The organism is Colwellia sp. BRX10-4 (assembly GCF_014077465.1).
GTDB lineage: Bacteria > Pseudomonadota > Gammaproteobacteria > Enterobacterales > Alteromonadaceae > Colwellia_A.
Genome location: NZ_JACGVZ010000005.1, coordinates 1 through 57,671, shown reverse-complemented (window position 1 = coordinate 57,671; position 57,671 = coordinate 1). Strand labels below are relative to the sequence as shown.

Sequence of the window (57,671 nt, the reverse complement as noted above, 5' to 3'; positions counted from 1 at the left end):
TAATTACTCTACACAAGAACTTATTCCAGAAATGTATGGCAAATTGGCGCAAATACCCGGTTTGAATATGTTACCTATATTACCCGGTTCATTGCCAACCGCAGGGCAATTTGAAATTGAAATGGTAGTTAAATCTTCGGCATCCTATGCTGAAATGAAAAACTATGCTGATCAATTGGTGGGAGCAGCATTTGCCAGCGGTGATTTTCTTTTTGCAGACAGTGATTTAAAAATAGATTTACCCCAAGTTGAGTTACAACTAGATCGCGAAAAAATTGCTGATTTGGGGCTTAATGTTGCTGATATTAGTCAACAAATGGGCATTCTATTGTCGAGTAACTTCGTTAACCGTTTCGATGCTAACGGTAAGGCATATCGTGTTATTCCAATGGTTGATAATAATATTCGGGGTAAAACTGAAGAGATCTTAGCGTTAAATATTAAGATACCTTCGGGAGAATTAATCCCCGTTTCGGCTGTTGCTGATTTAACATGGAAAACCGTACCGCGTGAATTATCAACTTTTGCTCAGCAGGCTTCATTTAAAGTTTATGGTGGCGTTGCGCCAGGCGTTAATAAAGAACAAGCGCTATCAACACTAGAAAAAGCGGCGAGAAATATGCTACCTACAGGTTACAGTATTGACTATGCCGGAGAATCACGTCAGCTTCGCAAAGAAGGCAGTACCCTAGTGATGGTATTAGGTGTTTCATTATTGATTGTGTTTTTAGTTTTAGCGGTACAATTTAACAGCTTTAGAGACCCGCTTGTGGTGCTTTTAGGTTGTGTACCCTTAGCGTTGTCAGGAGCATTACTTTTACCTTACATTGAGTTAACCACCATTAATATTTATTCACAAATTGGTTTGATCACCTTAATTGGTTTAATCGCTAAAAATGGTATTCTCATTGTCGAATTTGCGAATCATGCTCAAATAGCTGGCGCCGATAAATTAGCGGCGGTTACAGAGGCAGCAACGACACGTTTGCGACCGATATTAATGACGACCGCGGCAACTATTTTAGGACATTTTCCTTTAGTATTGGTGACGGGAGCTGGAGCAGAAGCGCGAAACAGTATAGGTATTATTTTAGTGGCGGGTATGTTTATTGGCACACTATTCACGCTGTTTGTTTTACCTAGTTTCTATTTGTTATTTGCCGAGCGTCGACAAGCTTCAGTCGAAAATAGACCCGAGATGGCTATCGCTAAAAGCGAAGTTTAGTCAGGGGGAGTGTTGCTAGGTAAGAAAGGGCGTTACTTTATCAAGTAACGCCCTTTTTTTAGGCAACAAACGCAGTTAATACTTTAAAGTGGATCACTCGTCGCCACTGTTTCGTTGTTGAGGAATATCACTAAAGTACTGGACAAACTCTACTTCAAAGCCATTGGGGTCAAGAAAATATAAATTAGCTCGGTGTGGATGCTCAACGCCTTCTTTATGCACGTCAAAGCCCGCCTTTACTAGTCTATTTTTTATTGCTGTTAAATTATCAGTCACAAAAGCAAAATGCGCTAATCCTACTTGATGCCCCAATAAATCTCGATTTTCTTCAATACCGTTATCGTTGAAAGTAAGATATTGATAGTCGTCACCAAAGTGCACCCAATTGCGGTCTACACCAGACCATTGTGAAATGCCCTCAGCTCTTATTTTCCAATGAGGAAAGGCTGCTTGGTAAAATGTCAGTGTTTGTGGAATGTCGTTAACGACTAAATTTAAGTGTTCAATGTGCAGCATAGGTATCCTTGTTTACTAACAGTGAAGAAACGATGAAACTCAGCTCAAGCTGAAGTAAAAGGTTATTTCTAATAAGCTTAAAATTATATTATGTCAATTAAGTCCTAATGGACAGGGTGAACACTGAAGAAGTGAATTTAATCATAGACAACCTTGCTAAGTGCTGAGGTGTAAAAGTATCGAGGTTACCTTTTTATCAAAAAATAATCGTCCTATAGTCGTGGGGTGGCGTGATTAATTTGGGGACGTAATAAGATGTCGTGGCGAATGAATGTTCAGATAATGAGTTGGCTTGGTGTTAGTCATGTTATCAGTGGTTGTTATTATCAATGAATCGTTGTCATAACTACCATGACAACGATAAATCAACGACCTGCCACTTGTGGGGTTATCGGTGGTATTAGTTAAGTGTTTGCGTATAAAACTCAGAAAAATATTTACCGCCCTTAATTTCAAGGATTAAACGTAATTTGTAGCTTTGGCCTTTATCTGCAATCAAACGACCAAGTGGTGTTTCACGCTTCCAGTAATAAGGCGAGTCTTTCATGCCGAGTCGAAAGGACGTTGCTTGGTTTTCTTTATCGACGAGAAATAAAGTCGCAGTGTCGATAGGGAAAGTAGAATTTACGGTCGTTATACCTTTATCATCCATAACATTAACTTCAAATTCTCCTGATTTTAAAATACATTTTTGCTGACTAACGTCACAATGTCCAAAGGGAACTAATTCAAAAGCGCGTGCTTGACTCGCACTATTCTCTTCCCATAAATCAGCTAAGGCAAAGCCTAAAATGGTCAGGATAGGGGCAACGATAATAGCTGTTTTAGTGTGTTTGTTCATAAAGCTTCCTATGAGTATATGTTACTTCGTCATGCTGAATTTATTTCAGTTGTTTAACTTGATATCTTGAAATGAATTTAGGATGACGCCGACTTAGCTCGTTAGGTTTTAGTTCTGCAGCCCACTGAGTCAGTTTAGTTTTAATCATAATGGCCATTTAGCCCGTTCGGTGTTAAATATTATGTCTGCTTAAGCAGAAGAATTTACTCATCATATCGTAATAAGTAAATATAAAGCCCTATTTATACAAGTTAAATAGGGCTTTAGTATTATTAATCAAAAAATTGTCGTAAGACTAATTAGTGATCATGTGCTGCTGTAACACCACCGTGCGGCGTACGGAAGTTTTCAACCATTTGTTGGATATGAGCGGGTGCTGGACCTGTTACTCTTAATACAGCGAAAGCAACTGCAAAGTTAACAGCAGCGCCAACTGCACCAAAGGCATTAGGAGAAATACCAAAGAACCAGTTAGGACCCATATCACCTAGGAAAGAAGTGCCTGGGATAAACATAAAGCCTTTGTGTTGGAACACGTATAACATAGTTACACCGATACCCGAACACATGCCCCAAACTGCTGCTGGACCACTCATCTTCTTAGCAAATATACCCATCATTAGTGCAGGGAATATTGATGATGCGGCCAAACCAAAGGCTAGCGCCACCGTTCCTGCGGCAAAGCCAGGCGGATTTAAACCAAGCCAACCAGCAACCATCACTGATATTGTCATCACAATTCGACCTGCGAGTAACTCATCTTTCTCTGACATGTCAGGTGTTAAAATACCTTTCAATAAATCGTGGGAGATAGAGGAGGATATCGCTAATAACAGACCAGCGGCAGTAGACAACGCAGCCGCTAAACCACCGGCGGCAACTAAAGCAATCACCCAGTTTGGTAAGTTTGCGATTGCTGGGTTAGCAAGTACCATAATGTCACGGTCAACTTTAACCATTTCATTCGTCGCTTTATCAGCAGTGTATTGTATTTTACCATCGCCATTCTTGTCTTCGTATTGTAAAAGACCTGTTTTTTCCCAATCTTTAAACCATTGTGGACGTTCAGCATACTCAAGGTTCTGACCAGCTACGGGTTCAATAGTGTTCATTAGGTTCAAACGGGCCATTGCGCCAACTGCCGGAGCAACTGTGTATAACAAGGCGATAAAGACTAATGCGTAACCTGCAGATTGACGTGCTGCTTTAACTGAAGGTACGGTAAAGAAGCGCATAATAACGTGAGGTAAACCGGCAGTACCTATCATTAGAGATAGCGTATATGCGAACATATTTACTGAGCCGCCCATGTTGTCAGTGGTGTACTCTTTAAAGCCTAATTCAGTAACAACTAAGTCTAATTTATCAAGTAAATAAACACCACTACCGTCAGCCAACGTTGAGCCTAAGCCTAACTGTGGAATAGGGTTACCCGTTAATTGTAGTGAAATAAAGACAGCAGGAATAGTATAAGCAAAAATCAATACTATGTACTGAGCAATTTGCGTGTAAGTAATACCTTTCATACCACCCAATACGGCATAAACCCAAACAACGAACATACCGATGTAAAGACCTAAATCGTAATCAACTTCTAGGAAGCGAGAGAAAGCAACACCCACACCTTTCATTTGACCAATGATGTAAGTTAATGACGCGATGATTAAACAAACAACGGCAACGACACGTGCTGTTTTTGAGTAATAACGGTCAAAAATGAATTCAGGTACAGTGAACTTGCCGTGCTTACGTAAGTAAGGAGCAAGTAGCATGGCCAGTAGTACATAACCACCAGTCCAACCCATTAAGAAAACTGAGCCACCATAGCCAAGGAAAGAAATCATCCCTGCCATTGAAATAAATGACGCGGCACTCATCCAATCGGCACCAATTGCCATACCATTTTGTAGTGGGGTAACACCACCACCAGCAACGTAAAAGTCACTAGTTGAACCGGCACGAGCCCACCAAGCAATACCAAAGTAAACGGCGAAAGAACCGAACACAGCAATGTATGTATAGAGTTTTAACTCATCCATTATGATTCCTCGACGTTATATTTTTTATCAAGATCGTTCATTTTTTTGGTGTACCAAAAAACTAAACCGACAAAAGTGTAAATTGAACCTTGCTGTGCAAACCAGAAACCTAGTTTGTAGCCACCGATACGTATTTCATTTAAAGGTTCTACTAATAGCAAACCGAACCCAAATGAAACGACGAACCAGATAACAAGACTTATAAATATTAGGCGCAGATTTTCTGACCAATATGTCTGTTTCTCTTCCATTATCCTCTCCTAGCAACTTAACTTATCTGGGTTTTAGCCCAGTTATTATGTGAAGCGTTTATTATTTTTTTACGCTTGATTTATCACCTGTTTTACCAATTAAGGCAGTAGTTACGTTTACTATTAATTCGGATCGCGATAAAACCAAAATCAAAATTCATAGTGAAATTTAACTATTATTGACACTAACAAGGTTTTTCGAATTGAGGTATTACACTTTAGTCTAGATTTTATACTTTAGGGTTGACGTAAGTGGGCTAAATACACTAAAAATAGCTATCTACTAAGTATGTTTTGTTAAAGGCTGAAAGAATATGGATCATGAACTCGCCGAGATTAGTGCTTTCCTTCAAGTGATTCCACCATTCGACACCATACCCGAATCGGTGATGTTACAGTTAGTTAAAGAAATAAATATTTGCTATGTAAGGGCCAAGCAACCGTTACCACCTAATGGTATCGAAGAGGCGCGTCTTTACATCTTACGCAAAGGTGCTTTGGTTTATACCGACCATAATGGTCAGTTAGTGGGAAAATATACCGAAGGTGAAATTTGCAGTGTCTTTTGTCGACCCGCACAACGCAATGAAGTGGAGGTAAATACTGAAGAAGACACTTTACTGTACAGTCTTGATTATCAAACTCTGCTGTCTTTAGTTGCAGACTACCCACAAATAGACGCTTTTTTTATGCAAACTGCTGCAGAACGTTTAAAAGGAAAAATGAGTAAGGTTAATGAAGACGCAATTATTAATTCTTCACTGATTAATAACCCGATTAGTCAATTTTATCACCAACCGGTATTAACCATTAACAGTCATCAAAGCATACAAGAAGCGGCGCTAAAAATGACTGAAAAAGATATTTCTTGCTTAGTCGTCATCGATGATAAAAAAAGTGGTGTCAGTGCACCTGTTGGTATAGTAACTGATAAAGATATTTGTCGACGTTGTGTCGCTGAAGGGTTAAGTTTTACCCAGCCAGTTAGCGAGATTATGACCACAGATATGGCAACGTTACCCGAGCAAAGTAGCGCTTATGATGCGCTTATGTTAATGATTAGCAAGCGTATTCACCACCTTCCTATTACTGGCTTTAGTGATTCTGGAGAGTATGGCGAACTAGTGGCGATGGTAACTATCACTGACTTAATGAATAATGAAGGCCATAACGCCGTCAATATCACCAGTATCATTCGTAAAGCGGCAACCATTAACGATTTGATCCGTATCAGTAAATTATTACCAAAATTACAAATTCGTATGGCTAAACTTGGCACCAGCGCTGATCATATCGGTAAAAGTATTAGCGCGATAACGATGGCATTTACGATTCGAATTATTGAAATGTCAGAAAAGATTAATGGTAAAGCGCCAGTTCCTTATGCATGGGTAGCTTGTGGTTCTCAAGCAAGGCAAGAGCAGCTTGCTCATTCTGACCAAGACAATGCTTTAATTATTTCTGATCAGCTACAACCTGAGCATGAAGCTTGGTTTGAAAACCTTGCCTCGTTTGTGTGTGATGGTCTTGCTGCCTGCGGTTTTATTCTGTGTCCTGGCGATATTATGGCTTCAAACCCTAAATGGCGACAACCACAAAAAATGTGGCATCAATATTTTGAGCAATGGGTGAATACGCCAAGCCCACAGGCGTTACTTAATGGTAGTGTCTTCTTTGATTTTGCTACAGTACATGGCGACGATTCTTTACTTAACGAAGTACGTAGCAAGCTGCTGGCAAAAACCAAAGGTAATAGTTTATTTCTCGCACACCTGTCTAGAAATGCTTTTATGCTGAGGCCACCACTGGGGTTTTTTCGGGATTTTGTGTTAATTTCTGATGGTGAGCATAAATCGAGTCTAGATATTAAGCACAATGGTATAGCGCCGATTGTTGATCTGGCAAGAATTTATGCGTTAGCCGAAGGGATCGCATCAGTGAACACTATAGAGCGGCTTAGAAAAGTAGCCGGAAGCCCTTCTATCTCTAAAGAGTCGGCGGCTAATTTAATTGATGCTTATGAATTTTTAGGTATCTTGCGTTTAGAGCACCAAGCCAATTTACTACAAGCAGGTAAAGAGCCAAATAATTATTTGTCACCAAAAAAATTATCTAAGCTCGAACGTGAACATTTAAAGGATGCTTTTAAAGTCATCAAAGCATTACAAGACAGCAGACAGTCAACGTACTAAGGTTAAATATGCTCAGCAATCACCCTTTGTTTTATTGGTTACTCGGTTATGAAACTCAACGAAAACGTGCTTGGGCGCGAGCGCCAGAAGGGGCCTTAAAAGACTTTCTTGCTGTTCGTTTTCCTGCACCTGATACACCATTAAATGATATTGAAATTTTGTCTGTTGATTTTGAAACCACTGGCCTTCATGCCCTTAACGATAAGTTACTGAGTGTTGGCTTTATTGGCGTAAAACAGCAGCAAATATCGTTAAAAGATAGCTATCATCAAATCATTAAAACGAAGGATGACCTTTGCGCAGATAACGTTATTATTCATCAAATAACCGATCAACAAAAAGAACAAGGCGCGCCATTAAAAGAGGTGGTTGAAGCCTTACTCAAAGCTTTGGCTGGAAAAGTAATGTTGGTACATTTTGCTCGCATTGAAAGACAATTTTTGCAACAAGCTTGTTTGGCACTTTATGGCGTAGTACCACCCTTTCCGATGATAGACACCCTCATGATAGCGAAGCGTCAACTTGATAAAAAGGATGTCGCTTACGACCCCTCGGAATTAAGATTGTCAACTTTGCGCCACGATCATGGTTTACCAAATCATTTTGCCCATAACGCTTTAAATGACGCTATAGCTACGGCAGAACTGTTAATGGTACAAATGAGTGAAATGTCTGATAACAACTCACTTAAATTGCACGATTTATTATTGTAATTTCGGCCCAATGAACCCATAAAAATTAACGGCAAGTAAATCTGTTAAAGGTAACGGTGATATTTTCAAGTTGACTATTATCTTTGAAAAAACACCCCTGATAACTTACTGTAGCTTTTATTTGAAATAGTTTATGGTGACCGTTTAGGCTTTATCAACTGAAGTTGATGTAGACTTAGCATTGGCTTTTATGATTTCAATATCTACTTTATCAATAAGTAATAAGACATCCGCTAATTTTTTTCTTAAATCAGCAGAGAGCTTGTTAGGGAAGCTACATTTTTTGGCGACAGAAAGTGATTCTCTGCGAATAACGATGTTAAGTAAGTTCTGAATAGAGTCGGTATTTGATAGTGCTAATGCGGGGAGTGGTTTTTCAACGGCTTGATTAAAGGTATCGTATGCTTCTTGTAATGCTACTTTTGCTTGTTTTAGTCTAGCCATGTAACCACCTATTTTATTGTTATTAAGAGCCTATTTGTATTTATCATGATTAATTAAAATACCTACGGCCCCTTCTACAATAAATAGATTTGAAAATTTGTCTAGTGTTATTCGTTAGTAATTAAACGATTGCAGTAGTGTTAACATTATTATCTTGCCTTGAACCTACAGCTAACCTTAGTTTCATGCTCTTACTTGATGATAAAATTTTAGTTGGTTAATTTCGCTTTTTTGATGATGGTAAATAATTCATCTTTTAAATGTAAACGCTGCTTTTTTTTTTGATCGAGATATTCATCAGAAGTATTTTCTGCCCCCTGTTCAATATGATGTACTTCTTGATCGAGCTCGTGATATTTTTTGAATAAGCGAGCAAAATGAGCATCATTCATTTTTAGGCTGCGTATTTCATCAGCAAATTCTGGAAACTTGTGGTGTAAATCATGTTTTCTATTATTATTTTTTATCCCTTATGTTGCGCAATTAATACAAGTTGTTGTGTAAGGTAAAGCGTGTAATCTTTCGATGTTTATTAGGGTGTCACAGCTTGCACAAACGCCATATTTTTTATTTTCTAGACGATTTAATGCGGCAGTAATATGCTTTAGTTCAGCTTTTGCTTGGTGATGAATTTCATCTAGCACTTCATCATTCTCGGTTTCGGTCGCTTGTTCGGCAAAGTCCTGTGAGCGACCTTGGTGTAAATCAGCTTCAATAGCACTTATGCGATGTTCTAGCTGAGTTTTTTTCTCTGTTAGCGAGGTTAATATTTCTTGATGAGTCATGTCATTTTCCTTTGAACGATAACGGCGATGACTTTATTTTATGACAACGTTGGCTAATTGTTTTGATTTAGCGCAAGTGCAGGCGAATAATTGGCAAATTAGGGCTGATAAATATAATGTAATGCCAATAAAAAAGACGCTGTAAGTGTCTTTTTTATTGGGTTATAAAGCTGTTTATTTAGAAAACTGAAACTCTTTGGGCGGCGTTGCTCCCATTAAATGTTCAACAAAATAATCCCAACGTTTGCGCATCATATAAGGTTCACGCGCAAAACCGTGGCCGCGATTAGGTAACATTAACATATCAAAATCTTTGTTAGCCTTAATCAAAGCTTCAACAACAATTAAAGTATTGTAAGGTGGTACATTGGTATCGGTTGTACCGTGAGCGATCAATAATTTACCTTGCAAACTGTCAACCGATAACTGGTTTGCTTGGCTGTCGTAATTGCTAATGCCCTCTTCATTTATAACTTCAAGACCATGGTATTTTTCGCCCCATTCATCAGCATAGTTACGGTTATCATGATTACCTGCCTGGGATACGGCTACTTTGTAGAAGTCTGGAAAAGTTAATAACGCACGAGTTGATGCGAAACCACCACCAGAATGGCCCCAAATACCAACGCGTGTCGCATCAATCCAATTATGACGCTTAGCTAACTGTTCAATGGCAGAAACTTGATCAGGAATACCACTGTCGCCCATATTGCCATAATAAAATTCATGGAAAGTTTTTGAGCGACCCGGTGTACCCAAGGCGTCGATTTCTATAACAATAAAGCCTAACTCAGCAATAGCTTGATTATCGCCACGAGCGCTACGAAAATGACGGCCACGAATACTACCTACTTGTGGACCTGGGTATAAATAATTAACCACAGGGTAAGATTGGCTGGCGTCAAAATTTGTTGGCTTGTACATTAAACCATAAATATCATTTTTACCGTTTCTGTCTTTAACAATAAATTCAACCGGTGCTTGCCAGCCAGACGCTTTTAATTGGCTAATATCCATGGTTTCTATGGCCAATTCTTTGTTATTACTAACGGCACGTACTCGGCTTATTTCAGCGGTTGTTGGTGTTGCTGCGCGGTCTAAAAAGTGTGTGCCGGCTTTGTTTAACGTAATGCGATGATGCTTTTTCTCGGGTGTTAATAAGGTTAACTCAGAGCCATCTTTGTTAACGCTGTAAAGATAATGGTAATAAGGGTCACTGCCTTCTTTACCTGCGCCAGTGAAAATAAGCTTACCCGTTTTTTGATTAACATGGAGTAATTCGATAACTGTCCAGTCACCTTGGGTAATTTGTTGTTTAACTTTCCCCGTTGCTAAATCTATTAGGTATAAATGTCCCCAGTTACTGCGCTGAGAAAACCAAATAGCCTCATTACTTTTTTCTAAATACTGCCAACTAATGCCATCGACACCTGATTCAAAAAAGCTTTTTTGCGTTTCTGACATAACACGCTTAACTTTACCGGTTTTAGCATCAGCAATTTTTAACGTGGCAGTTTTGTGATCGCGCGTAGAAGAAACAAAGGCAAATGTTTTACTATCGTCAGCCCAATCTATGTCTAATAGTTCGCCGTTACGTCCAGCGACATGGTCGGTGATTGTTGAACGGTGAGCATCGGGTGCCATATCAAGTGGCGTGACCTTTTTACTTTCAACGTCGATAACGACACGATGGATAGCAAATATATGTTCATCACCCGGTAACGGATACTTCCAAACGTCAATTTTTGGATGGCCAACGGCGGTTGACACTATGCCCATGTCACCTACGTTGCGGCCATCATGTTTAAAGGTGGTTAATTTTTTTGAGTCAGGCGCCCAAGTCACTACGGGAGAATCACGACGAACCCAGCCAGCATTATTGGTTGCATAGCCAAAGTCTTTAATACCGTCAGTGGTGAGTTGGCTTTCTTTATTTGTTATTAAATCACGTAACCATAGATTATGATTGCGAATAAATACGGCACGTTTACCATCAGGTGATAATTTTTCCGTACTTTTTTGGCTGAGTTCATCAAGCTGACATAAATAATGAGTTAAATCACATTGGTAACTCTTTGCCTTTACTGAAAATTTGATGTTGTTTGCAGATATAAACTCTACTTGAGTGAAAGGGAAGTTATCGTGGTTTACTTCACTATCAGTAATGCGAGCAAGTGATTCGGCTAATTTTTTATGATCGAATGCAAGAGACTTTTTCTGGCTATTAATATCAACTTTAAAAAATTTATCGCCTTCTTCAGTATGGCTGCGGTATACCAAAGTGTCATTGCTTGACCATAACGGATAATCAACAGTACCTGTTACTAACTTACTGGTATAGCTTGATAATTGTTGTTCAGCTTTTTTATAGTCGTCAACGCTTAGTTGTTTTGCCGACAACAGGGTTGGTGTCAGTGCAGAGATAATTGCAACGCCACTGGCAAGAATAAGAGATTTTCTCATCTAAATTTACCTTTTTTCATTATTAGTTATTCACTCGAGGATAATACAAGCAAAGCTATGATCAGCCTAACATTTCCTAACCGTTTCAAGTGTAATTATCGTTAAATAAACACTTTTATAAGATGAAAGAATCGTTATTAACAGGCCAAAAACATCCTCCTTTAGACTTATGTCTAATTTCTAAATAGCGATTAACGTTTTAAGTTATATCCATAAAATAAAAATAAAACGATAAAAAGTAGCCAAAAGATCGTATCTGCAGTTTTTCTGAGGCTAATACACAACAAACGGGGATAGCAAAATGTTTAACAAGAAAAAGCTTCTATTAGCAACAGGATTATTCGCACTGGCTGGCACAGCAAATGCAGCTTACGAAATTAAATTAGACAACGACGACAGTATTACTTTCGGTGGCTATATCAAAGCCGACGCACGTTACATAGACGGTACTGTTGCAGCAACTGATTATTGGTATGGTAGTGGCACAGCACTAGACAAGAGTATTTCTAACTTTGGTATTGCTGTAAATGAATCACGCATTAATACTAAATATAAACATGGTGATTTAACCGGTTTTATTGAAATGGATTTCTATGGAGACGCTGTTAGAGGAGGGGGTAATGAAATTATCTCAAATTCGTCAAACCCGCGTATTCGTCATGCATTTATTAAATATAAAGATCTATTAATTGGTGACACGTGGTCAACTTTTGTAAACACCAGTGCACTTGCAGAAGCCGCTGATTTTGGTGGTCCATTGTTATCGGCAGCTTTTATTCGTCAAGGACAAGTTCGTTACACTATGGGTAACTTTCAGGTCTCTGTTGAGAATCCAGAATCATATGGCGGTGTCAGTGGCAATGATTCTATGCCTGATGTTATTGCTCGTTACAATTTTAAAGGTGATTGGGGTAATGTCGCTATTGCCGCGGTAGCCAAACGATTACAAACCGTTGGTGGTAATGAAGAATCAGCGCTAGGTTATGGTATTTCAGGTCGCATTAATACTTTTGGCAAAGATGACTTTCGTTTTCAATTTCATGGTGGTGAAGTAGGTCGCTATATTGGCGTAACCGCATCAAAAGATTTAATTGGCGAAGAAGTTGAAGAAACAACCTCAATCAGCGTTGCATACCGTCATTTCTGGACCGAAGATTTACGAAGCACAGCCTTTTATGGTAACACCACAACAGAAGTTGCAGACTATGACCGTACACATTGGGGCGTAAATTTATTTAAAAATGTTACTCAGCAATTATCCTTTGGTGTTGAGGTAGGTAATTTTGAAATGGCAGATAAAAATGTTGATTCTGACTACTTACAATTTTCAGCAAAATACGTTTTATAAGTATACCGTCTCAGAAAAGCAAAGAATTCACACGTTTTGCGTTAGTTGACCTCCTATTCTGAGGTTTTTTGGGGAAGCTTTTGCTTCCCCTTTTTTATGTACAGGATGTACGGTATAGCGTGGTGGCATGGATGCCAAAGAACGCATATGTACAGGATGTACGGTATAGCGTGGTGGCATGGATGCCAAAGAACGCATATGTACAGGATGTCATCTTGAGACAAAAACAAGTGTCATCCTGAATTTATTTCAGGATCTAATGTTATGAATATGACAAGAAGCACAGATACTGAAACAAGTTCAGCATGACGAAGTCTTTTTTAGCATAAGTTCAGCATGACGGAGTCTTTAGAATAAGTTGGGTATGACGAGGTATTTAGAATAAATTCAGCACGACGCAGTATTTATAATACATAACCGTCATCCTGAATTTATTTAAGGATCTAGTCGTTGATACTGATAACTTCAGTATCAACATCCCCCTCTACTACTTTTTAAACTTAGCAAAGGCATCAGCAAAAGCGTTACCCATAGCGGCATTTTCACTCTTTTTAGCAGGTGGCTTTGTATTACGTTGCGGGTTTGGCTTAGCCATTTTGGGTGTGGTATTTTGTGAGCGAGGCTGCGGCTTATTCGTTTGCTGGTTTTGTTCTTGCTTGGTGGTCACTGTTTCATCTAAACGCATGGATAAGCTAATGCGTTTTCTAGCCGCATCAACTTCCATCACTTTTACTTTAACAATATCACCTGCTTTAACAATTTCACGCGGGTCGCTAACAAATTTGTCAGTCAGTGATGAAATATGTACTAAGCCATCTTGATGAACACCTAAATCGACAAAGGCACCAAAATTGGCAACGTTTGAAATAACACCTTCAAGTACCATGCCGACAGTTAAGTCATTAATGGTATTTACACCTTCTTTAAACTGTGCGGCTTTAAAGACAGGTCGAGGATCTCTGCCGGGTTTTTCTAGCTCACTAATAATATCTTTAAGCGTTAATTCGCCAATATTAATATCATTGAGATCTGCGATATTAATTTTACTCAATTGTTCACTATTACCGATTAAATCACTAATTTTGCTATTAAGGTGGGCAATGATCTTTTCAATAACTGGGTAGCTTTCTGGATGAACACCTGAATTGTCTAGTGGATTTTTACCACCTGAAATACGTAAAAATCCCGCTGCCTGTTCAAAAGCTTTTGGACCCAAACGCGCTACTTTCTTGAGTTCTTTTCTGTCATCAAAACGACCATGTTCGTCGCGGTAAGCAACGACGTTATCAGCCATCGTTTTATTTAATCCTGAAACTCGTGTTAATAGCGCAGCCGAGGCGCTATTTAAATCAACACCGACATTATTTACACAATCTTCTATGACATTGTCGAGGGTTTTACTTAGCTGGCTCTGACTTACGTCATGTTGATATTGACCAACACCAATCGCTTTAGGGTCAATTTTCACTAGTTCAGCTAATGGGTCTTGTAAACGCCGTGCAATAGAAACCGCACCACGAATGGAGACGTCTAAATCAGGAAATTCTTTTGCTGCAAATTCTGAAGCAGAATAAACAGAAGCACCTGCCTCACTGACCATCACTTTTTGTGGTTTATTTGCTTCTAAGGCTTGAATAACCTCTGCCGCGAGTTTGTCACTTTCACGTGAGCCAGTACCATTACCTATCGCGAGTAATTCAACTTTGTGTTGTTGGCATAAACTGACTAAGGTTCGTACTGATTTTTCCCAATGATTCTGTGGTGCGTGTGGGAAAATTGTCGCGGTTTGTAATAATTTACCGGTAGCATCAACAATCGCTACTTTACAACCCGTTCGCATACCTGGGTCTAAGCCCAATGTCGTTTTTGCACCAGCGGGCGCGGCCATTAATAAATCACTTAAATTGGTGGCAAAAACTTTTATCGCCCCATTTTCTGCTTGTTCACGTAAATTACCCAATAATTCAGTTTCTAAGCTTAGGCTTAATTTTATTTTCCATGCCCAGCGTACTACTTTAGTGATAAATTCTGCACCCGCCTGTCCGGTTAAACGCAGATTGTAGTGTTCACAAATAATTTGTTCAGCACTTGAGTACTGACTATCTTCTTGGTTTGGGTCTACGTTGATACTGAGTTGTAATATTTTTTCATTGCGACCACGCAACATCGCTAAAGCACGATGAGAGGGAACATTTTTTAATAATTCTGAGTGCTCAAAATAGTCGCGATATTTAGCGCCTTCTTGCTGTTTTCCTTTAGCGACAACACTGGTTAAATGCGCTTGCTTTAATAAATGCTTACGCAGCTTTTGTAATAAATTGGCGTCTTGAGCAAAACGTTCAATGAGGATATAAATAGCGCCCTCAAGGACTAATTTTTCATCGCTAAAACTTGCATCATTATTGATAAAAGTTTTTGCTTCAACTTCTGGCGTTAACGCCCAGTTATTATAAAGGTTATTGGCAAGTGGTTCTAAACCCGACTCTATGGCTATTTGGCCTTTAGTGCGACGCTTAGGTTTAAACGGCAAATATAAATCTTCTAAACGGGTTTTGTTGTCTGCGGTTTGTAATTCTTTTTCTAATGCAGGCGTTAATTTATCTTGTTGGGTGATGCTGGTAACAATGACTTTTCGACGGTCTTCAAGCTCACGTAAATAACTTAAACGTTGATCAATGTGGCGCAGATGATTATCGTCTAACCCTTGAGTAACCTCTTTACGGTAACGCGCAATAAAAGGTACGGTTGCGCCGTCATCAAGCAAGTTAATTGCTGAAGTTATCTGAGCGGTTTTAACGTTAAGTTCTGTTGCGATGAGTTCAGCAATGGTAGCCATTAATTGACGAGCCTTTTTGAAAGAATAAGTTTTAAAGCATTATGTTGCTATGGTTTGATAGCAGCATCAATTTGCTTGTTAGGTTTGTGGGTGAAGATTAATGATTGAAAAAAGAATGTTTTGTTTATCACGTTTTCGTGTGAAAAACATTAGCCAAGTTAGACCTCAGTAAGGTCACTTGGCATTCAATGGCGATGTTAGAACGCTTAATTTTCGGGTAGGTCTGTTGGTAAATCGGCAGACAACCACTGACAAATCAGGTCGTTTGCTGTTTCTAACCCCGTATATTTTAATGATGAAAAAGCTTGTACGGTAATATCAGCATTTAACGATGCTAAGGCTTTTTTAACCTGAAGCACTTCAGCACTTCTTTTACCTTGTGAAAGCTTGTCACATTTTGTTAATAACGCCAATATTGGTAAATCACTGTCCGCGGCCCATTGGATCAAGTCCATATCAAGATCTTTTAACGGATGACGAATATCCATTAAAATAACTAGGCCTTTTAAACAATCACGTTTTTCTAAATATTCGCCAAGCGCTTTTTGCCATTTCTTCTTCATTTCAATTGGAACTTTGGCAAAGCCGTAACCGGGTAAGTCAACTAAACGTCTGTTAGGTGCGACTTCAAAAATGTTAATAAGTTGCGTTCGACCTGGTGTTTTACTGACACGAGCTAAACCGCGTTGGTTGGTTAAGGTATTTAGTGCGCTTGATTTACCCGCATTTGAACGTCCCGCAAAGGCCACTTCTATACCGTTGTCTTCAGGCAAGCGACGAATATCCGGCGCACTTAAAGTGAAAGTGGCTTTACTTAAATGAATAACAGGTGATGACAAAATGGTGTCCAATAACAAATAAAAAAAGCATTATATCTTTTTTTTCTCGTGAAACAGTAAAAAGTGTCATTTTTTAAGCTTAATTTTTACTATGCTTATTACACCGTGATGATATTAGTGTAAAATGTGACTAGTTTTTATATTCATCCGTTTATTTTTTAGTGAATACTTAATCAATAGTAATAGAGCAGAGAGCCATTCAATGAATAAAATTATCTTTTCGTTAATTCTTGCCGTAACGAGTATTAATGTCGCGTTCGCAGCAACCGGAAATGTTGATACAGGTAAAAGTAAAGCCGCTATGTGTAGTGCTTGTCATGGTGCTAATGGTATTGGCACAAGTGATGCGTTTCCTAACTTAGCGGGTCAACATGCTGCCTATATTGTTAAACAACTACAAGCATTTAAAAGTGGTACACGTGTCAACGCTATGATGGGGTCAATGGCTGCTGGCTTATCTGATCAAGATATGACTGATATTGGTGCTTACTTCTCAAGTTTAGATAGAAGTGGCGCAATCGTTTCAGTTGAACTTGATAGCATGTATTCAGCCCCGACTGCCGTAGTAGAAACTGTAGCTTATGTTGGCAATGCTAGTGCCGGTAAGAGTCTTTACGAATTAGGTGACGCTTCACGTAATATTGCTAGTTGTATTGGCTGTCATGGGAAAGAGGGCAATAGTCAGGTACTAATCAACCCTAATTTAGCCAATCAACATGCCCAATATATTGAAAAGCAATTACATGCTTTTAAAGATAAAACGCGTATTAACTATGCAATGAATCAATTTGCTGGTGCGATGACCGATGAAGATATTGCCGATATGGGCGCTTATTTTTCTGATACCAAGGCCGTTGCTCATGTAAAGTCCAAACGTGTGACTAAGGTCGCGGTTATTACGGAAGAAGCGATTGCTGGAAAAGCAAAGTCAGCGATGTGTAGTGCTTGTCACGGTGTGGACGGTAATAGTTTAGTGCCTATGTATCCAAAATTAGCAGGACAACATGCGGAATATACGGCTAAACAACTTAAAGAGTTTAAATCTGGTGCGCGTGAAAATGCGGTAATGGCAGGTATGGCGGCAGCTTTGTCTGAGCAAGATATGGCTGAATTAGGCGCATATTTTGCCAGTCAAAAACCAACGCCAGGTAATGGCAAGGGCTCTGAACTAGGGCGAAAACTATACTTTGGTGGAGACACAGCTCGTGGTATTACCGCTTGTATCGCTTGTCATGGCGCAACGGGTAAAGGTGTTGCAAAAGCTGGTTTCCCTGTTGTTGCTAATCAAAGTGTTGAATACCTAACTGCACAGTTAATGAGTTTTAAAGCCGGTGAACGCTATAATGATCGTAATGGTATGATGCGAAATATAGCTAAACGTTTGAAGAAAGATGACATTGATGCATTAGCGCAATACATGTCTTCAATGAAATAAAACACGGTTAAAGGAATATTTTTAAAAAAGCAGCTTAATAAGCTGCTTTTTTATGCCTGTTAAGTGATCAATAAATTAGTGCGATGGGTATAACTTGTGTAAACTGTTTGATATTGAAGACTGCAATGCCTAAGGTAATCACCTTACCTATCATTGCTAGCCACATTTAATTATCTACATATAGAGAGCTCATTGATGAAAAGAATACTACTAAGCTTGGTTTTATTAGGAACAAGTGCACTAAATATCAGCTATGCTGCCCAAGGCAATGTTGATGCCGGTAAAACAAAATCTGCAATGTGTGGAGCATGTCACGGTGTTGATGGTAATAGCTTAGTACCTATGTATCCTAGTCTGGCTGGGCAAGGTAGTCGTTATATCGCGAAACAATTAGCTAACTTTAAAACTGGGCTAACTTCGGGTGGAAAAGAAGGTCGTGTTAATGCAATTATGGGTGGTATGTCCATGGCATTGAGCGAACAAGATATGCTTGACTTAGGTGCTTATTATAGTGCACAACCTGTAAAGTATGCGGGTGGAGAAACCAGTAATGTTGGCAAAAAACTATATTTTGGCGGTGACCTAGAGCGTGGAATTACCGCTTGTATTGCTTGTCATGGCGCTGATGCAAAAGGTATGTCACAAGCTGGTTTCCCGGCTCTGGCAGGACAAAATGCAATGTACTTAACTGCTCAGTTGGAAAGTTTTCGTTCGGGAGCTCGCTACAATGACAATAATGGCATGATGCGAAATATTGCGATGAAACTAGAAGATGCAGATATTGCCGCCTTAGTGCAGTACATGGCGACGATAAAATAGTCGCTTATAACGCATGTAGTCCTGAACATTGTCTTTATTTGCCATTCATGGCACCAAGACATACCGTTCATCCTGAACATAAAGCAGCTTAATAAGCTGCTTTTTTATTGGCTAAGATACGTTAATGTCGTAGACTAAAATAGATATTATTAGTTGGTAATTTGTTGATTTTAAAGGTGAGGGTAATTATCTTGATGAAACAGGGTCTTTAGTGAAAAATCATTCAGTTATTAATAATATGATTGCTTGTCATCAATGCGATTCGTTATTACCTATGCCGTATTTATTAGAAGGACAAAATGCTTTCTGCGGTTGTTGTGGCGCGATACTGTTTTCAAAGAAGAGGGATGCGATTAATCGAACCCTTGCTGTCGCCATTGCTGGGTTATTGTTTTTCCCCCCAGCGGCATTATTACCTATTATTGGCATCGGCGCAGCAGGTCTTTACAACGATGCCTCTCTGGTTGACTGTATTACACTTTTAATCGATAGTCGCAATTACGTACTCGCCTTTGCTGTTTTTATGTTTACCATTGCTATCCCTGTAGTGAGGCTGATCGCGGCCTTATATATTTCATGGTGCATAAAGTTTCAGAAAATTAAACCTTCGTTGTTAGTGTTTTTTCGCTCTTATCATGTTTTAGATACTTGGACGATGCTTCACGTATTTTTACTGGGTGTTGTTGTCTCTATGTATAAACTTTCTTCAATGGCTGATATGACGATTGATGGTGGGTTAATTAGCCTAATATTCCTGTTGTTATGTTCAACATTGGTGTCGGTCACAATAGATCAGCACAATATATGGCATGAGCTGGAGAAATCTCTTGAGCAATAAAGCCCTTGCCGCAGGTTTAGGCAGTTGCCCAAAGTGTCATAAGCTCAATGTTATGCATAGCGAGCGACAAGTCTGTTCACGTTGTTTAACGCTATTTTCTGCTCGAAAACCTAAGAGTTTTGAATACACGCTAGCTTGGACCATTGCCGCATTAGTGATGTTTATTCCGGCTAATATCTATCCTATGATGGTTTTTTATACTTTCGGCAAACCCGAAGCCTCAACCATTTTGGAGGGTATTGCCATTTTTATTCAAATAGGGATGTTGCCAGTAGCGGTCATCATTTTTATTGCTAGCTTTGTAATACCTTTAGGGAAAATAATTGGGTTATTTACCTTGATGTACAGCACCAAAAGAAAAACACAATTGTCGTTAAAACAACAAGGAAAATTATATTATATTGTCGAATTTTTAGGACCATGGTCAATGCTCGATGTATTCGTGGTGACGGTTATGGCAGCGGTTGTTAACTTAGGCTTTTTATCTAGCATTGAACCAGCAGTTGGTATTACCTACTTTACCTTAATGGTGGTTTTTACCATTTTTGCCGTGGAAAACTTTGATCCGCGATTATTATGGGATAACTATCAGAAGCATAATCATCAGTCACTTTCTGAAAAAACATATAACAATACGGATGTCCCTCATCATGACAAATAAAACTATTCTTGCCGAATCAAAATCCATGATTAAAAGTCGAGAAGGTATTTCTGCTATCTGGTTAGTGCCTATTATTGCGTTGTTGTTTGTTGCTTGGTTAATTATAAAAGCTGTTTCTGACCGAGGCACGTTTATCACTGTTCAGTTTGAAAGTGCCAGTGGTATTGTGGTTGGTAAAACTCAAGTTCGCTATAAAGGACTTACCACAGGTATTGTACGTCACGTTGAAGTATCTGAAGACTTACAGAGTGTTATTGTAGAAATTGAAATGATTTCAAGCTCGAAAAAAATGTTGACTGATAAAACACGTTTTTGGTACGTGACTGCCGACGTTTCATTTCAAGGAATTACCGGATTAGACACTTTGTTATCAGGGAGTTATATAAATGTGATACCTGATATTGAAGAAGAAGGTATAGCAAAGAGTCATTTTATTGCTTTAAGTGAAGAACCGGTATTAGATCAAGCAATGCCAGGTTTACATGTATCATTAACAACAAAAACCTTGGGTTCATTAGGCAAAAAATCACCGGTTTTATTTAAACAAATTACCGTCGGTTATGTCGCTGGATTTAACTATGAGGCAACTTCTGATCTGATCAATATTAACCTTTTTATTGAACCTGAGTACGCTAACTTAGTAAAAGAAAACTCGCGTTTCTGGAATACCAGTGGCGTAACAGTATCGGGTTCATTAACTAGTGGCGTTACTGTTCATACCGATTCGTTGGCTTCTGTTGTTGCTGGAGGTGTGGCTTTTGGAAACTCTGATTATGAAGCGGTTATGGGACCGGCTATTAATGGCCAAAATTTCACCTTGTATTCTGATTATGAAACCGCCAATATGGGCCATGAAATTCAGTTAATGTTAAACTGGAATTCAGGTATAGATCGCGATGCAGCAATTATGTATCAAGGGTTAACATTAGGAAAAATTACCGACTTTACTCGTATTGATCCCGAAGAAAGGATCATCGAAGCCAGTGCTATTATCAATCCTCGTATCATTCCCTATTTAACCAGTGGTTCGCAGTTTTTTGTTATAGCGCCCAATTTGGACTTAGGCGGCGTTACAAACTTACATACATTAATGTTAGGCGCGCACATTGGTATTCGTCCATCAGTTGATGGTAAACCGTTAAATAAATTTAACGTCTATAATCAAGAGCCTGCCTACCAATATAGCGAACCTGGGTTACATTTAGTGTTAAAAGCACAAGATGTTGGTTCCTTAACCATAAGCTCTAATATTTATTATAAACAGCAAAAAGTAGGTACTATTCAGGCAATTGAAAATATTGGTCCGAGTGAGTTTTTAGTACACATCTTCATTGAACCTAAATACAAAAGCTTTGTTTCTAGTGATAGTCACTTTTGGAACGCCAGTGGTTTGCATATTTCAGGTGGCTTACAAAATTTTGATATACAAGCGCAATCTATTCAGTCGATGTTAGCGGGCGGTATTGCTTTTGACTTAGGAGATAATAATGAAAAATTAGCACCTAAGAATGGTGATGATTTTCAGTTATTTATTGATAAAAATGTGGCTAAACAACGTTCAACATTTAACCTGTATACGAATAGTGCCCATGGTTTAAGTACCAAAACTCGTATCATGCTAAGGGGTGAAGAAATTGGTTCTGTTCATAAAGTCATTCGCCAGCAAGACCAAGTTACCCTTCAGGTTGGGGTCTTAGCCGATTATGAATATATTCTACGAGAAAACAGTCAGTTTTGGCTCGTTAATGCCGACTTGTCTTTGTCAGGAATGACAAATACTGATGCTTTATTTGGCGGGGCGTATATCAGCGTTAACGTTGGAGAGGGTGAAAAAGCCCATGATTTTATTGTCACTGACTTACCACCGGCAAAACACTTATCATCAAAAGGACTACAACTTTCGCTAAAATCAGAGCAAGGGAATGTCGTTAATCCTGGCAGTCCGATTAGCTTTAGAGGCATAGCTGTAGGACAAGTGGATAATGTCTCTCTCGATACCACAGGTAATAACGTTGAAATAAATATTACTGTTGATGAAGAATACCGACATTTAGTTTCAAATTTTACCCGTTTCTATAACGCCAGTGGTGTAACAATAAGTGGTGGTCTAGGGAATTTTATTGTTAAAACAGAATCTGCTGATGCGATATTAAAGGGGGGGATCAGTTTTATAAACCCAGAAATAAAGCCTGAGCAAGACACCGTTGAAGAGGGAGAGAAATTTACCTTATTTGATAATGTTGAGTATGCAAAATTAGCGGGCGTTGCCATAGAAATTCATTTTAGTGATGTTGAGGGCTTGAAAAACAATTTAAAAATAAAATATCAAGATCAACAAGTTGGCTTAGTTTCTCGGATCAAATTTGATCAGCAAGGATTTGGCGCGACCGTTTATGCTTTTTTAAATGACAGTGGTCAAAAGTTTGCGGTTGCAGACTCAAAATTTTGGTTTGCTAAACCAGAGCTTGCTCTTGTGGGCTCAGTAAATGTTGGCGCTATTCTAGAGGGGGGCTTTATTGGATTAATGCCAGGTAAAGGAGAAATAAGTCATCGCTTTGAAGCCAAAGCGATTATGCCTGTAACAACAACGCTTCCTTCAGGGTTAAATCTTTCATTAAGTGCAAAAACCTTAGGTTCAGTAAGAACAGGCAATCCTGTGCTCTATCGACAAGTTAAAGTTGGTCGGGTAATTGGTGTCGATTTATCACCTACCGCCGACACCGTTAATATCTATATTAATATTTATCCACGTTATGCGCCTCTAGTAAGCCAAAGCAGTCAGTTTTGGAATACCAGTGGTATTCGTATTGATGCGGGGCTTTTTTCAGGGATCAATATAGACTCAGAATCTATAGAAACACTGCTTGCCGGTGGAATAGCTTTTGCGACACCTGAGGTTGACGTTAATGAAACTTTTCAGTCAGCAGAGCAAGGACAACTATTTAAGTTAGCACAAGATGTTGATGACGATTGGCATAAGTGGCAACCTAAAATTGAATTGTCGCAATAAGAACAAGAGATACCATCATTAACTTTGTTCAATACACTGTCGGCGATAGCGTTAAGGAAAAGCCGTAAATTTGGTCTAAAGTTATAATTTATTGTCTATTTGTTAATAATTGTAATATTAAAGTTCATATAATTCGCCACAAACCAACAGGTAACGAATTTGCATGACTCATGCTATTAAGCATGAAGACAATATTAACTCATTATAATAATACAGTGGAATAACCTATGGAAAATGAATTCCCCAGCGCTAATAAAGAGCTAACAAACTCTAATCGTATTCAAGTGATGGACTTACTTCGTGGTTTTGCATTAATCGGCATTATTATGATGAATATCGAATGGTTTAATCGCCCGGTTAGCGCATTAATGAGCTTCGATTACAGCCTTACTGGCTTCGATTGGGCATCAAGTTGGTTAGTTAAAGTGTTTGTTGAAGGCAAATTTTATAAATTGTTTTCAATACTTTTTGGTATGGGCTTTGCCATCATGCTAGTTAGAGCGCAAGAGGCAGATCGTAAATTTGGCGTATGGTTTACCCGACGCATCTTGGTATTATTTGTTTTTGGTATGGCGTATTTAATTTTTCTTTGGGGTGGCGATATTATTCATGACTATGCGGTAGGAGGTTTGCTTTTACTGGGTTTTGTTTTACTTTTACGCACTAAAAAATTAGCACGATTTAATACCCCCGCTACGTTCGCAAAAGTGGGTTTTCGCTATTACTGATGCCGTTATTGGTTTCAATGTTTGCCGCTCTTTATTTCGGTGTTACCCGTGATAACACCGAAATAACCAACGATCGGCAACAGGAAATCATCATTAATCAGCAGCTTGATGTGTTACTACAACAAGAAAAAGATAATCCAAAAGAAATATGGGTTAATAAAAATACAGAGATTGAAGAAGAAAGTACCCTAACAGCAGCGAGTGGAGCAGTAATCGAGGGTGATGTTGAAGCATTAGAAGAAAGAGAAGAAGCTGTAGAAGAAGTCGATGAAGATAGCATGACCGACGAAGAGCTTATTACTTATAAAGCTCAACAACTTTTTGAACGAAAACAAAACTGTACGCAAGATGAAGCAAAAGAAACAGCAGCTTTTACGCAAACTAGCTATATTGAAGCAACTAAGTACCGAGCTAAAAGCGCCGTTGAAGCTTTAGGTAACACGCCAACCTTTGCCTTCTTTGTTTGTTTACCGCTTTTCATGGTGGGCTATTGGTTAGTCGCTAGTGGCAGAATGAAAAACCCACAACAACACCAAAGTTTCTTTAGTGTTGTGTGCTGGGGCGGATTGAGCATTGGCCTACTGTTAAGTATTGCTGGAACTTTTATTAGCCTACACCCAGTGACAAAAAGTGCTATCGAAGTGAGAGCGGGTGGACAAACTATTTTTTACTATGGGCAGTTTATTCTCTGTGCCGGTTATATCGGGCTGTTTGTAAAATTAGCCAGCAAGGCTTGGTTTATCAAAGGTTTTTCATGGTTGGCACCGTTAGGAAAAATGGCGCTTACTAATTACATCAGTCATTCTATTATCTTAACGACAATTTTCTATGGCTATGCTGATGGTATGTTTGGTCAAATAGCCCGCGGACAACAAATGCTTATTGTTGTCGCGGTGATTTTTGCCCAAGTTGTTTTTTGCACGCTCTGGTTGAAGTTCTTTAGGTTTGGCCCGTCAGAATGGTTATGGCGCTCAATTACGTACATGAAATCGCAACCACTACGCTTAGAACAAAAGCTTAATACAAGTATCGCCTCTTAGGTTTTACTAGGAAAAATCACTGCATAATATGCTGGAATTGTTTAACTGCGATTTCAGCATTTTCACTTTCAGTGATTGCAGTAACAACCGCTATGCTGTCAACACCCGTCTGCCAAACACGTTCTGCTCGTTGAAGATTAATGCCGCCAATGGCTACAACTGGAATATTGCTCGCTAATTTCAATAGCTGTTGTAAGTTCTCTACCCCTTGAATTTGTCCGCTCATATTTTTAGTTTTAGTTGGAAATATAGCGCCAATCGCTAAATAAGAGGGTTGTAATTGTTGTGCTAATAAAAATTCATAACAACCATGAGTACTAATTCCTAAGTGTAAACCTGACTGTTGAATCCTAGTTAAATTAGCATTTTGTAAATCTTCTTGGCCGATATGCACACCGTAAGCACGATGTTTTATAGCTAATTGCCAATAATCATTAATAAACAAGCGCGTTTTATACGGCTGACTAATGGCTATGGCTGCAATGATTAGCGCTTCAAGCTCGATGTCAGTCTTATTTTTCAGCCGCAGTTGAATAATGTTTAAGCCTAATGGTAATAAACGTTTTAACCAATAAAGTGAGTCAACCACAGGGTAAAGCCCAAGCTTAGTATCCGATAGTGCCAACGATGGAAAAGGTGGTAACGCCTGATATTTCTTGACTAGGTTGGATGATATTCTAGGGAAAAAGTCAGCATTATTAGGCCAATGGGTTTGTTGAAATGCGCCATAATAATCGGGTTTTTTAATGCTAGCAGTTACCGATTTAGCTAAACCTTGATTAATAAATGCTTTTGTTAAGGTAAAGGCATCACGTAATAAATAGCCGTGTGCTAAAAAAGCCGTTACTGCGCTAGCGAAGGAGCATCCCCCACCATGACTGTAAGAGGTATTTATTCGCGGTGAAGAGAGTTGATAGCTTATCGATGATTGTTCAACGTGATGTAAACAATAGTCATCACTGATTTGTAAACCATCATTGTCTAACACGGCACTGTGCCCACCTTTTACGATGACGCTGGCGACGCCTAATTCGGAAATTTTTATTGCCAGCTCAACGGGGTCAAGTGTCAATAAGTTTGATAATTGTTGCGCTTCCATCAAGTTGGGAGTAATAACATCCACATAGTGGAACAATAGGGTTAAATCTTCTCGCTCTAGTGTCGAAAAACTACCACCGACGCTCGCTTGGCCAACGGGGTCAAAAACGACACTTATTTTTGGGTAGTTAGCTTTAAAACCTGCTAATAATTCGGTTAACCATGTGACTTGTTCAAGATTGGCTATTAAGCCAATCTTAATGACACTGGGTGGTTTATCATCAATTAATACCTTGGCTTGTTGTTGTAATGTCTCGCAAGCGACCGGATTTATCGAGATAAGGCGGTTAGCGTTCTGTACGGTATTAGCGGTGATCAAATGACAAACTTCAACACCTAAGGCATGACCTGTTTTTATATCGGCGGCAATGCCCGCACCACCTGAGCAATCACTGCCAGAAATCGTCCATACAATTGGTTTTTCTTTAACACTTTCTGTCATAGGTTTATCCTTATTGCCTTATTGCCTTATTGATGCCAAAAAGGTGTCTCTAAGGTTGGCGTTGATGGATGAGCGGTTTGTCGTTGCTGCATTACACCCGCCATGTATCCTTGCTCGCCAGCGACAATAGCTTGTGCGAAGGCTTTTGCCATCAGCACCGGACTATCTGCCAAGGCAATTGCAGAATTTAATAATACGGCGTCGTAACCCATTTCCATGGCTAAACAAGCATCTGAGGGTTTACCAATACCCGCATCTAAAATGAGAGTTGCATCTGGAAGCCGCGAACGAATTGTTGCTAAATTATAAGGGTTCATTAGACCCTTACCTGTGCCTATTGGCGATGCCCAAGGCATGATCACCTGACAACCTAAGTCATATAGACGCTGGCATACTACTAGATCATCGGTGCAATAAGGCAGCACTTTAAAGCCCTCATTTAACAACTGTTCGCTGGCCTTTAATAGCTCGATAGGGTCCGGTTGTAAATTATAGTCATCACCGATAACTTCTAATTTTATCCAATCCGTTTGAAAAATTTCACGGCTCATTTTTGCCAAGGTTACCGCTTCTTTAGCTGTTTTACAGCCCGCTGTATTGGGTAATAAAAAACCCTGAGTCTCTTTAACAACCTCTTGAATATATTGCCAAATTTTTGTACCTGACTGTTGCGCAGGGTTCTGGCGTTTTAACGACAAGGTAACAATTTTTGAGCCACTGGCTAATATCGCTTGTTTCATGATCTGTGGCGAAGGATAAAGTGCGCTACCAATTAATAAACGACTATTAACCGCTTGTCCGTATATCATTAGCTCGGTTGAAAAGGCCATCATTAACCACCCTGAATAGGAAACAGTATATCGATACTATCCCCTTGATTAATTATGGTTTTTTGATAATCAGCTTTACCAACAAAGTCACCATTAAGAGCCACAGCAAAACTTTGTTTTTGTTGCTCTGGCGTTAAATAATGCAGTAATGCTATTGATATATTGGGGGTTAGACTGGCAATGGTGATTGCTTGTCCATTGATAAAATAGGTTGTTATAGCTGCTTTAGTATTCATTGATGGCTAACCACTTATGATAAGGAGATTCTGTTAATGAGCGACGCTCGAAAAAATGCGCAACGGTAAACTCTAACTGCTTTAACACAACCGGCGCAATAAGGTAGCCGTGGCGAAACAATCCATTGACCTGGATAAGCCGATTTTGTAGTGAGATTTTAGCTTGGTTATCACTAAAAGCTGGTCTTAACTGGCTAATATGTTGACGAATATTGGCTTCAGCAAATCCAGCATGGACACTATAAGCCGCGCTGAGTAATTCCATTGAAGAACGTACCGTCATTGGCGCGCAGTCTTCACTTTCGATTTCAGTTGCTCCCACGACATAAAAGCCGTTAGTTTTAGGGGCAATATATAATTGATAGCGAGGGTGCATTAAACGAATAGGCCGGGTAATATTGACTTCAGGGGCAAATAATTGAAATATCTCACCTCGTACTCCTCGTAAATCTTTTAAGGGGGCTGCGGTGTTTTCGCCTGCAGTGTTGCGTGCGCCTGCACCGCGACAGTCAATGGCCAAATCAGCAGCAATAATATGCTTTGACGTGTTAGTTTGCTTATTGCCTTTGTCGCCTAGTGGGCTATCCTCATGGTATGTCACTAAACAGGTCGATTTTTGCTGCTCAATGTTAACGACAGGTGCACTTTCTAACCAAGTAACGCTACTTTTTTCTAGCTGCTTTTGCAGGGCTTTTAGTAATTTACGATTACCTATTTGACCTTCTTCAGGTAAAAACAACCCGTGATTAAAGCGATGAGCTAATTCGGGCTCAAGGGCAAGTATTTGTTGGCGATTCAGTTGCTGTAGCTGATGTTGCGGATAATGATTTTTGATATAAGCCATGAAACGCTGATAATCGCCTTGGTCTTGCTCATGGCTAACCATTAAGGTGCCTGCTTGTTGAAAATAAGTGTAACTGTCTAATTTAGCAAGAATATCAGGCCAAAGCACTAATGACTCAAAGCCCATTTCAACAATATTACGATCGCTATGCATAGCTTCACCTAGCGGCGTTAATAAACCGGCAGCAGCATAAGCGGCACTTTGGTGGCCTTGTTTATTATCTTTATCAATCAAGGTCACTTGATGACCTTGATTAACCAAAGACAATGCCATTAAACGACCCACTAACCCTGCGCCAATAACAACGATATTGGCACAGATTTGAGTAGGTTTAGGGATCTGCTTAGAAATAGTCATCGGCTGACTACTTCACCTGATGGTAAATTTCACTACCGGTCGCTTTAAATTCAGCCGACTTTTCAGCCATGCCTTGTGCTATATCGGTTGGCGTTGCATCTAAAACAATCACTTCGTCAAGTAACTGTATTTCTATTTTATTGCTGGCTTCAAGACCTGCGGCATAATCACGTACTTCCTGAGATATTTTCATCGAACAGAATTTTGGCCCACACATAGAGCAGAAGTGGGCAACTTTACCCGATTCTTGTGGCAAGGTTTCATCGTGATAAGCCTTGGCTCTTTCAGGGTCTAAACCGATATTAAATTGATCGTACCAACGAAATTCAAAGCGTGCTTTGCTCATCGCATTATCGCGAATTTGCGCCCCCGGATGACCTTTTGCTAAATCGCCGGCATGGGCTGCAATTTTATAGGTCATTAAACCTTCTTTAACATCTTCTTTATTGGGTAAGCCTAAATGTTCTTTAGGAGTGACATAACAGAGCATGGCACAACCGTACCAACCAATATTAGCGGCGCCAATACCCGAAGTAATATGGTCATAACCCGGTGCAATATCAGTCGTTAACGGACCTAACGTATAAAAAGGAGCTTCACCACAATGTTTAAGTTGCTCGTCCATATTTGCTTTGATCATATGCAGTGGCACATGCCCGGGACCTTCAATTATCGTTTGAACATCATGTTGCCAAGCAATTTTAGTTAATTCGCCTAAGGTATGTAATTCGGCAAATTGTGCTTCATCATTGGCATCAGCAACCGAGCCAGGGCGTAAACCGTCGCCGAGTGAAAACGAGACATCGTATTGCTTTAATATTTCACAAATATCTTCAAAGTGGGTGTATAAAAAATTTTCTTTATGATGCGCTAAGCACCACTTTGCCATAATTGAGCCACCACGTGAGACAATACCGGTAACACGCTTAGCGGTCATTGGAACATAGCGCAATAATACACCGGCATGAATGGTAAAATAATCAACACCTTGCTCGGCTTGTTCGATAAGGGTATCGCGGAAAATTTCCCAGGTTAAGTCTTCTGCCACGCCATTTACTTTTTCTAGTGCTTGATAGATAGGTACCGTACCAATGGGCACTGGTGAATTGCGCATGATCCATTCGCGGGTTTCATGAATATTACGGCCCGTTGATAAATCCATTACCGTGTCTGCGCCCCACTTGGTTGACCAAACCAGTTTTTCTACTTCTTCTTCAATGGAAGATGTCACCGCCGAATTACCAATATTGGCATTTACTTTAATTAAAAAATTACGGCCAATAATCATCGGCTCACATTCTGGGTGGTTAATGTTTACCGGAATAATTGCTCGGCCACGCGCGACTTCATCTCGGACAAACTCTGCGGTAATTTGCGCTGGAATACTGGCACCAAATGACTGACCTTTATGTTGTAGTAGTAAGGTTTTATCTTTGACCTCCTCACGTTTTAAATTTTCACGAATGGCAATATATTCCATTTCAGGGGTAATGATCCCTTGGCGAGCATAGTGCATTTGGGTAACGTTTTGACCTTTTTTAGCGACACGCATTTTAGGTAAGTGTTCAAAGCGTATTGCGTCAACACCATCGTCAGCTAAACGTTGTTGAGCATAAGTAGAGCTATTTGATGTTAATAGCTCAACATCACCACGACTATCAATCCAACTTTCACGCAGGCGAGGGATACCTTTGTGTACGTCTATATCGACACTTTCATCGGTATAAAAACCTGAGGTATCGTAGACGCAAAGTGGTTCATTTTTTTCGTAGGTTGGCTTATCTTTGTTACCCGCTAATAAAGTATCAGACAAGGTGATTTCACGCATACCTACCTTGATATCGTGGATTTTACCTTGCACATAAACTTTTTTAGAATTTGGGAATGATTGATCTGAAACGTTTTTTAAAAATGTTTCAGCTTGTTCGCGACGTTCTCTGCGAGTGAGTTTTTTAGCTGGTTTGGTCATTATGCTGCCTTTTAATAAGTTGCATTTTGTTATAAATGCAGTAATAAAAAGACGAAGTGTAGAGTGAGGAAAAAATAAAACGGAATAAATATTAATGCTTTAACCGCTATATTTTACCTTGTTCCCTTACGCAGATATTAATCTGATCAGGTTCTACGGATCCCGCTTTCGCGATCTCAGCTTTGAATATTTCTTTAGAAATAATCTCAGCACTCCGACAAGTAATTATGGTGATTCTATCGTATTAGTTTCAAAATACGCAATCATAATGTTGTATTTAGTTATAATTAATTTTTTAGATAACAATGTGAGTGGTTGATAGACCTTACCCTTTTTAGGGTTCACAATTTATATTACACAATGCTAGTATATTGTATACGAGAGAGTGTTAGGACAATAACAATGATAAAAAAACGGATAACGACTTCACTTGCTGGCTTAGTTTGCGCTATGGTTTTTGCTGGGCATGTTAGCGCGAGTAATTGGCAACAAGAAAGTGGCAAGATAACGCATCAAGAACAATTACGTGGCTCAATAACACTAGAAAGAATGTGGTGGGATCTAATTCATTATCATCTTAATGTAAAAGTTGACCCTGAAACTAAGCTTTTTTCAGGTAAAAACATCATGACTTATAACGTGCTAGCTAAAGGTGAACGTTTACAAATAGAGCTACAAGCGCCAATGAAGCTTGAGAAAGTGCACCAAAATGGTAAAGCGCTTGAAGTAGAGCAAGATGGCTATTCTTATTTTATCACCCCAGCCAGTAAGCAAGAAATAGGCTCAGAGCAGAAGATAACTATGTACTTCTCTGGACAGCCCGTTACCGCAAAAAACGCCCCATGGGATGGTGGTATTACTTGGAAGAAAGACAGTAATGGTCTCGACTTTATTGCCACTTCAAATCAAGGCATTGGCTCTAGTATTTGGTGGCCAAATAAAGATCATCCTGCCGACGAGCCCAACAACGGCGTATTAATCAGTGTTGAGGTGCCAGAACATTTAATGGATGTGTCTAATGGCCGATTAATTAAAGTTGAACACAATAAAATTGATAAAACAAAAATTTATCATTGGCAAGTTGTCAATCCTATCAATAATTATGGGGTCAATATTAACATTGGTGACTATGTTCATTTTGGTGAAAAGTATCAAGGTGAAAAAGGTCAGCTTGATATGGACTACTATGTTTTACGGGAAAACTTAGCGAAAGCAAGAAAACAGTTTAAAGAAGCAAAACGAACCATTGAAGCGTTCGAGCATTGGTTTGGTCCTTATCCGTTTTATGAAGACAGTTATAAACTGGTGGAGGCACCATATTTGGGGATGGAACATCAAAGTTCGGTGACTTATGGTAATGGTTATCAAAATGGTTATTTAGGACGTGATAGAAGTAGCACTGGCCCAGGATTGTTATTTGATTTTATTATTGTCCATGAATCAGGCCATGAGTGGTTTGCCAATAACATCACCAATAAAGATGTTGCCGATATGTGGATCCATGAGAGCTTTACCAACTATTCAGAAAGTCTATTTTTAGAGTATCATTTTACCAAAGAGCAAGCTTTTGAATACGTTCGTGGTCAACGGATGAATATTGGTAATCAATCCCCTATTATTGGCGAATATAATGCTAATCGCGGTGGTTCTGGTGATATGTACGATAAGGGTGGCAATTTGTTGCATACCATTCGCCAAGTGATTAATAATGATGAAAAATGGCGAGAAATACTCCGTGGATTAGGTAAGGTTTTTTATCATCAAACAGTGACTACCCAAGATATTGAAAACTACATTAGCACACAATCAGGTATCGACTTAAGTAAGGTCTTTGACCAATATTTACGTGATATACGTATTCCCACTTTCGAATATTTTATCAAAGATAAAGTGATGAAAATTCGTTGGGGTAACGTGGTTAAGGGGTTTGATATGCCGTTACGCGTCACTATTGCCGGTAAAGCACAGTGGCTAGCACCAACAGCAACTTGGACTACTGTTGAACTTGAGCAGGAAAACCCAAATATAGCCGTTGATGCTAACTTTTATATTTCGACGCTTAGTGTTTTAGGTCATTAGTTTTAAAAATTAACGATATAAAATTAAAAAGGAGAGCTTATTGCTCTCCTTACACGTCAACGGTCAGTTAAATATTGCACTTAAAAAGCGTATTTAAAACCAACAGAAAGTAATTTAGTACCGTCATACGTTTCATAAGAGGCTTCAACGCTCACTTTTTTATTGAGGCTATAACCAACACCAGCACCGATGCCAAATTCCCATGAATCATCAGACGCTGATTCTCCACGGTAGCTTGCTTTGAGGTCTAAGTTTGCATAAGACGGCATTACATAAACATATGCGCGATTGTTGAAGTCATATTGACCACGCAAAGATAAAGCGAGTAAGCTTTCTACTTTAATTTTAGCACCGTAAAGCGAGTCGTCACCAACACCAGTACCGAGACGAAGTTCAGGCATCAAGTAAAAATTTTTCGCTGAATTTTCAATTTTATATGCCACTGAGCCATAGATAAAGTTCAAAGAGATATCGTCGCCATCAGAGCTATCAGATAACTGACCGAATCCACCGCCCACTTGCCAATCAGCAGCTACGGCTGTTAGAGATAGACTGAAAAGAGTGAGTGCGATAGCGGTTTTCTTAAACATAATAAATCCTTTATTTTATTTGGGTTAACTTTAGGTTAAATTAAGGTGAAAATTTCGCGGCAGAGCTTAACACCAAGATATTTCTTGTTCAATAATCTTTAATCAATTATGGTCTGGTACTTGGCAACTAATAAAATCAGTGGCAATATTTAACGATAAATAAACATTTTTTTATCTCTTCAAAGCCTTATTCTCTTGGACTTACAGGACTATTATTGTGGGTATTTTTTTTACCGGTTGCAAAAAATTATGCAATAAAAAGTGAGAGCACAGCAAAGCTATGTCAGCGCTCGCCATCATCATGCCTAGTAAAAGTTAATATTGAATTAACCCAAGTACAGCCGAAAAGCCGTATTTGGTTTAGCTTAATGCAATTTAAATTGTCCTCACTATTTATTTTGCAACACAGTGATGAGCTTTACCAAGAAACAAAGCGTTGGATAGACGAGGAAGATCTACCGATCCCTTTTCAAGTCACTCTTTACATGTATTATGCTAAATCTCTACTTAGTCATGGCGACTTAGCAGAAGGTAAGCGTTATATTTATAAAGCAAAAGCACAATTAGCAACAATGAATGAAGTCTATCCATCTCCAATTAAACTTATTGAAATTGCCAACATTACAAATGTTTATTGGCGAGCTACCTGAAGCCTATGAGTCACTTATTGCTTTAAAAGATAAATATAAAAACAGCCGTAATCCGCAGTTTATGATGGAACTTTTCGGTCATTTAGGTCATGTTGCTAGGCAACTTGAATTGCATGATAAAGCGATTGCCCACTGGTATGCAACCGTTCCTTGGAGTTATAAATATGGTAATGAACAACAAATAGCGACAGTACATTTTAATTTAGCGCAAGCACAGCAACATGCAGAACAATTATCATTAGCTGAAAAAAGTTATTTAGCCGCAATTAAGCATGCTGAAATTGCTTTAGATGTTGTTAAAGTCTCCCATGCAAAATTGTACTTAGCCGAAATAAAGTTGCAGGGCGGTGATAAAGAACAAGCCGAGGAGTTATTACTGGCTATTAACGAAGAACTCTTAGCACCCAACCTGTTATTAAAGCTCAATGACCTTAAAGGTGAATTATAAAAACCTTTAAGGGGGAGTAGATAAAAAGCACGCTGCAAAAAGGTTTGTAAATCCTTATGGTGAATATCTCGCTTTCATAGTACAGCCCAATTTATTAATTGGGCTAAAATAATTTTATCCATTTCAATAGGCTGTTATTCCTGATATTTATCCACTATCATTGTCTTTAAAGAATGTAATCAGGTAATTCATATGTCAGCAGTTACGCAAAAAACAAACACCATCAAATCTAAAGCCGCAATTGCTTGGGGGCCAAATAAACCCTTAACAATTGAAGAAATTGATGTAGAACTTCCTAAAAAAGGTGAAGTTCTCGTTAAAATTATCGCTTCAGGCGTTTGTCATACAGATGCTTTCACGCTTTCAGGTGAAGATCCTGAAGGAATATTTCCAGTGATTTTAGGGCATGAAGGTGGTGGGATTGTTGAAAAAATAGGTGAGGGTGTCACCAGTGTTGCGGTTGGCGATCATGTTATTCCTTTATACACACCCGAATGTGGTGAGTGTAAATTCTGTAAATCAGGTAAAACCAATCTGTGTCAAAAAATTCGCGAAACCCAAGGTAAAGGCTTAATGCCTGATGGCACCTCGAGATTTTCATTAAACGGTAAAGTTATATTTCATTATATGGGCTGTTCTACTTTCTCTGAATATACCGTTTTACCTGAAATATCTTTAGCAAAAGTGAACCCTAAAGCACCGCTTGAAGAAGTGTGCTTATTGGGTTGTGGGGTAACTACCGGCATGGGCGCAGTCATGAATACGGCGAAAGTTGAAGTAGGCGATACCGTGGCTATTTTTGGTTTAGGTGGTATTGGCTTGTCGGCTATTATTGGCGCTGCTATGGCGAAAGCAAGCCGCATTATTGCGATTGATATCAACGAAAGTAAATTTGAGTTAGCTAAAAAACTGGGTGCAACAGACTGTATTAATCCCAAAGATTACGACAAACCTATTCAAGACGTTATTGTTGAATTAACCGATGGCGGTGTTGATTACTCTTTTGAATGTATCGGTAATGTTAATGTGATGCGTTCGGCCTTAGAGTGTTGTCATAAAGGCTGGGGTGAGTCTATTATTATTGGTGTTGCTGGCGCAGGGCAAGAAATTTCAACCCGCCCATTTCAACTGGTTACCGGTCGAGTATGGCGTGGTACTGCCTTTGGTGGTGTAAAAGGTCGTAGCGAGTTACCTGAATATGTTGAACGCTATCTTGCCGGTGAATTTGCTTTAAACGACTTTATTACCCATACCATGTCGTTAGAAAAAATTAATGAGGCCTTTGAATTAATGCACGAAGGTAAGAGCATTCGTAGTGTTATTCATTTTTAAACATCCATAAATATCTAAAAGTTGAACCATAATGTTAGAGAAAATTAGCAGTAATAAAATGTTTGGTGGCGTTCAAGAGCATTTTCAACACCATGCTGAAAGTCTAAAATGTCCGATGCGTTTCGCTATTTATTTACCTGAAGGTGCCAGTAAGCATTCACCAGTGCCGGTTTTATACTGGCTTTCAGGACTGACCTGTACCGATGAAAACTTTGTACACAAATCAGGGGGGCAGCGCATGGCATCAGCACTCGGTATAGCCATTGTTTGCCCAGATACCAGCCCGCGTGGAGCCGGTGTTGCCGACGATGAAAACCAGTCTTACGATCTAGGGTTAGGTGCGGGTTTCTATATAAATGCCACCCAGAAACCTTGGTCCACACATTATAAAATGTATGATTATATTGTTAATGAATTGCCAGCGTTAATTGCAGAAAATTTTCCGGTATCAAGTAAAAAATCGATCAGTGGTCACTCAATGGGGGGGCATGGCGCGCTAACTATAGCGCTAAAAAATCCTGATAAATATTGTTCGGTATCTGCCTTTAGCCCTATCGCTAATCCAATTAATAGCCCTTGGGGACAAAAAGCGTTTAGTGCTTATTTAGGTAATGATAAAGTCTTATGGCAACAACATGATGCAAGCGTGTTGATGAAAGCAAGTACACAGCATATACCGGCATTGGTTGATCAAGGTTTAGCCGATGACTTTTTGCAAGAGCAACTTCAGCCAGAATCATTGATTTCAGCGGCGTTGAGTAATAACTACCCACTAATACTTAACCAACATCAGGGATATGATCACAGTTACTTTTTTATCGCCAGTTTTATTGAAAGTCACTTGTTTTTTCATGCGAAACATTTGGGGCAATCTTAATGTTTACGGTTATTTCACCTGAACATTTTAAGACTATTCCATGGAAAAATGGCCAAGGTGAAACTATTGAATTAGCGATTAATGACGGCGGTACTTTAGCTGACTTTATTTGGCGCTTGAGTATGGCGAATGTTGTTGAAGATGGGGTCTTTTCTGATTTTTCAGGTTATCAGCGTAGTCTCATTCTCATTGCCGGTAAGGGTATTAATTTACAACACGATAATCGTAAAACTGATCAGTTGAATAATATCCTTGATGTCGCCAATTTTGATGGGGGTTGTCGAACCGTTGGACATTTACCTGCTGGCGAAATTACCGATTTTAATATTATTACAGATAAAGAAAAGTGCTCGGCCGTTGTGGAAACCTTGCTAGCTCGACAAACAGTTGAACTTAAAGCTGCAGACTTATGCTTTGTTTACAGTTTGTCGGGTCAATTCCAGTTAACGTCATACAAAAATCACCAAATAATAAAGGCAGGGCATTTATTGAAATTGAATACCCTTAAAGTAGGGGAGATGACGATTACCGGTCAAAAGCTGATTGTGGTTTATTTAATGTTAAACACTTAGGAAAAATTTAGTAACAGCAGGTGTTTATCGCTGAAAAGAGTCATTTAAACTTTTATTTCAGCGGTAATATTTTTTTTGTTTTAGAGTATGAACATACTAATAAAAATCCAATGCGCAGGACGTTAAAATGAAAGCACACCATTTAGTCAAAATATTCGCCTTGTTGCTGATATTCTCACCGTTTGCTAATGCTGAGAATACTGCTGACAATAGCCGTAAGTTACCTATCGACGAAAGCTCAACCACGAAACATAGTACCAAGGTTAACGGTAACAAATTCGACTACACTGCCACTACAGGTACTCAACCCGTATGGGACAGTGAGGGTAATCCAACCGCCAGTTTGTTTTATACTTATTACCAACGCAGCGATGTTAAGAATAAAAGCGCACGACCTTTATTAATTTCTTTTAACGGTGGCCCAGGTTCAGCATCGGTTTGGATGCATGTTGCCTACACCGGCCCACGTGTTTTAAATGTTGATGACGAAGGATATCCATTGCAGCCTTACGGTGTTAAGACCAATGACTATTCAATTTTAGATGTTGCCGATATTGTTTTTGTTAACCCAGTTAATACGGGTTATTCACGAGTTTTACCCGACAAAGAGGGCAAGATGCCTTCGAAAGAACAACAAAAATCGATGTTTTTTGGTGTCAATGCCGACATCAAGTATCTAGCCGACTGGGTAAATACTTTTGTGACCCGGAATGAGCGCTGGCGTTCACCAAAATATTTAATCGGTGAAAGTTATGGTACTACCCGTGTTTCAGGCTTAGCGTTAGAACTACAATCACGTCAGTGGATGTATCTAAATGGCGTGATTCTTGTGTCGCCAACCGATATTGGCATTAAGCGCGACGGACCGGTAAAGGCCGCAAATCGCTTACCTTATTTTGCAGCTGCTGCCTGGTATCACCAAGCACTAAAGAGCGATTTACAGCAAAAAGACTTATTAGATATTTTGCCTGAAGTTGAAAAGTTTACTATTGAGCAATACATACCTGCACTCGCTAAAGGTGGCTTTATTAGCCCGGCAGAAAAACAGGCGATAGCTGAAAAAGTCTCTTATTATTCAGGACTTTCGGTCACTGAAGTATTACGCAGTAATTTAGATATTAGCGCTTCCTATTTTTGGAAAGAACTATTACGTGATCGTGAGCAAACAATTGGTCGTTTAGATTCACGTTACTTAGGTATTGACGAGAAAACAACCGGATCACGTCCTGACTACAATGCGGAATTAACGTCATGGTTACACAGTTTCACTCCCGCCATTAATTACTATTTACGTGAAGAGTTAAACTATAAAACAGACATTAAATATAATATGTTTGGTGATGTACATCCGTGGGATCGCACTAACAATAATACCGGTAAAAACTTACGTTTAGCGATGGCACAAAACCCTTATTTAAATGTTATGTTCCAAGCAGGTTACTACGATGGTGCGACTAACTATTTTGATGCTAAGTACACTATGTGGCAGTTAGATCAAAGTGGTAAAATGCAAGACCGCTTGTCTTTTAAAGGCTACCGCAGTGGTCATATGATGTACCTTCGCTATGAAGATTTAAAAGCGGCGAATGATGATATTCGTCAATTTATTAAAGCGTCTTTACCTGATAATAAACAAGCCGCTAAATATAAAGCTGCTTCGCCACGATAAATTATCTTAGCACTTAAAAGCAAGCCGATTAAGTTATCATTTACAACTTAATCGGCTAATATGTTATTCCTCTTCATCTACTTCTTTAAATCTTTTTGCCGCATCATTTTTCTTATAAACCTGCTCCATAATAGGTTCAAAAGAGTTAGGATGGATATTACCAATAATATTGACAAATACCGCCTCATTATCTGAAAGTGACAGTACAACTAAACCATCAATTACTTCACCGTTTGACTTGATGAACATCAGTGAGTAATCAGTTGATTCATCATCATTCATTCTTACTACATGTTGCCAACCATCGGCACGTAAATTATCTTGAGTTTCAATGAAATTATCTTTAAACAACTCACTGTTTTTTTCAACGTTATAAACACTTATACGAACACCATCTACGTCATCCAATAAAGCATCAATTTCTGGGTCTTCATCAGTATCAATAACCCAACGTGCTGTGCCAATAGCTAATGGACCTAAAGACAAGTTTATTTCGCTGTCAGCTCGCCACCAATAAGGTGATTCAATATCGGCATAGCCAGCATGACTGTGAAGTCCCCCTGCGGTAATGCCACAACCGGTTAAGAAAAAGCTTGCTGCAACTGCTAATAGCAAGGTCACTTTCTTTAAAAAATAGTGAGATAGTTTCATGGTTTACTCGTTATTTTAAGTCAATATCAATGTTAAGTGATTTGGTTACTTTATTAATTTGTGCCGGGTCTATTTCACCAACAATGTTAATAAATACCGCTTCACGACCGTCTTTATCACTTTTATTGTTAATAACCATAACGACTAAACCATCCATAAGGTCATCTGTGATTTTGGTGAATACTCGTACCTTTTCATCTTCTTCATTGACCGAGACAATAGGTAACCAGTTTTTAGATTGAATATCTTTGCTGACTTTTGCAATTAAATCTATTGCCGGTTGATCGCTACCTTTCATATTATAGATTTGTACACGAACGGCTTTTAACTTGCTGATTAATTCTGATGCTTCTGGATCAGACAGATTAATTTTGCTAATAAAACCTAACATGGTTTTATTTAAATTAACCATCACTTTAGGTTCACCATAAACTGAGTTAAGGCTGGCAAAGTCTACATAACCTCGCTCTTTGGTAATGTCGTCGGCAAAGGCTGAACTGCTCATTAATAATGATGAACTAAATAAAATAAGTGCTGATAATAATTTTTTCATGATGTTTCCTTAAAATGATTAAGCGGTTTAAATAAACCTTGGTTCAATGGTTGTTGTATATTTTCGTCAAATGTTTGCTTTATTTGCTCTGTTGATATTTTTTTAGCGAATGATATATATTGCAAAGCGATTGCTAACTCTTGTTCTGCATGTTGTATTTCTGCCAGTGATGGCTGTTTATCTATAGGATCACTTAGCATATGGGTGTTGAGTAAAGCGACAGCGGTAACTGTTGCGGCTAACGCACTGAGTTTTTTCCAGCCAGGCGTAAAGTAGCCAAAAATCACATGACTGCTTGTTTCAGTTTTGCTAATGCCTTGTAACTTGTTTTTCAAATCAGCTGATAAAGGCTGCAAACCTATGTCATTTAAATGTTGTTCAATATGTAACGCTGTTTCCAACTCAGCAATTTGTTGGTTACTAAGTTGTTCATTAGTTGATTCACTGCTCTCGTACAATACTCTTGCTAGCACACGGGTGTCAGCTGAAAGGTCATTGTTCGCTAAAAAATCATCTAATGGTTTCTGCCATGATTCTTTATTATTCATGGGTATACCCCTTTAAATTATTTCGCAATTCACGTCGTGCACGATGTAAATAGACTTTTACTTGGCTGGTGGTTAAGTTAAGTGATTTCGCCGCAATACTTTGGCTGTTTTGTTGTACATCACATAACATAATCAACGAACTATAGGGTTCGTTTAAACAAGCAATCGCCTCGCTTAACCAACGACTTAATTGTTGGTGCTGTAAATTCCCTGCCGGTTCTTCATGTTTTTGTGTCACTTGATGCTCTTCTTCAACTTGGCTGAATTCCTTACGCTTACGCAATTTATCAATACAAGCATTACGGGTTACCGTAGAAAGCCAAGCCGATACTTTTTCAATATCTACTTGTTGGATGTTATTCCATAAACGCGTAAAAACATCTTGTGTAATATCTTCCGCTTCATGTTTATCACGTAAAATATACAAAGCTAACGAATAGATTCGTTGCTGATGTTGTTCGAGTATTTTATTAAATTTATTTCCTTTCATAGTTATAATTACGCACTACTTTGCGAAAGGTTACAAATTAAGTATCTTATTTTTAATTTATTATTAAAAAGAGTCGCCAAAGTGATTGGTATGATAAGTAGATTCAATATAACTAATAGGGTAGGGTTTCTTGAAATAAATTGGTTAATCAATGTGTTATTGTTAAAAAATTAATCTGCGGATAAAGTGATATTAAGTTAAAAAATTTTTATTAATAAGCATAATTGAGTCGATTAAAGACAATTTTTAGTGATCGCGATTATAATTGCGACAGGTGATTTTTATATTTTATTGAATTTTAGGCATAAAAAAACCGATGAAAACAAGTTCATCGGCTGGATAGCTTTGGGGAAGCTAAAATATAAAATTATTACAACAGGTGCTCACTAAAAGAGAACAAAAGCATTATAGAGTAACAACTCTATAAGTGTAAAGTAAAAAGTGAAGTAATTACTCAGTTTTTTGTTTTTTTCGGTTTTTGGTGCTTTTAGTAGTTAATCTGTTGATCACAGAAAATAATGGGATCTGCGACAGAGAATGGGATTCTTACTTATGTGAATAGACATCACTAGTGAGATTATTAGACATCAAATGAGATTGAAGCATTTTTTCAATATTCACTAATGCCACATTCGAAACATTAGGTAATTGAGTTAAAACTGAGATTAGGATTAGTTTTCGTATGGATAATATCGAAATAATCAGCATTTAAACTGTAAGTTAACCTCTGCAAAAAATAAAACTAACGGTAATTTGACAAACTTGAAAAGTCATATTCATAGAGTATTTAGTTTTTCCAAGTTAAATTCCTACAAATTATAGCTTCACTGCTTTTTGAGGAGTAGATGATAGTCTTGGGTAATAGCTCAATGTAAGCTTTCCTGTATCATCTTCATCAATAACAAAATAGGCTAATGTACCTTTGTAGAAAAAGCTGTTTAGAGACATTGGGATTACTTCATAAGGTAATGAATCATCTCTTTTAGTGTATATAACTCCTTCTTCAACGAACAATGTACGTATTGAGTCGTTATCTACTTTATAACGTCCCAACAATTTATTAAGTTGAGTTTGTTCAATATCAAAGCGGCTATAGCCAGGGTGATTAATAGCAAACATTTCAGCCGATAATAATAGAGTCAAATTGAAAGGTTTTGAGGAGCCGTCATTACTCAATACTGCAATATAAATATCCTCTTCAGGGAAATACACTGAACTAGTTCTAAAACCAGGAGTTCCCCCTTGATGAATAATTGCTTTACGTTCGTGGATTTTAATATTGTTTAATCCAAAGCCATAACGAGATGAACTTCCATCATTAAGTTTAAACTCTGTAATCATCACCTTATAACTTTCTGCTGAAATCAGTTTTCCTTGGCTCAGGCTGCGATACCAAGTGGCCAAGTCGTCAACTGTTGAAACTAAACCTCCAGCAGAAAAAGCCCATGATACATCTACTGGATTTGCTTTTTTAATAACACCTTTACGTGTTCGATAATAACCTATCACGCCTTTTGAATTTGAATCCAGCCCGCCATAATGGCTGTTATTCATGCCTAATTTATTAAATATGTTACTTTCTATAAATTGACCATAAGTTTGCCCGCTAACAATTTCAATAATTTTACCAAGCAACAGATAGCCTGTATTTGAATAACTCATCTTTTCACCAGGCTGAAATTTAATTTTTTCCTTCAGCAATAAAACCATTAATTTTTCTAAAGTTGTTGATGTCTTTCTATGTACCGCTATTTTTTTCGGGTTTCTGTAAAATCCTGAAGTATGACTCATTAGGTGTTCGATTCTTATTTCATTTTGTTGCGGTGGGAAGTTTGGAAAATATTTGCGAATATCATCTTTTATGGATAATTTACCCTGCTCTTGCAGCATCAATATAGCCGTGCTCGTAAATTGTTTTGTTATTGATGCAAGTTTGAATTCACTGTTTGTCTTTAGTACCCTTCCAGACTCAATATTAGCCATGCCGTAAGAACCACTATATATAGTTTCCCCACCTTTGGTCACGATGACAGACACTCCCGGTCCTTTTTCATCAACATGGCTCCTTAAAAGCTTATCAAAGCTTAATGAAGAGCTTGCAAAACATTGGCCAGCTAGAATAAAAACTGCTATTAGAGAAAGTTGAATTAGACCTTTGTTCATAACGTTCCTTGTAAATTATAGTTATTTCAACGGGGGAGATTGTCATATTAGCGTATTTTTACAGTTAGATTGTATAACCAATAATTTATAAAGTAATTCATTAGAAAATATATCGCAAAAAACTTATCTCTAAAGTCAGCAATGCGCACAAAGTGATCATATTTATTAGTGGTAAACCTAATGTTATTCAGTGGTCGCAGTAAATGTTATTAGGTGACAGTATTAGATGATAATGACTGGCAGTTCTGATGCAATTAGGTGGCACAACTGATGTAATTGTCCACATTAAGCACATATTACTTTATTTTTCCCATTTAGCTTGGCGCTATATAGTAATTCATCAGCAGATTTCATCAGCTCTTCAAATGTTTTTTGTTCAATTAATGATGTAAGACCTGCACTAATCGTTATACTTCGACTTACTGGAGAAAAGTCTGTTTGTGAAATACTACTGACTACCCTTTCCATAACTAACTTTGCTTGAGTTATATCTGTATCGCATAGAAGAATCACAAATTCTTCCCCTCCCCAGCGACCAAAGTAATCTTGCTTTCTAATTATTTGAGTTGTGATTGAAGAAACCTTTTTCAACACTTCATCGCCAACATCATGCCCATAGGTGTCATTAATTGACTTAAAATCATCAATATCAATAAGAGCAACACATAAAGTTGATAAGTCAGTTTCTCTCCGTTGGTTCATGATGTTTTTGGCAACACTATTAATGTAGCGCCGACTGTATACATTGGTAAGTTCATCAGTTTCAGCTTGCTTCTTATGGATGTTTTTTTGCGACCAAATAAAGTAGGTAAAAATACTAATCAAAATCAATATTGTAATTGAAAATATTAATATATTAGTCCTTTCAGATACTTGTTTTTCAGAAAGCTGGATACTCTGTTTTAAACTTTGGTTTTGTAAGTTCGTAATAAGATTGTATGTATCTGAAGACTGTGCAGTTAAAAACCTTTGAGTTGACATACTCTCTGATAAATAAAAGTATTCTTGGGCAAGTTCATAATTGTTAATTTTTATAAAATATAAAGTCAAAAAATCTAATAGCTTTTCATCTTTATTTTTATTTAGGGTACTTTGCCTTGCAAGTATATTTTCAACCATTTTTTTTGCGCAATTTATATCTCCAACTTCTAAACATGAGCGACCATAGCGATATTTAAACTCGGTTATAGTTACGTGTGACTGCTTGGAATCCAATAATTTAAGATTCTTTCGAAAGAGTTTCATTGTTGTCAGGTAATCCTTTTTTAAAAAACTCTCTGTTGTAAGAATATCCAATTCCCCAATCTGATAAAGGTGACTTTTCTTAAGGTTGGAGGGGGCATTCTGGTATAATCGGATATACTCACGTGCCTTATCAAATTCATTAAACCTTAAATACCCGATTGCAATATACGAATAATGGATATATAAACTTTCTAAAGAATCTTCATATTTAGCAGCTTGTTCTAATGCTTCAATATCTAATCGAAAAAGCCCTAATTGATAATATTTATTAGCAATATAGTAATATCCCCATGAATTTAGTCCTCTATCTTTAGGGTGGGTAGCTAATATTTCTTTTATGTCACTAATCCTACTTAGAAAACTTGATTTTTCACAACTGACCGTTTGGAAAAGATTTATATAAGGAGTCAGTTTTCTTTCGGACACCCCCTCTAACTCTTCTAATAAGTCGCAATATTCGTTCTTATTGTAAAAAGGATAGTCACCAACACTTAGTTGGTAGCTATATATTAAGTTAGGTAGCATATTTTTATAATTGTAATTGGAAGTAAGTGCTTTTTTGACGCTTGGAGTGAGTTGCTTGAATTGTTGATTAAAGAAATATTCTGAGTCTCTATTACTACAATTAGCGAATTGAAGTTTACCTGAAGTGATAATGAATCGACTCAGTTCATCTAGGTTTTCTTTTTTAAGTAATAAATTGTCATATACTTCTTCTATTTCAGGGTTTTCAAGACATAAATTATAGTAATTATCAGTTGTAATCTTAATTATATTATCTAAATCAGTTGGATTTGCTTTAACATTAAAAGAAAATAACAATAATAAAAGAAAGCTAAACTTATGTTTAATCATTTAATTGTTCAAAAAGGCATAGAGTAAATCCATCTTAGTGTGTTTTGCTGATTGCCTCAATATATTCCCCTAAGTTTCAGGTCGGCTGATAAGTTATACATTGTAGAATAAGTTGGTAACGTCGATCACTTCTCAATAAAAGTCTCTATCTATATTGCGATTTAGCTGAAAATTTGTCGCATGATAATAAGATCTAAACCACTCATAATGTCTCAAACTTTATTGTCACGATTCAGCTGTCATTTTATCAGTAAAAGCTCATGTGAATAGACATCACTAGTGAAATTTCTAGACATGAAATGAGATTGAAACGTTTTATGTAATATTCACTATTGCCACAAAAAAGTCATTAATACTTATAATCATAACGGTAATTTTGAGCTACTGAGCGGTCGTTAATTATTATTTAAATCACCAGATAACAAGCATTTAGATACTAAAACAGACTCTTTAAATTTATGATGTAAAGTGCATAAATTCGTAGATACCAATTATATGAAAGGTATATCTAATTTAGCAAAACTGTTATTATTCAAAAACGAAACAAAATGGATATTTAAACAAATAAAGGAATGCTTAATGATAGTTTCTAATAAAAAAAGGTTACTCGTACCTATATTTTCAAGTGTTGTATTAGCATCCTGTGGTGGAGGAGGCTCTGAAACATCTAATACCCCTAAAGAAATTCCTCCTGTAGTCATCACCCCTGTAGAGCAAAGCAGTTGGGTAGCGAACAATGGGCATATAGATTTTATTAGTTGTATATCTTCTTGTGATATTTTAGTAAAAGTAGACAAATCAGGCGACTTGATTACTTACGACCTCAGTGAAGATCACACAATACCTTTAGCTACTGAATTTCACAATGTAAGCTTGGCACATTCTAGTTCGAGTCAGAGCTATTATTCAGATAATGAAATAACGCAAAGAGGTGTCGGTGGTAATGAAGTTAATAATTCAACCGTAGATGTCATAAATGCCAACTCAAATTTTTTTCATAAAATAGATAACACTGCATGGACAGTTAGCACTTCATTTCGCAGATCAGAATACGGTCAGATTATGAATAAAATAGAATTAAGTTATAGCGTATCTGTCTCAGGTGATGTTGATGATGTGATATTAAAATGTAATTACCGCTCAGACGTTATTACAGATGGCTTATGTACTTATTACAGCAGTGATTATGTTATCGGTCACGACTTCGATGAAAGGATCAAAAAATTCGATACCATGAACATAAATACGTTAGATCAAGATTGGGCTGTGTTAATACAAAATGAATTCTTGGGTTACATGGGTATTCTTTAATGTATAGAACCTAAATACATGTCAAAAAAAACAAACAAAAACCACTTTAGTCCCGTATTTGCTAATAAATACTGGACTGATGAAGAATCGGGGTGGGCTTACAAGTATTACTACTACTGTAAGTATAGATGCTTGGTGATAGATTCACATAAAGATAAAGGTAAGACTGCGTGGGGTTATGAATTAAATCTTTACCCACAGTCATTAGAGGATCGTCTTGATGTTGAATTGGAGAGCGACAGTTCGAAATTATATGAAAAGCTAATTTCAGGTGATTTATTGTCTACCGATGAACGTATGAAATGGGGACAGTTCATAATTACTCAAGCCCTACGAACGCCAAGCTTCTTCAAATATCGAGACTACATTGAAGATACCAATAACGGAGATCATTCATATAAAAATACTTTACTTGGTTGTGCATCGTGCGAAGATAATAAATATATAGCATTACGTAATTGGATTATTCTAGAAGCGCACAGTGATGACTTTTTTATACGGACTGATAACCCTATTTACATGACCGGATGCCTTGATAACACGACCACAACAATATTTTATCCTTTAACTCCTAACTTGTGCTTTATAGCATGCTCTTATGTTGAGACAGTTTTGTTGCCAAAAGGTATGGAATTACCTTTTCCTAAGCAGGAATTCTTGCAACTTGAAAAAGGTGACGCAAACCATATCAACTTCGAATTGCTCAAATCTGCTAGTAATTCAATTATTCTCGCTAAAAAAAATGATAGTAGTACATTTAGTAAAATGGCATTGGATATGCTCGGTCATTTCCCTCAAATACCATTTATGTTGTCATCAGCGAGTAATTCGCTTGCTGAAGCTGATTTAGTAGAAAAGCTGACAAGCATCATGTCTGTAGTTGATGGGGTGGAATATCCAAGCTGTAGAGAATACCTATTTAATCCATTTTATGGTGTAGAGTTTTCAATGGGAGTAAACCCATTTTCAGTCTTTGGTATCACAAATAATGGGGTTTCCGACCAGATATAAAATTAATTCACTATTGACCTAATGGAAGCAATGATTGGTGAAGCAGATGTTAGAATAACAAGCGCTAATGTCAATGCGCACTTTCAATACGGTATTTCTTCTGACGTTTCAAAAGTTTTAAACGCTTTGCACTACCTTTCTTGTGCTCAATCCCCCAATCTCGAACATTCTGCACAATTAGAGTGATGCAAGTCGTTAATCTGAGTGCTTTGCATCACCTTTTTTGTGACGACCTCAGATGAGTTACATTGACTTGTAGCTTTCAGCCGCATTAATAGTTAGAAATACTGATCACGGCATCCTTTTTTAGTAGGAAATAGTGATAACGACGTTTATTTTATCGCCCTTTATTGATAAATAATGGTCGACTTGGCATCTTTTGACTTCAAACAGCAACGTTAAGCGACTAATTACAGCTGTTTTGTAAAAATTATGAAGATATTTTTTAGCAGGAAATAGTGATGACGAGAAACTTTTGACCGGGTATAATTTGAAGTAGAGTCGTTTGCAGAACATTCACTAAGCGCACAAAGTGATCGTTAATACTTTTCAGTCTCGACAACTTCTCAGCGAGCATCAAACCGTTGACGAAAGATCGATTTGGTTCGGAAATATCATCTACTGAAGGTGTTGATTCCAATGGTTCTAATTGTCGAGGTAACCTCATTTGTAATGTCTATTCACACCACCCAACTGTTTAACGTCCATTTGAGTAACTTGATATACACAAATTACTACACACGATCGTACCATTCATCAAATTTATCAATTACTCGATTATGGTAAAAAGTTTTATTAATACTGTTAGGGTTTTCTGGATCTAACCTTCTGACTTTACAGTATTTCTCACCATCTATTTTTAATGAACGCATATGATTATGTAATTTAGTATTTTGTTTAAAGTTTGTATATCGTTTTTTAAAAATAGCTATTATTTCATAGTAATCATTAGGATAATTCCTAAGAGCTTCTTCTTCTGAAAATACTATTTCAGGGGCTTCTGGATCATTTGTTAGTCTAACCTGTAAGGCTTCATCTGCCGTAGTCTTAACAAGCTTAGTTTTTAGCTTCAATGAAATAGCGAAATTAGGATCGTTGCAGTTTTCTTCTTCTTTCTCTATTTTTTTCAAATACGAAAGAAGGTTACTTTTGACCTGATTATCAATACTAAAGCTAGTAACATCAGATAAATGGAAGAATGACACAGGCATTAAATAAAAGTTAAATTGTGTAAAGTCATAACTAAACCAATTCATTGCTAAGGACATGAAATTTTGTAGCGATGCAGTTCCTATTTCTTGAATTTGGATACTTAGCTCTACATCGTCGTGAATAAAATGAACAGAGTCATCCCTAATATTCAAAAGTAATTTAATATTTAACTCTACTGATTTTGGGATATCTTTGGTTTCAATCAAGCGATTCATAGCTTGAACCGTACCAATTGTTTTAGCATTGCCACTAGGAGTTATGACTGTTTTACCTTTATTTAAAAAATAAATGGATTCACGATTGTCGTCGTTATCCTTTACCAGCTTAGCTTTAAGTATAAGTTCCCACGCATTTACCATTAATATGGAAAATGTTTCCTCTCGATATTCGAAATTAGGTTTGTTATAAATTTCAATGGCTGATATACAGGCTGAAATGGCTTTATCTACAAGTGTTTGATAAAAATATTTTTCAATCACAATATTTTGGCTTTGATGTTGCCTAAATGTGACTTCACTGTACTTTGAAATTAATTCAGTGACCGAATAACCATTTTCATTTTTAACTAAAATTTTTGACCATTTTTTTCTCAAGTAAGTTTTGACAGTCGATAAACTCCACCCTGAGCTTTCAGCTAACTCTGTAAGCTGAAAGCTTGATTTTGATGAATATTTTTCAGATAAGAATATAAAGGCTTTATCTACTTGATTCCATTTATCGGCTACCACCGTAATCTCCTTTGTATATAACAGTTTTTTTAGACGGGCAAAATCCCTTTTTCTACAGTCAATTAACCGTCTGATTGCTTTATAACATAAATAAAAATACCTTTATAATTCAAGTGTATCAAGCATTTATTGGATTTCTTTAGCCAGTATTTGTAGAAAATATGTTTTTCGGGTGAAATAAGGATAAAAATTACTATTCAAAATAGCTTCTTTTGGCCTGTATTCTTGTTATTTATGACGCCAACTAATATTTAATAAACAGCATCGTGACAGATACATTAATATTTTCAAATTTACTCACAAGTTTGATTCTTAATAATATAGTTAAAAAATCCGCATTCTAATAGATGAAGTAAATGATGGTGTGGTCTCTCAAGTTAGCATTTGCATTTTTCGAGTTTTTGGATATTACCACTTTAATTATTATGGCAATTACTCTCGATTTAATAATCTAAAAACACCATGAATCTTACCTACACTATCTATATATTCACGAAATTAACGAGGAGTCTGATGGTGTTTAAAAGCAACTCACAGATGAGTTTTGAAGATGTTTATCCTAACTGGCATGTGGATTATGGCTTTATTCAAAATCTAAGTTTAGACGAATTACTCGTACTACATAGCAAGGTGACTTTCTATCCAAAAACTAGCCCCCTTTATTGGGAGTTATTAAAAATTGATATGGAAAAGAGCACTAAATGAAATTAGGTATTTACGGTGTTTTAATGTCGCATGGTTATTCAGTGTAGTTTTCATAATCTTTTAGCAATAACTTCCTGAAATCATCGCAATTAACTATTGGGCTTTTCCTTAATCTATCAAAGCGGTTTCTGAACGTGCTTTCTTTAGCGCTGATTTCATTTTCTCTTCCACGATATTTTTTTGCCATCTCAGTAAACTTCATGCCATTTATCCTATCCAAAAATGTTTGAATAATATCTTTTTTGACATTATTTTCAGAAAGGTAATTTCTCACATTCTCAATAACTTCGTCACTAATTGTTGCTGTTTCTATATGTTTAATCGCTTTTGTAGAAAGCCATTCATCATCACACCCTTTACTCTCAAAATACGCTCTGCAAGCTGCTCCGGGGTTATGTTTGTAGCTTTCATCTGGTTTAGCGTTTCGTTTTGCTCGCTCAACATCATAGAAATTACGTTTTTTGCGACAAAAAGTATTTACAGCCTCAAGCATGTAGCGAACTAAGTATGTTTGCTTAGCCCCCATAGTATCGAGTAAAGTTTTTTGTTCTTTATACCGAACTAATTTTTCCAAACCATAATTTGATTCAGGTTTTTCAAACTGTCTGCTAAAGGCTTTTGTTGTACCTTCAAGATAGTCAATTAAAGATTTATCAACTGAAGTTTCCCCCTTATTAATGTAGCTTTTTAGCCCAAAACTTAGATTATCTCTAATCACCTTTTCATACTTTATAGCCATTAGTTCGAAGTCTAATTCGTACTCTTTTTTTAATCGTTCAAGTTCAACTTCACCTATCAGTTTTGCTCTGGCAACGGCTCTCTTTCTCTGCTTTCTATTTATTTCTAATTTTATTTTTGTTTTTTTTAGTGTTTCAGCAATTAGCTTTTCTTGATTATTCATAGTGAAAATTAACGACTTGATTATTTAATGCATTAGTTTGTTTATTTTGTACGATTCCCAAAAAAAATACACCCCTTTATATTCGTGAGAAGTTGATTTTTAATAATTTTTATATTTGTGCTATTTATTTTTTTTATACACCCCTTTAAGAGTAAGAAGGTAAGAAATCAGTTATTAGACTTTATATATATTAGTGACTTTCATGTTTTAAAAGCAAAAATAATTCTAAAAGTCAATTATATAAAGTTTATTAAGTTGCTGATAATTATCGTTATATTTGATCTTTTTTGATTTGTTTGCTAGACCATTATGAAGTGTTTAATTTCAAAAAGGTCATCAGATGAATGTAAGTGTTAAAAAATTAAAAATCAATTTTAGCAAAAATAACTATCAAGAGGTAAATCACGATGGCTGCACCAAGACAACTGAAAAAATACAGATCTGATCGACAGGTATTATTGTTCCAGTCGATTAAAAATGGTCGCACCATGTGGGCTGAAAGCCAGCTCGAACGAAATTCGTTGCGCTATCTTGAGTATCTGGATGATGTTGTCTCTTTTGAAGAGCAACCTGCACAGTTTGCGTATATCGACGATAAAAATAAAGAACGAAATTACACGCCTGACATTAAAACCATCAACAAAGATGGCGTAGAAGCATATCTTGAAGTGAAGCCTCAGGTTTTTACTAAATCACGCCGTGCTAAAGAGCGTTTTAATCACCTAAGGATGCTATTTACTGAGGTTAAAGGTGTTGACTATTCATACCTTACAGACGCTGTCGTGTACGAAGAAAAACTAACTAAAAACCTCAAACAAATTCATCATTTTAGAAAGCTGAGCTTGTCAAAAATCAATATTTCAAACCTTGTGGTTGAATTAGGTAAGTCTCCGTCATTCGGTGAGCTTATTCAGTACCTTAAACCATTAGGTTTCGTCAAAAAATACGCACTCTCTGTGTTAGGTAATCAAATATATAAATTCGATTACAAACAAGAGCTTAATGAACAAACACTTCTTACACTTTCAGAGGCATAAATTATGAACGATATTCAATTTCCAACTAATCAAGAAATCGAGTTATCTGGTCGCCACGGTGTTGTTCGATACACCCAAGGTAATATTGTCTTTGTAGAGTTTGGTAAAAATAATTTCCAGCACTTTGATCGTCAAAGATTGATTGATGCTGTAAATGACCATCAGCTAAAGTTCATTGATAAATCCGTGGAGGTACGATGCTTTGCTTCTCTTACGGATAAACAAGAAAAAGAAGGTGAGCGTCGTCTAGCTTACTGTGAGGCATTCGATTGCCTTGCAAATTACAGTGCTGGAGATGAAGCTGAAGGTAAGTTAATCGAAGTATACGAGGCCATAAAGTCTGTCCACCCTAAAAAACCATCATTAAAGACCATAGGCAATTGGTTACGAGTATGGCGGTCACATGGCAAGGATATAAACCTACAAGTCGTTACCTCTAAAGCTGGCGGTCACAGGATGTCTTTTGAAATGGAGGAACTGGTTAAATCGGCTATTAATAAACACTACCTGAAGACCCATCGCCCTACGAAGGCTGAAGCATACATTAAGTTAAAAAATACATATAAAACTAAAATCAAGCAGTTTTTAGGGCAAAAATTACCTTGCTTGCGAACATTTGAACGATACATCGAATTTTCATTACCTAAATATGAAGTTGATTTAAAACGTTACGGAAAAAAGCACGCAAATATGGAAAACCGTGTTGCTGCTGAGATGTATAACGTACTTCAACCGTTAGAATTAGCAGAGATGGATGGTGCCGAATTCAACATTGGTTTACTCAATGACGATGGTAGCTTTGCAGGTAAAGTCACTATTTTCGCTATCATCGATGTTTTTACCCGCTGTATTCTAGGTTATACCGTACAAGTAGGTGCTGTAAAAGAATCTGCCGCCGCTGTCATTCATACGTTATCTCATTCAATGCGCTCTAAAAAAGACCCTCATAAATACCCTATGGGCGGCATTGCTCTTAATTATGCTTTTGATAATGGACCGGGGTTTCAAGCAAAAATGACCAAGAATTTTTTAAATAACCTTGATGTTGAATATACCTATTGCCGTTCTAGAAGAGCGACAGAAAAACCATTCATAGAGCGTTTTTGGGGAACAGCGAGAACTAAGTTCTTTTCAAAGTGCTCTGGTTATTTAGGTAAACGTAAGTCTGAAATTATTCCAGAAAAAACCATTAAACAAGCGGCTAAGTTAACCGTTCACCAATTTATGGTGATGTGGGATGACTATGTTCAGAATGTCTATCATCACAACCCCCATAGCATGATTAATAATTGGACTCCTGCCGAAATGTGGGAAGAGCATGCTGAATCTGATGCGATTATTACGATGTCAGACCATGATGAGCGCTTAAAGCTTCGAGGTATCGCTAAAGAATTGACTTGCAGCATAAACAGCGGTGTTCAACATCGTCGCCAGCGATTCCACTCAGACGAGCTTGCTGCATTGGTTCGTCAAGAAGTTAAAAACACAGGTAAGAATAAATTGAAATTAGGTGTTTTGATTGATTATTTTGACGCCTCGGCTTTAACTGTTATTGATTCATCAGGTGCATTGATTAATGTACCTAATGTTAATAAAACGATAAAACTTGATACAGGCTTCGCAGAATTAAAAGCTTTAATTAAGCAGCGTCAAGACGAGGAATTCCCTGAGCCTATCTCCGAAATAAAGGCCAATAACATCATTAAAAAACATCGTAAAAATGGCACGGTGGTCCCTCAAGATTCTCTCATTGCAGAAAAGTGTATGACAGAGAGTGAGCCTGAAGATGAAGTTAATATAGATAGCCCGTTAGAGTCGACTACCAGAGGAAATAATTATGATTCAGAAGATTTTACAGATGAATATGAGGAAGACTAACATGGAAATTAAAGCACCAAAAAACGAGCATGAATTGCTTGAAAATACACGTGATTTTCTTAGGTACAGAATGGTTACTGGGGATATGAAATTTATATGCTCGGAGTTAGATATATGCCGGGCTACTCATTCTACTTCATGCGTGCGCTCTATGGCTTTAGTTGGTCCATCAGGTGTCGGTAAATCACATTGTATTAAGAAATACAAAAATAGTAATCCAGATTATGTTGATGATAATCAGAAAGTCATTCCTGTACTTATTGCCAGTCTGGCACAAAAATCGACCACAAAAGTGTTAATGATAAAGCTTTTAAGCAGTTTGACCGGGTGTGGAAATATTACAGGGACGGAAAGCCATATTCGAGCACGCTTGATATCTAGATTAAAGGCGAGCCGAACAGAGATTGTTTTTATTGATGAAGCCCAGCACTTAGTCAGAGAAACATCAGATATAGCGGCACAACATGCTGCTGATGCTATCAAATCACTTATGGATGAAGTTCGGTTGCCAATCGTTTTAGTGGGCATTGAAAGCTTAAAACCGCTAATTTACGGAAAAGCAAAGTTCGAAGCTGAGAAGCAGATGATCCGTCGGTATCGGAAGTTACATGTTATCACTCCCTATGAGAGCAAATCAGAACAATGGGAGAAGATAATGACAAACTATCAAAGAAAGTTAAATGTAGATGCTGACCTGATATCAGACAATATGCTTGAAAGGATGCATGTAGCGACTGATGGTCTATTTGGAAATATCAAACCTTTATTTTTTGAGGCGTTACGATTGGCCGGTGCTGATAATAAAATCACTCAAGATATCTTAGCCAAGGCTTATGAGGTTTTTCAGCCTACAAACCCACTCGCAATCAATCCTTTTCAAGCGAGTATTTCTGAACTAGAAGCTACGATAACGTTAAAGCTTGGGATGCTAAAAGAACAGGGTGCAGCCTAATGGATCTATTGACTAAATTACCCATAGAGGCAGGCGAATGCATTAGAAGCTATGTGATCCGTTTAGCTGTAGCAAATGATTACGATACGGTAACTCGCTTCTTTAATGAAACAAGTAACGGTAAAAAATTGAGCATCAACGGCAGTCAAGAAAGTATTACTGAATTTGTTAAATCCTTAGATATAAGGTTAGAGCACCAAAGCTTTCTGCCAGCAACACAGGAAATTAAAAGGGCGATTGGCGTTGAATTCATGATGCACGAAGAACCACATGTATGCCCTCACTGTTTGGTTGAAAAGGATGGTGTTGAAGCTAAGTGGCAACTACTACAGTTCACTCATTGTGACGTTCATCATTGTGAGCTTATAACTGATTGCCATTGCGGAGAACCGTTGGAGTGGAACGAAACGCTACTTTCATATGGCTGTTTACATTGTTATTCACCTTGGAGCGAGATAGCAGGAAAAATTGAGGTTAAGGTTTTGCCATCTTATGTTAAGTATTTCTCCTTATTACCTTTTGATAAAAGAGAAGCTTATTTAGAAGATATGATGACAGCGGCTATTAGAGCTTTACGACCCTTCGATAGCGTACACCACAAAATACAAAAGTTACGTGATTGTAAGGTGAATTGGACTGATTTAATGGCGCAAAGCTTTAAGATGTTATCTGATAGTTCAACGATAACTCAATGGATACAAAATTTAGCTTTTAAACGAAATCACTATAAAACCCTAGGTGATATTGCCGTATTTTACCCCATATTTACGTTAAAAGACCGTTTGTATTCAGACTGGTTAATAAAAGATTATAAACTGAAATTCAGTGCAGTTACCCCTTCATCAAAGCTTTTAAGTTCACATGCTTTCACATCCTGTAAAGCTAGGAATTCATCTGCACTTCTAGAATCTACAAAAGAAGGGGTAAAAACCCAGTTAATGAATCAAGTTGATCAAGTTTCATTTGTAAAAATGACAGGGTGTAATATTAATATTACCCGTAAAATATTCAAGATGAAATCAATTAAAATGTTATCTGAAACTGGCCGTGGACGGTATGCATTTATTAATATTGATTCATTTGTAAGTAAATTAGAATCGATGAATTCATTACCATTATCTAGTGCGGTGTCGATTGAACGGTTTGAAGGATTACTTTCAACCTACGGCTTATCACATGAAGATGCATGTATAGAGGTTTTAAATGCTAATTTACCTGTACACCTTAACCCTTTTGCATCTAATTTCATTTCATCCTTTCAGGTGGACGAAGTACAATTTTTAGCGTATTTAGAAGAGGAATATATCAAAAAAAATAATTTTTCGTTGAGTCATACCTCTCGTCTTTTAAGGATCCCTAGAGATAAAATAAAACGCTTTGGTCGCATGAAGTTGCTTGAAGAGTTACTTGCTCCTAAAGGACAATATTTATTTTCAGGCACTTCTATTGCAAGATTTTTAGCGCAATATGAATGCTTAGAGCGATGGGCAGACATTCATGACTTATGCTTAACCAAAGTATATAGAGAAGTTTTATTTCAAGATATCAAGCCTGCATTTAGCCCATTTGTTTTTGAGAAAACAATAGCACTAGTCAATTTGTTGAATAAATTGCACGGGAGTCAATGGGATCATCCTGAGCAGCTTACTTTAGTCATGTGAGACGAGAGTGAAGATGACAACCTGATATTAAGCCTGACTATTTTGAGTGGCTATTTAAGTTGAAAATTGTGAATCAAAGGGATCCCTTTATTCATATAAGCCTATTTCCTTCTCTGTAATCGCATTAACATTATTTATTTCATCAAAGTTAGATACTTAAACCCTCAACTGTGAATAGACATAAGTAGTGAGGTTATCTCAATAATAAAGCTAAGCGAAACAAACTATTTCAGTAGTGATGCTTCTAGAGCTAAATCGAAGTATAAGTCCTTAGGTTGGAATTCACTCATAAGTTGTCGAGACTGAAACACAGTAATGATCACTTTGTGCGCATTAGAGACATTAACTTTAAATATTTTTCCATATATTTTCTAATGAATAATTTGTGTCATATTACTGAGAAGTCTTAGTAATAATCTAAAAACACCCAGATAACATCCTAATCCATTGATTTTATGCGTAATAGCCTCGAATTTTATATTGGATATTACTGAGAAGTCTCAGTAATATCCAAGTTCTGACAAAAATACAAAATTTGTATTTCCTAAAGCCATGAAATTATGGGATATTAATGTTAATTAAATAATATTTATGGGACGGACATTACTGAGAAGTCTCCATAATAAGCTGTTAGGCATATAGGAGTTTCATCTTGTTTCGAATACTTAGTTTAGTTTTAATCGGGGCGCTGTCTGGGTGTGCTAGTACAAAAGATGCAGAGAAAGTATCTGAATATATTTCACCAATTCAAGCA

The 57,671-nt window shown here is 37.6% G+C and carries 50 protein-coding genes and 1 riboswitch (1 of these 51 running past the window's edge); of the genes, 26 read left to right on the top strand and 24 right to left on the bottom strand.

The window, feature by feature from the left end; all coding sequences use genetic code 11:
* On the top strand, positions 1-1,225 hold the final stretch of the coding sequence (locus H4J67_RS06310; protein ID WP_259368506.1) for an efflux RND transporter permease subunit. It extends 1,883 nt beyond the left edge of the window; the window shows 1,225 of its 3,108 coding nt (coding positions 1,884-3,108); its start codon lies beyond the left edge, outside the window; its stop codon occupies positions 1,223-1,225.
* Between the two features lie 93 nt (positions 1,226-1,318).
* On the opposite strand, the gene H4J67_RS06305 is transcribed toward H4J67_RS06310, so the two are convergent.
* From H4J67_RS06305 to H4J67_RS06290, 4 genes are all read right to left on the bottom strand, one after another.
* Positions 1,319-1,741: a VOC family protein gene (locus H4J67_RS06305; protein WP_182175124.1), complete on the bottom strand. Its 423-nt coding sequence runs from the start codon at positions 1,739-1,741 to the stop codon at positions 1,319-1,321.
* Positions 1,742-2,141: 400 nt separating this feature from the next.
* The gene (locus tag H4J67_RS06300; RefSeq protein WP_182175127.1) at positions 2,142-2,582 is read right to left on the bottom strand and encodes a hypothetical protein; all 441 of its coding nucleotides are present in this window, start codon (positions 2,580-2,582) and stop codon (positions 2,142-2,144) included.
* Positions 2,583-2,881: 299 nt separating this feature from the next.
* Positions 2,882-4,621, bottom strand: coding sequence for a sodium:solute symporter family protein (locus H4J67_RS06295; RefSeq protein WP_182175130.1), 1,740 nt, complete (start codon positions 4,619-4,621; stop codon positions 2,882-2,884).
* Complete coding sequence (locus H4J67_RS06290) at positions 4,621-4,872, bottom strand: DUF4212 domain-containing protein (protein WP_070375432.1); 252 nt, start codon at positions 4,870-4,872, stop codon at positions 4,621-4,623. Before H4J67_RS06290 ends, H4J67_RS06295 begins: the two co-directional genes overlap by 1 nt.
* Before the next feature lie 314 nt (positions 4,873-5,186).
* Here H4J67_RS06290 and H4J67_RS06285 point away from each other — a divergent pair, with 314 nt between their 5' ends.
* Positions 5,187-7,064 (top strand): putative nucleotidyltransferase substrate binding domain-containing protein, encoded by a 1,878-nt coding sequence (locus tag H4J67_RS06285; protein ID WP_182175132.1) that lies wholly within the window; start codon positions 5,187-5,189, stop codon positions 7,062-7,064.
* Positions 7,065-7,072: 8 nt separating this feature from the next.
* A complete protein-coding gene (locus H4J67_RS06280; protein ID WP_182175135.1) occupies positions 7,073-7,777 on the top strand; it encodes an exonuclease domain-containing protein in 705 nt (234 codons plus the stop codon).
* A gap of 144 nt (positions 7,778-7,921) precedes the next feature.
* On the opposite strand, the gene H4J67_RS06275 is transcribed toward H4J67_RS06280, so the two are convergent.
* The 4 genes from H4J67_RS06275 to H4J67_RS06260 all read right to left on the bottom strand — a co-directional run bounded on the left by H4J67_RS06275 (position 7,922) and on the right by H4J67_RS06260 (position 11,469).
* Positions 7,922-8,221, bottom strand: coding sequence for a hypothetical protein (locus tag H4J67_RS06275; protein ID WP_070375435.1), 300 nt, complete (start codon positions 8,219-8,221; stop codon positions 7,922-7,924).
* A gap of 209 nt (positions 8,222-8,430) precedes the next feature.
* Positions 8,431-8,613, bottom strand: coding sequence for a YdcH family protein (locus tag H4J67_RS06270; protein ID WP_182175138.1), 183 nt, complete (start codon positions 8,611-8,613; stop codon positions 8,431-8,433).
* Positions 8,614-8,691: 78 nt separating this feature from the next.
* Complete coding sequence (locus H4J67_RS06265; RefSeq protein ID WP_182175141.1) at positions 8,692-9,006, bottom strand: TraR/DksA C4-type zinc finger protein; 315 nt, start codon at positions 9,004-9,006, stop codon at positions 8,692-8,694.
* 174 nt (positions 9,007-9,180) lie between these two features.
* A complete protein-coding gene (locus tag H4J67_RS06260; RefSeq protein ID WP_182175144.1) occupies positions 9,181-11,469 on the bottom strand; it encodes a DPP IV N-terminal domain-containing protein in 2,289 nt (762 codons plus the stop codon).
* A 301-nt stretch (positions 11,470-11,770) separates the two neighbouring features.
* Here H4J67_RS06260 and H4J67_RS06255 point away from each other — a divergent pair, with 301 nt between their 5' ends.
* Positions 11,771-12,817 carry a DcaP family trimeric outer membrane transporter gene (locus tag H4J67_RS06255; RefSeq protein ID WP_182175147.1) on the top strand — a complete coding sequence of 349 codons (1,047 nt, stop codon included), beginning with the start codon at positions 11,771-11,773 and terminating at the stop codon, positions 12,815-12,817.
* A 487-nt stretch (positions 12,818-13,304) separates the two neighbouring features.
* Here H4J67_RS06255 and H4J67_RS06250 read toward each other — a convergent pair whose 3' ends face one another.
* Together H4J67_RS06250 and yihA are read right to left on the bottom strand one after the other, a co-directional pair.
* Positions 13,305-15,653, bottom strand: coding sequence for a Tex family protein (locus H4J67_RS06250; protein ID WP_182175148.1), 2,349 nt, complete (start codon positions 15,651-15,653; stop codon positions 13,305-13,307).
* Positions 15,654-15,859: 206 nt separating this feature from the next.
* The gene (gene yihA / locus H4J67_RS06245; protein ID WP_220463295.1) at positions 15,860-16,492 is read right to left on the bottom strand and encodes a ribosome biogenesis GTP-binding protein YihA/YsxC; all 633 of its coding nucleotides are present in this window, start codon (positions 16,490-16,492) and stop codon (positions 15,860-15,862) included.
* Positions 16,493-16,694: 202 nt separating this feature from the next.
* Between yihA and H4J67_RS06240 the strand changes: the two genes are divergently transcribed.
* The 7 genes from H4J67_RS06240 to H4J67_RS06210 all read left to right on the top strand — a co-directional run bounded on the left by H4J67_RS06240 (position 16,695) and on the right by H4J67_RS06210 (position 25,023).
* On the top strand, positions 16,695-17,927 hold the full coding sequence (locus tag H4J67_RS06240) for a cytochrome c (RefSeq protein WP_182175151.1): 1,233 nt from the start codon (positions 16,695-16,697) through the stop codon (positions 17,925-17,927).
* A gap of 195 nt (positions 17,928-18,122) precedes the next feature.
* Positions 18,123-18,746 (top strand): cytochrome c, encoded by a 624-nt coding sequence (locus H4J67_RS06235; protein ID WP_182175154.1) that lies wholly within the window; start codon positions 18,123-18,125, stop codon positions 18,744-18,746.
* A 211-nt stretch (positions 18,747-18,957) separates the two neighbouring features.
* Positions 18,958-19,584, top strand: a complete 627-nt coding sequence (locus H4J67_RS06230; RefSeq protein ID WP_182175157.1) for a paraquat-inducible protein A — start codon at positions 18,958-18,960, stop codon at positions 19,582-19,584.
* Positions 19,574-20,245, top strand: a complete 672-nt coding sequence (locus H4J67_RS06225; protein WP_182175160.1) for a paraquat-inducible protein A — start codon at positions 19,574-19,576, stop codon at positions 20,243-20,245. Before H4J67_RS06230 ends, H4J67_RS06225 begins: the two co-directional genes overlap by 11 nt.
* Positions 20,235-23,255 carry a PqiB family protein gene (locus H4J67_RS06220; protein WP_182175163.1) on the top strand — a complete coding sequence of 1,007 codons (3,021 nt, stop codon included), beginning with the start codon at positions 20,235-20,237 and terminating at the stop codon, positions 23,253-23,255. The genes H4J67_RS06225 and H4J67_RS06220 overlap by 11 nt, the downstream gene beginning before the upstream one ends.
* A 227-nt stretch (positions 23,256-23,482) precedes the next feature.
* Positions 23,483-23,983 (top strand): DUF418 domain-containing protein, encoded by a 501-nt coding sequence (locus tag H4J67_RS06215; RefSeq protein WP_182175166.1) that lies wholly within the window; start codon positions 23,483-23,485, stop codon positions 23,981-23,983.
* Complete coding sequence (locus tag H4J67_RS06210) at positions 23,983-25,023, top strand: DUF418 domain-containing protein (protein WP_182203217.1); 1,041 nt, start codon at positions 23,983-23,985, stop codon at positions 25,021-25,023. The genes H4J67_RS06215 and H4J67_RS06210 overlap by 1 nt, the downstream gene beginning before the upstream one ends.
* 16 nt (positions 25,024-25,039) lie before the next feature.
* On the opposite strand, the gene thiE is transcribed toward H4J67_RS06210, so the two are convergent.
* From thiE to thiC, 5 genes are read right to left on the bottom strand one after another with little or no spacing between them, the layout of a single operon-like run.
* Positions 25,040-26,563, bottom strand: a complete 1,524-nt coding sequence (gene thiE / locus H4J67_RS06205) for a thiamine phosphate synthase (protein ID WP_182203216.1) — start codon at positions 26,561-26,563, stop codon at positions 25,040-25,042.
* Between the two features lie 26 nt (positions 26,564-26,589).
* Complete coding sequence (locus H4J67_RS06200; protein WP_182203249.1) at positions 26,590-27,393, bottom strand: thiazole synthase; 804 nt, start codon at positions 27,391-27,393, stop codon at positions 26,590-26,592.
* A 2-nt stretch (positions 27,394-27,395) separates the two neighbouring features.
* Entirely contained in the window at positions 27,396-27,629 is a 234-nt protein-coding gene (thiS, locus tag H4J67_RS06195) for a sulfur carrier protein ThiS (protein ID WP_182175175.1), read from the bottom strand.
* Positions 27,619-28,830: an FAD-dependent oxidoreductase gene (locus tag H4J67_RS06190; RefSeq protein ID WP_220463296.1), complete on the bottom strand. Its 1,212-nt coding sequence runs from the start codon at positions 28,828-28,830 to the stop codon at positions 27,619-27,621. Before H4J67_RS06190 ends, thiS begins: the two co-directional genes overlap by 11 nt.
* Positions 28,831-28,837: 7 nt before the next feature.
* Positions 28,838-30,799 carry a phosphomethylpyrimidine synthase ThiC gene (thiC, locus tag H4J67_RS06185; protein ID WP_182203214.1) on the bottom strand — a complete coding sequence of 654 codons (1,962 nt, stop codon included), beginning with the start codon at positions 30,797-30,799 and terminating at the stop codon, positions 28,838-28,840.
* A gap of 105 nt (positions 30,800-30,904) precedes the next feature.
* Positions 30,905-31,026, bottom strand: a riboswitch (TPP riboswitch).
* Between the two features lie 175 nt (positions 31,027-31,201).
* On the opposite strand from thiC, the gene H4J67_RS06180 reads away from it, so the two are divergent.
* The gene (locus H4J67_RS06180) at positions 31,202-32,878 is read left to right on the top strand and encodes a M1 family metallopeptidase (RefSeq protein ID WP_220463297.1); all 1,677 of its coding nucleotides are present in this window, start codon (positions 31,202-31,204) and stop codon (positions 32,876-32,878) included.
* Between the two features lie 80 nt (positions 32,879-32,958).
* Here the strand turns inward: H4J67_RS06180 and H4J67_RS06175 are convergent, their stop codons facing one another.
* Positions 32,959-33,468 (bottom strand): outer membrane beta-barrel protein, encoded by a 510-nt coding sequence (locus H4J67_RS06175; RefSeq protein WP_182175181.1) that lies wholly within the window; start codon positions 33,466-33,468, stop codon positions 32,959-32,961.
* Positions 33,469-33,683: 215 nt separating this feature from the next.
* Here H4J67_RS06175 and H4J67_RS06170 point away from each other — a divergent pair, with 215 nt between their 5' ends.
* The 6 genes from H4J67_RS06170 (at position 33,684) to H4J67_RS06145 (ending at position 39,016) form a co-directional block, all read left to right on the top strand.
* Positions 33,684-34,118, top strand: coding sequence for a hypothetical protein (locus H4J67_RS06170; protein ID WP_182203212.1), 435 nt, complete (start codon positions 33,684-33,686; stop codon positions 34,116-34,118).
* Positions 34,045-34,566, top strand: coding sequence for a hypothetical protein (locus H4J67_RS06165; protein ID WP_182203211.1), 522 nt, complete (start codon positions 34,045-34,047; stop codon positions 34,564-34,566). Before H4J67_RS06170 ends, H4J67_RS06165 begins: the two co-directional genes overlap by 74 nt.
* A 192-nt stretch (positions 34,567-34,758) precedes the next feature.
* Positions 34,759-35,898, top strand: a complete 1,140-nt coding sequence (locus tag H4J67_RS06160; RefSeq protein WP_220463298.1) for an S-(hydroxymethyl)glutathione dehydrogenase/class III alcohol dehydrogenase — start codon at positions 34,759-34,761, stop codon at positions 35,896-35,898.
* A 31-nt stretch (positions 35,899-35,929) separates the two neighbouring features.
* Positions 35,930-36,775 carry an S-formylglutathione hydrolase gene (gene fghA / locus H4J67_RS06155; protein WP_182175190.1) on the top strand — a complete coding sequence of 282 codons (846 nt, stop codon included), beginning with the start codon at positions 35,930-35,932 and terminating at the stop codon, positions 36,773-36,775.
* Positions 36,775-37,347: a HutD family protein gene (locus H4J67_RS06150; protein WP_182203209.1), complete on the top strand. Its 573-nt coding sequence runs from the start codon at positions 36,775-36,777 to the stop codon at positions 37,345-37,347. The genes fghA and H4J67_RS06150 overlap by 1 nt, the downstream gene beginning before the upstream one ends.
* A gap of 127 nt (positions 37,348-37,474) precedes the next feature.
* Positions 37,475-39,016 carry a S10 family peptidase gene (locus H4J67_RS06145; RefSeq protein WP_182203207.1) on the top strand — a complete coding sequence of 514 codons (1,542 nt, stop codon included), beginning with the start codon at positions 37,475-37,477 and terminating at the stop codon, positions 39,014-39,016.
* A gap of 63 nt (positions 39,017-39,079) precedes the next feature.
* On the opposite strand, the gene H4J67_RS06140 is transcribed toward H4J67_RS06145, so the two are convergent.
* The 6 genes from H4J67_RS06140 to H4J67_RS06115 all read right to left on the bottom strand — a co-directional run bounded on the left by H4J67_RS06140 (position 39,080) and on the right by H4J67_RS06115 (position 45,521).
* A complete protein-coding gene (locus tag H4J67_RS06140; RefSeq protein ID WP_182175198.1) occupies positions 39,080-39,667 on the bottom strand; it encodes a DUF4252 domain-containing protein in 588 nt (195 codons plus the stop codon).
* 10 nt (positions 39,668-39,677) lie between these two features.
* Positions 39,678-40,220: a DUF4252 domain-containing protein gene (locus H4J67_RS06135; RefSeq protein ID WP_182175201.1), complete on the bottom strand. Its 543-nt coding sequence runs from the start codon at positions 40,218-40,220 to the stop codon at positions 39,678-39,680.
* On the bottom strand, positions 40,217-40,768 hold the full coding sequence (locus H4J67_RS06130) for a hypothetical protein (RefSeq protein WP_182175204.1): 552 nt from the start codon (positions 40,766-40,768) through the stop codon (positions 40,217-40,219). Before H4J67_RS06130 ends, H4J67_RS06135 begins: the two co-directional genes overlap by 4 nt.
* Positions 40,761-41,258 (bottom strand): RNA polymerase sigma factor, encoded by a 498-nt coding sequence (locus H4J67_RS06125; protein WP_182175207.1) that lies wholly within the window; start codon positions 41,256-41,258, stop codon positions 40,761-40,763. Before H4J67_RS06125 ends, H4J67_RS06130 begins: the two co-directional genes overlap by 8 nt.
* A gap of 816 nt (positions 41,259-42,074) precedes the next feature.
* Positions 42,075-43,421: a serine hydrolase gene (locus H4J67_RS06120; protein WP_182203206.1), complete on the bottom strand. Its 1,347-nt coding sequence runs from the start codon at positions 43,419-43,421 to the stop codon at positions 42,075-42,077.
* Between the two features lie 285 nt (positions 43,422-43,706).
* Entirely contained in the window at positions 43,707-45,521 is a 1,815-nt protein-coding gene (locus tag H4J67_RS06115) for a diguanylate cyclase (protein WP_182203204.1), read from the bottom strand.
* Between the two features lie 579 nt (positions 45,522-46,100).
* Between H4J67_RS06115 and H4J67_RS06110 the strand changes: the two genes are divergently transcribed.
* From H4J67_RS06110 to H4J67_RS06100, 3 genes are read left to right on the top strand one after another with little or no spacing between them, the layout of a single operon-like run.
* Positions 46,101-46,832 carry a hypothetical protein gene (locus tag H4J67_RS06110; protein ID WP_182203202.1) on the top strand — a complete coding sequence of 244 codons (732 nt, stop codon included), beginning with the start codon at positions 46,101-46,103 and terminating at the stop codon, positions 46,830-46,832.
* A gap of 18 nt (positions 46,833-46,850) precedes the next feature.
* A complete protein-coding gene (locus H4J67_RS06105) occupies positions 46,851-47,843 on the top strand; it encodes a DUF4238 domain-containing protein (RefSeq protein ID WP_182203201.1) in 993 nt (330 codons plus the stop codon).
* 30 nt (positions 47,844-47,873) lie between these two features.
* Positions 47,874-48,029: a hypothetical protein gene (locus H4J67_RS06100; protein WP_182203199.1), complete on the top strand. Its 156-nt coding sequence runs from the start codon at positions 47,874-47,876 to the stop codon at positions 48,027-48,029.
* A 548-nt stretch (positions 48,030-48,577) separates the two neighbouring features.
* Here the strand turns inward: H4J67_RS06100 and H4J67_RS06095 are convergent.
* Positions 48,578-49,783 (bottom strand): DUF3644 domain-containing protein, encoded by a 1,206-nt coding sequence (locus H4J67_RS06095; protein WP_182203197.1) that lies wholly within the window; start codon positions 49,781-49,783, stop codon positions 48,578-48,580.
* Between the two features lie 513 nt (positions 49,784-50,296).
* Here H4J67_RS06095 and H4J67_RS06090 point away from each other — a divergent pair.
* Entirely contained in the window at positions 50,297-50,488 is a 192-nt protein-coding gene (locus H4J67_RS06090; protein ID WP_182203195.1) for a hypothetical protein, read from the top strand.
* Between the two features lie 34 nt (positions 50,489-50,522).
* Here H4J67_RS06090 and H4J67_RS06085 read toward each other — a convergent pair whose 3' ends face one another.
* Positions 50,523-51,389 carry a hypothetical protein gene (locus H4J67_RS06085; RefSeq protein WP_182203194.1) on the bottom strand — a complete coding sequence of 289 codons (867 nt, stop codon included), beginning with the start codon at positions 51,387-51,389 and terminating at the stop codon, positions 50,523-50,525.
* A 407-nt stretch (positions 51,390-51,796) separates the two neighbouring features.
* On the opposite strand from H4J67_RS06085, the gene H4J67_RS06080 reads away from it, so the two are divergent.
* The 4 genes from H4J67_RS06080 to H4J67_RS06065 are packed head-to-tail and all read left to right on the top strand — an operon-like array spanning position 51,797 to position 56,917.
* Positions 51,797-52,426: a TnsA endonuclease N-terminal domain-containing protein gene (locus H4J67_RS06080; protein ID WP_182203192.1), complete on the top strand. Its 630-nt coding sequence runs from the start codon at positions 51,797-51,799 to the stop codon at positions 52,424-52,426.
* A gap of 3 nt (positions 52,427-52,429) precedes the next feature.
* Complete coding sequence (locus H4J67_RS06075; protein ID WP_182203190.1) at positions 52,430-54,304, top strand: DDE-type integrase/transposase/recombinase; 1,875 nt, start codon at positions 52,430-52,432, stop codon at positions 54,302-54,304.
* Between the two features lies 1 nt (position 54,305).
* Complete coding sequence (locus H4J67_RS06070; RefSeq protein WP_182203189.1) at positions 54,306-55,256, top strand: TniB family NTP-binding protein; 951 nt, start codon at positions 54,306-54,308, stop codon at positions 55,254-55,256.
* The gene (locus H4J67_RS06065; protein WP_182203187.1) at positions 55,256-56,917 is read left to right on the top strand and encodes a TniQ family protein; all 1,662 of its coding nucleotides are present in this window, start codon (positions 55,256-55,258) and stop codon (positions 56,915-56,917) included. Before H4J67_RS06070 ends, H4J67_RS06065 begins: the two co-directional genes overlap by 1 nt.
* The last annotated feature ends 754 nt before the right edge of the window (positions 56,918-57,671 follow it).

Coding starts and splice junctions, on each gene's coding strand:
- thiS (WP_182175175.1), bottom strand. CDS start 27,629: ATGAATACTAAAGCAGCTATAACAACCTATTTTATCAATGGACAAGCA.
- H4J67_RS06175 (WP_182175181.1), bottom strand. CDS start 33,468: ATGTTTAAGAAAACCGCTATCGCACTCACTCTTTTCAGTCTATCTCTA.
- H4J67_RS06255 (WP_182175147.1), top strand. CDS start 11,771: ATGTTTAACAAGAAAAAGCTTCTATTAGCAACAGGATTATTCGCACTG.
- H4J67_RS06080 (WP_182203192.1), top strand. CDS start 51,797: ATGGCTGCACCAAGACAACTGAAAAAATACAGATCTGATCGACAGGTA.
- H4J67_RS06100 (WP_182203199.1), top strand. CDS start 47,874: ATGATTGGTGAAGCAGATGTTAGAATAACAAGCGCTAATGTCAATGCG.
- thiC (WP_182203214.1), bottom strand. CDS start 30,799: ATGACCAAACCAGCTAAAAAACTCACTCGCAGAGAACGTCGCGAACAA.
- H4J67_RS06125 (WP_182175207.1), bottom strand. CDS start 41,258: ATGAAAGGAAATAAATTTAATAAAATACTCGAACAACATCAGCAACGA.
- fghA (WP_182175190.1), top strand. CDS start 35,930: ATGTTAGAGAAAATTAGCAGTAATAAAATGTTTGGTGGCGTTCAAGAG.
- H4J67_RS06290 (WP_070375432.1), bottom strand. CDS start 4,872: ATGGAAGAGAAACAGACATATTGGTCAGAAAATCTGCGCCTAATATTT.
- H4J67_RS06150 (WP_182203209.1), top strand. CDS start 36,775: ATGTTTACGGTTATTTCACCTGAACATTTTAAGACTATTCCATGGAAA.
- H4J67_RS06240 (WP_182175151.1), top strand. CDS start 16,695: ATGAATAAAATTATCTTTTCGTTAATTCTTGCCGTAACGAGTATTAAT.
- thiE (WP_182203216.1), bottom strand. CDS start 26,563: ATGACAGAAAGTGTTAAAGAAAAACCAATTGTATGGACGATTTCTGGC.
- H4J67_RS06200 (WP_182203249.1), bottom strand. CDS start 27,393: ATGGCCTTTTCAACCGAGCTAATGATATACGGACAAGCGGTTAATAGT.
- H4J67_RS06190 (WP_220463296.1), bottom strand. CDS start 28,830: ATGACTATTTCTAAGCAGATCCCTAAACCTACTCAAATCTGTGCCAAT.
- H4J67_RS06220 (WP_182175163.1), top strand. CDS start 20,235: ATGACAAATAAAACTATTCTTGCCGAATCAAAATCCATGATTAAAAGT.
- H4J67_RS06275 (WP_070375435.1), bottom strand. CDS start 8,221: ATGGCTAGACTAAAACAAGCAAAAGTAGCATTACAAGAAGCATACGAT.
- H4J67_RS06280 (WP_182175135.1), top strand. CDS start 7,073: ATGCTCAGCAATCACCCTTTGTTTTATTGGTTACTCGGTTATGAAACT.
- H4J67_RS06250 (WP_182175148.1), bottom strand. CDS start 15,653: ATGGCTACCATTGCTGAACTCATCGCAACAGAACTTAACGTTAAAACC.
- H4J67_RS06115 (WP_182203204.1), bottom strand. CDS start 45,521: ATGATTAAACATAAGTTTAGCTTTCTTTTATTATTGTTATTTTCTTTT.
- H4J67_RS06140 (WP_182175198.1), bottom strand. CDS start 39,667: ATGAAACTATCTCACTATTTTTTAAAGAAAGTGACCTTGCTATTAGCA.
- H4J67_RS06285 (WP_182175132.1), top strand. CDS start 5,187: ATGGATCATGAACTCGCCGAGATTAGTGCTTTCCTTCAAGTGATTCCA.
- H4J67_RS06265 (WP_182175141.1), bottom strand. CDS start 9,006: ATGACTCATCAAGAAATATTAACCTCGCTAACAGAGAAAAAAACTCAG.
- H4J67_RS06090 (WP_182203195.1), top strand. CDS start 50,297: ATGGTGTTTAAAAGCAACTCACAGATGAGTTTTGAAGATGTTTATCCT.
- H4J67_RS06215 (WP_182175166.1), top strand. CDS start 23,483: ATGGAAAATGAATTCCCCAGCGCTAATAAAGAGCTAACAAACTCTAAT.
- H4J67_RS06085 (WP_182203194.1), bottom strand. CDS start 51,389: ATGAATAATCAAGAAAAGCTAATTGCTGAAACACTAAAAAAAACAAAA.
- H4J67_RS06165 (WP_182203211.1), top strand. CDS start 34,045: ATGAAGTCTATCCATCTCCAATTAAACTTATTGAAATTGCCAACATTA.
- H4J67_RS06305 (WP_182175124.1), bottom strand. CDS start 1,741: ATGCTGCACATTGAACACTTAAATTTAGTCGTTAACGACATTCCACAA.
- H4J67_RS06130 (WP_182175204.1), bottom strand. CDS start 40,768: ATGAATAATAAAGAATCATGGCAGAAACCATTAGATGATTTTTTAGCG.
- H4J67_RS06145 (WP_182203207.1), top strand. CDS start 37,475: ATGAAAGCACACCATTTAGTCAAAATATTCGCCTTGTTGCTGATATTC.
- H4J67_RS06105 (WP_182203201.1), top strand. CDS start 46,851: ATGTCAAAAAAAACAAACAAAAACCACTTTAGTCCCGTATTTGCTAAT.
- H4J67_RS06300 (WP_182175127.1), bottom strand. CDS start 2,582: ATGAACAAACACACTAAAACAGCTATTATCGTTGCCCCTATCCTGACC.
- H4J67_RS06260 (WP_182175144.1), bottom strand. CDS start 11,469: ATGAGAAAATCTCTTATTCTTGCCAGTGGCGTTGCAATTATCTCTGCA.
- H4J67_RS06210 (WP_182203217.1), top strand. CDS start 23,983: ATGCCGTTATTGGTTTCAATGTTTGCCGCTCTTTATTTCGGTGTTACC.
- H4J67_RS06235 (WP_182175154.1), top strand. CDS start 18,123: ATGAAAAGAATACTACTAAGCTTGGTTTTATTAGGAACAAGTGCACTA.
- H4J67_RS06160 (WP_220463298.1), top strand. CDS start 34,759: ATGTCAGCAGTTACGCAAAAAACAAACACCATCAAATCTAAAGCCGCA.
- H4J67_RS06070 (WP_182203189.1), top strand. CDS start 54,306: ATGGAAATTAAAGCACCAAAAAACGAGCATGAATTGCTTGAAAATACA.
- H4J67_RS06270 (WP_182175138.1), bottom strand. CDS start 8,613: ATGAATGATGCTCATTTTGCTCGCTTATTCAAAAAATATCACGAGCTC.
- H4J67_RS06120 (WP_182203206.1), bottom strand. CDS start 43,421: ATGAACAAAGGTCTAATTCAACTTTCTCTAATAGCAGTTTTTATTCTA.
- H4J67_RS06075 (WP_182203190.1), top strand. CDS start 52,430: ATGAACGATATTCAATTTCCAACTAATCAAGAAATCGAGTTATCTGGT.
- H4J67_RS06295 (WP_182175130.1), bottom strand. CDS start 4,621: ATGGATGAGTTAAAACTCTATACATACATTGCTGTGTTCGGTTCTTTC.
- H4J67_RS06110 (WP_182203202.1), top strand. CDS start 46,101: ATGATAGTTTCTAATAAAAAAAGGTTACTCGTACCTATATTTTCAAGT.
- H4J67_RS06135 (WP_182175201.1), bottom strand. CDS start 40,220: ATGAAAAAATTATTATCAGCACTTATTTTATTTAGTTCATCATTATTA.
- H4J67_RS06065 (WP_182203187.1), top strand. CDS start 55,256: ATGGATCTATTGACTAAATTACCCATAGAGGCAGGCGAATGCATTAGA.
- H4J67_RS06180 (WP_220463297.1), top strand. CDS start 31,202: ATGATAAAAAAACGGATAACGACTTCACTTGCTGGCTTAGTTTGCGCT.